This is a genomic window from Methylobacterium sp. WL7, assembly GCF_008040085.1.
GTDB lineage: Bacteria > Pseudomonadota > Alphaproteobacteria > Rhizobiales > Beijerinckiaceae > Methylobacterium > Methylobacterium mesophilicum.
On record NZ_VRVG01000022.1, the window covers coordinates 1 to 55,451 of the forward strand.

The 55,451-nt window shown below is 69.2% G+C and carries 52 protein-coding genes; 25 read left to right on the top strand and 27 right to left on the bottom strand.

Annotation, left to right across the window (positions count from 1 at the left end):
* Window positions 1-5: 5 nt before the first annotated feature.
* Window positions 6-689, bottom strand: coding sequence for an ABC transporter ATP-binding protein (locus tag FV233_RS08495; protein WP_147854355.1), 684 nt, complete (start codon window positions 687-689; stop codon window positions 6-8).
* Window positions 690-896: 207 nt separating this feature from the next.
* On the opposite strand from FV233_RS08495, the gene FV233_RS08500 reads away from it, so the two are divergent.
* Both FV233_RS08500 and thpR read left to right on the top strand, forming a co-directional pair.
* Window positions 897-1,496 (top strand): arylesterase, encoded by a 600-nt coding sequence (locus tag FV233_RS08500; protein WP_147854353.1) that lies wholly within the window; start codon window positions 897-899, stop codon window positions 1,494-1,496.
* Window positions 1,496-2,035, top strand: coding sequence for an RNA 2',3'-cyclic phosphodiesterase (gene thpR / locus FV233_RS08505; RefSeq protein WP_147854352.1), 540 nt, complete (start codon window positions 1,496-1,498; stop codon window positions 2,033-2,035). The genes FV233_RS08500 and thpR overlap by 1 nt, the downstream gene beginning before the upstream one ends.
* A 45-nt stretch (window positions 2,036-2,080) precedes the next feature.
* On the opposite strand, the gene coaA is transcribed toward thpR, so the two are convergent.
* The 3 genes from coaA to FV233_RS08520 all read right to left on the bottom strand — a co-directional run bounded on the left by coaA (window position 2,081) and on the right by FV233_RS08520 (window position 4,594).
* A complete protein-coding gene (gene coaA, locus FV233_RS08510; RefSeq protein ID WP_147854351.1) occupies window positions 2,081-3,070 on the bottom strand; it encodes a type I pantothenate kinase in 990 nt (329 codons plus the stop codon).
* Window positions 3,067-3,390, bottom strand: coding sequence for a phosphoribosyl-ATP diphosphatase (locus FV233_RS08515; RefSeq protein WP_147897227.1), 324 nt, complete (start codon window positions 3,388-3,390; stop codon window positions 3,067-3,069). The genes coaA and FV233_RS08515 overlap by 4 nt, the downstream gene beginning before the upstream one ends.
* 256 nt (window positions 3,391-3,646) lie before the next feature.
* Window positions 3,647-4,594 carry an aspartate carbamoyltransferase catalytic subunit gene (locus tag FV233_RS08520; RefSeq protein WP_147897228.1) on the bottom strand — a complete coding sequence of 316 codons (948 nt, stop codon included), beginning with the start codon at window positions 4,592-4,594 and terminating at the stop codon, window positions 3,647-3,649.
* Between the two features lie 193 nt (window positions 4,595-4,787).
* Between FV233_RS08520 and FV233_RS08525 the strand changes: the two genes are divergently transcribed.
* From FV233_RS08525 to topA, 3 genes are all read left to right on the top strand, one after another.
* The gene (locus FV233_RS08525) at window positions 4,788-5,651 is read left to right on the top strand and encodes a cytochrome b/b6 domain-containing protein (protein ID WP_147897251.1); all 864 of its coding nucleotides are present in this window, start codon (window positions 4,788-4,790) and stop codon (window positions 5,649-5,651) included.
* Window positions 5,648-6,598 (top strand): molybdopterin-dependent oxidoreductase, encoded by a 951-nt coding sequence (locus tag FV233_RS08530; protein WP_147897229.1) that lies wholly within the window; start codon window positions 5,648-5,650, stop codon window positions 6,596-6,598. Before FV233_RS08525 ends, FV233_RS08530 begins: the two co-directional genes overlap by 4 nt.
* A 372-nt stretch (window positions 6,599-6,970) precedes the next feature.
* Complete coding sequence (gene topA / locus FV233_RS08535; RefSeq protein ID WP_147897230.1) at window positions 6,971-9,658, top strand: type I DNA topoisomerase; 2,688 nt, start codon at window positions 6,971-6,973, stop codon at window positions 9,656-9,658.
* A 46-nt stretch (window positions 9,659-9,704) separates the two neighbouring features.
* On the opposite strand, the gene FV233_RS08540 is transcribed toward topA, so the two are convergent.
* A complete protein-coding gene (locus FV233_RS08540; protein ID WP_147897231.1) occupies window positions 9,705-9,896 on the bottom strand; it encodes a hypothetical protein in 192 nt (63 codons plus the stop codon).
* Between the two features lie 342 nt (window positions 9,897-10,238).
* Between FV233_RS08540 and parE the strand changes: the two genes are divergently transcribed.
* Window positions 10,239-12,299: a DNA topoisomerase IV subunit B gene (parE, locus tag FV233_RS08545; protein ID WP_147897232.1), complete on the top strand. Its 2,061-nt coding sequence runs from the start codon at window positions 10,239-10,241 to the stop codon at window positions 12,297-12,299.
* A 222-nt stretch (window positions 12,300-12,521) separates the two neighbouring features.
* Here the strand turns inward: parE and FV233_RS08550 are convergent, their stop codons facing one another.
* Both FV233_RS08550 and FV233_RS08555 read right to left on the bottom strand, forming a co-directional pair.
* Window positions 12,522-13,013 (bottom strand): PRC-barrel domain-containing protein, encoded by a 492-nt coding sequence (locus FV233_RS08550; RefSeq protein WP_147897233.1) that lies wholly within the window; start codon window positions 13,011-13,013, stop codon window positions 12,522-12,524.
* A 175-nt stretch (window positions 13,014-13,188) separates the two neighbouring features.
* Complete coding sequence (locus tag FV233_RS08555; protein WP_147897234.1) at window positions 13,189-14,055, bottom strand: porin family protein; 867 nt, start codon at window positions 14,053-14,055, stop codon at window positions 13,189-13,191.
* A gap of 417 nt (window positions 14,056-14,472) precedes the next feature.
* Between FV233_RS08555 and FV233_RS08560 the strand changes: the two genes are divergently transcribed.
* The 3 genes from FV233_RS08560 (at window position 14,473) to FV233_RS08570 (ending at window position 17,813) form a co-directional block, all read left to right on the top strand.
* On the top strand, window positions 14,473-14,826 hold the full coding sequence (locus FV233_RS08560) for a hypothetical protein (protein WP_147897235.1): 354 nt from the start codon (window positions 14,473-14,475) through the stop codon (window positions 14,824-14,826).
* 185 nt (window positions 14,827-15,011) lie between these two features.
* The gene (locus FV233_RS08565) at window positions 15,012-16,658 is read left to right on the top strand and encodes a DEAD/DEAH box helicase (RefSeq protein ID WP_147897236.1); all 1,647 of its coding nucleotides are present in this window, start codon (window positions 15,012-15,014) and stop codon (window positions 16,656-16,658) included.
* Window positions 16,659-16,751: 93 nt separating this feature from the next.
* On the top strand, window positions 16,752-17,813 hold the full coding sequence (locus FV233_RS08570) for a GGDEF domain-containing protein (protein WP_147897237.1): 1,062 nt from the start codon (window positions 16,752-16,754) through the stop codon (window positions 17,811-17,813).
* A gap of 71 nt (window positions 17,814-17,884) precedes the next feature.
* Here the strand turns inward: FV233_RS08570 and FV233_RS08575 are convergent, their stop codons facing one another.
* Window positions 17,885-18,262, bottom strand: a complete 378-nt coding sequence (locus FV233_RS08575; RefSeq protein ID WP_147855707.1) for an iron-sulfur cluster assembly accessory protein — start codon at window positions 18,260-18,262, stop codon at window positions 17,885-17,887.
* Between the two features lie 122 nt (window positions 18,263-18,384).
* Window positions 18,385-19,383: a threo-3-hydroxy-L-aspartate ammonia-lyase gene (locus tag FV233_RS08580; RefSeq protein WP_147855708.1), complete on the bottom strand. Its 999-nt coding sequence runs from the start codon at window positions 19,381-19,383 to the stop codon at window positions 18,385-18,387.
* Between the two features lie 312 nt (window positions 19,384-19,695).
* Between FV233_RS08580 and FV233_RS08585 the strand changes: the two genes are divergently transcribed.
* Together FV233_RS08585 and FV233_RS08590 are read left to right on the top strand one after the other, a co-directional pair.
* On the top strand, window positions 19,696-19,920 hold the full coding sequence (locus FV233_RS08585; protein WP_147855709.1) for a hypothetical protein: 225 nt from the start codon (window positions 19,696-19,698) through the stop codon (window positions 19,918-19,920).
* Between the two features lie 254 nt (window positions 19,921-20,174).
* The gene (locus tag FV233_RS08590) at window positions 20,175-20,390 is read left to right on the top strand and encodes a hypothetical protein (RefSeq protein WP_147855710.1); all 216 of its coding nucleotides are present in this window, start codon (window positions 20,175-20,177) and stop codon (window positions 20,388-20,390) included.
* A gap of 448 nt (window positions 20,391-20,838) precedes the next feature.
* Here FV233_RS08590 and lpdA read toward each other — a convergent pair whose 3' ends face one another.
* The 7 genes from lpdA to FV233_RS08630 all read right to left on the bottom strand — a co-directional run bounded on the left by lpdA (window position 20,839) and on the right by FV233_RS08630 (window position 27,784).
* On the bottom strand, window positions 20,839-22,278 hold the full coding sequence (gene lpdA / locus FV233_RS08600; protein WP_147897238.1) for a dihydrolipoyl dehydrogenase: 1,440 nt from the start codon (window positions 22,276-22,278) through the stop codon (window positions 20,839-20,841).
* A gap of 13 nt (window positions 22,279-22,291) precedes the next feature.
* Window positions 22,292-23,713 (bottom strand): pyruvate dehydrogenase complex dihydrolipoamide acetyltransferase, encoded by a 1,422-nt coding sequence (locus tag FV233_RS08605; protein WP_147897239.1) that lies wholly within the window; start codon window positions 23,711-23,713, stop codon window positions 22,292-22,294.
* 4 nt (window positions 23,714-23,717) lie between these two features.
* The gene (locus tag FV233_RS08610) at window positions 23,718-24,311 is read right to left on the bottom strand and encodes a Uma2 family endonuclease (protein ID WP_147897240.1); all 594 of its coding nucleotides are present in this window, start codon (window positions 24,309-24,311) and stop codon (window positions 23,718-23,720) included.
* An 18-nt stretch (window positions 24,312-24,329) separates the two neighbouring features.
* Window positions 24,330-24,617: a DUF5076 domain-containing protein gene (locus tag FV233_RS08615; RefSeq protein ID WP_147855429.1), complete on the bottom strand. Its 288-nt coding sequence runs from the start codon at window positions 24,615-24,617 to the stop codon at window positions 24,330-24,332.
* Window positions 24,618-24,687: 70 nt separating this feature from the next.
* Window positions 24,688-26,133, bottom strand: a complete 1,446-nt coding sequence (locus FV233_RS08620; RefSeq protein ID WP_147897241.1) for a pyruvate dehydrogenase complex E1 component subunit beta — start codon at window positions 26,131-26,133, stop codon at window positions 24,688-24,690.
* Window positions 26,134-26,187: 54 nt separating this feature from the next.
* Window positions 26,188-27,165 carry a pyruvate dehydrogenase (acetyl-transferring) E1 component subunit alpha gene (gene pdhA / locus FV233_RS08625; protein ID WP_246689942.1) on the bottom strand — a complete coding sequence of 326 codons (978 nt, stop codon included), beginning with the start codon at window positions 27,163-27,165 and terminating at the stop codon, window positions 26,188-26,190.
* Window positions 27,166-27,472: 307 nt separating this feature from the next.
* Window positions 27,473-27,784 carry a septum formation initiator family protein gene (locus FV233_RS08630; protein ID WP_147855427.1) on the bottom strand — a complete coding sequence of 104 codons (312 nt, stop codon included), beginning with the start codon at window positions 27,782-27,784 and terminating at the stop codon, window positions 27,473-27,475.
* 108 nt (window positions 27,785-27,892) lie between these two features.
* On the opposite strand from FV233_RS08630, the gene FV233_RS08635 reads away from it, so the two are divergent.
* Window positions 27,893-29,068, top strand: coding sequence for an adenylate/guanylate cyclase domain-containing protein (locus FV233_RS08635; protein ID WP_246689940.1), 1,176 nt, complete (start codon window positions 27,893-27,895; stop codon window positions 29,066-29,068).
* Between the two features lie 130 nt (window positions 29,069-29,198).
* On the opposite strand, the gene eno is transcribed toward FV233_RS08635, so the two are convergent.
* Both eno and FV233_RS08645 read right to left on the bottom strand, forming a co-directional pair.
* Window positions 29,199-30,488 carry a phosphopyruvate hydratase gene (gene eno / locus FV233_RS08640; RefSeq protein WP_147855425.1) on the bottom strand — a complete coding sequence of 430 codons (1,290 nt, stop codon included), beginning with the start codon at window positions 30,486-30,488 and terminating at the stop codon, window positions 29,199-29,201.
* A 166-nt stretch (window positions 30,489-30,654) separates the two neighbouring features.
* Complete coding sequence (locus FV233_RS08645) at window positions 30,655-30,861, bottom strand: hypothetical protein (RefSeq protein ID WP_147855424.1); 207 nt, start codon at window positions 30,859-30,861, stop codon at window positions 30,655-30,657.
* 125 nt (window positions 30,862-30,986) lie between these two features.
* On the opposite strand from FV233_RS08645, the gene queF reads away from it, so the two are divergent.
* Complete coding sequence (gene queF, locus FV233_RS08650; RefSeq protein WP_147897243.1) at window positions 30,987-31,439, top strand: preQ(1) synthase; 453 nt, start codon at window positions 30,987-30,989, stop codon at window positions 31,437-31,439.
* 64 nt (window positions 31,440-31,503) lie between these two features.
* Here the strand turns inward: queF and FV233_RS08655 are convergent, their stop codons facing one another.
* Window positions 31,504-31,830, bottom strand: coding sequence for a hypothetical protein (locus FV233_RS08655; RefSeq protein ID WP_147897244.1), 327 nt, complete (start codon window positions 31,828-31,830; stop codon window positions 31,504-31,506).
* A gap of 536 nt (window positions 31,831-32,366) precedes the next feature.
* Here FV233_RS08655 and FV233_RS08660 point away from each other — a divergent pair.
* Window positions 32,367-33,035 (top strand): class I SAM-dependent methyltransferase, encoded by a 669-nt coding sequence (locus tag FV233_RS08660; RefSeq protein WP_147897245.1) that lies wholly within the window; start codon window positions 32,367-32,369, stop codon window positions 33,033-33,035.
* A 6-nt stretch (window positions 33,036-33,041) separates the two neighbouring features.
* On the opposite strand, the gene kdsA is transcribed toward FV233_RS08660, so the two are convergent.
* Together kdsA and FV233_RS08670 are read right to left on the bottom strand one after the other, a co-directional pair.
* Window positions 33,042-33,896: a 3-deoxy-8-phosphooctulonate synthase gene (kdsA, locus tag FV233_RS08665; protein ID WP_147855765.1), complete on the bottom strand. Its 855-nt coding sequence runs from the start codon at window positions 33,894-33,896 to the stop codon at window positions 33,042-33,044.
* Window positions 33,897-33,906: 10 nt separating this feature from the next.
* Complete coding sequence (locus FV233_RS08670; protein WP_147855764.1) at window positions 33,907-34,392, bottom strand: hypothetical protein; 486 nt, start codon at window positions 34,390-34,392, stop codon at window positions 33,907-33,909.
* Window positions 34,393-34,581: 189 nt separating this feature from the next.
* On the opposite strand from FV233_RS08670, the gene FV233_RS08675 reads away from it, so the two are divergent.
* A complete protein-coding gene (locus FV233_RS08675) occupies window positions 34,582-35,595 on the top strand; it encodes an alpha/beta hydrolase (protein WP_147855763.1) in 1,014 nt (337 codons plus the stop codon).
* Window positions 35,596-35,857: 262 nt separating this feature from the next.
* On the opposite strand, the gene FV233_RS08680 is transcribed toward FV233_RS08675, so the two are convergent.
* Entirely contained in the window at window positions 35,858-37,033 is a 1,176-nt protein-coding gene (locus FV233_RS08680; RefSeq protein WP_147855762.1) for an amidinotransferase, read from the bottom strand.
* A 210-nt stretch (window positions 37,034-37,243) separates the two neighbouring features.
* Here FV233_RS08680 and FV233_RS08685 point away from each other — a divergent pair, with 210 nt between their 5' ends.
* The 6 genes from FV233_RS08685 (at window position 37,244) to FV233_RS08710 (ending at window position 43,699) form a co-directional block, all read left to right on the top strand.
* Window positions 37,244-38,380, top strand: a complete 1,137-nt coding sequence (locus tag FV233_RS08685) for a flippase-like domain-containing protein (RefSeq protein WP_147897246.1) — start codon at window positions 37,244-37,246, stop codon at window positions 38,378-38,380.
* On the top strand, window positions 38,371-38,997 hold the full coding sequence (locus FV233_RS08690; protein WP_147854317.1) for an ABC transporter substrate-binding protein: 627 nt from the start codon (window positions 38,371-38,373) through the stop codon (window positions 38,995-38,997). Before FV233_RS08685 ends, FV233_RS08690 begins: the two co-directional genes overlap by 10 nt.
* Before the next feature lie 102 nt (window positions 38,998-39,099).
* The gene (gene hpnI, locus FV233_RS08695; protein ID WP_147897247.1) at window positions 39,100-40,308 is read left to right on the top strand and encodes a bacteriohopanetetrol glucosamine biosynthesis glycosyltransferase HpnI; all 1,209 of its coding nucleotides are present in this window, start codon (window positions 39,100-39,102) and stop codon (window positions 40,306-40,308) included.
* 56 nt (window positions 40,309-40,364) lie between these two features.
* Window positions 40,365-41,798 (top strand): hopanoid biosynthesis associated radical SAM protein HpnJ, encoded by a 1,434-nt coding sequence (hpnJ, locus tag FV233_RS08700; RefSeq protein ID WP_147854315.1) that lies wholly within the window; start codon window positions 40,365-40,367, stop codon window positions 41,796-41,798.
* Window positions 41,799-41,918: 120 nt separating this feature from the next.
* Window positions 41,919-42,761, top strand: coding sequence for a hopanoid biosynthesis-associated protein HpnK (gene hpnK / locus FV233_RS08705; protein WP_147854314.1), 843 nt, complete (start codon window positions 41,919-41,921; stop codon window positions 42,759-42,761).
* Between the two features lie 62 nt (window positions 42,762-42,823).
* The gene (locus FV233_RS08710; protein WP_147854313.1) at window positions 42,824-43,699 is read left to right on the top strand and encodes a helix-turn-helix domain-containing GNAT family N-acetyltransferase; all 876 of its coding nucleotides are present in this window, start codon (window positions 42,824-42,826) and stop codon (window positions 43,697-43,699) included.
* 15 nt (window positions 43,700-43,714) lie between these two features.
* On the opposite strand, the gene FV233_RS08715 is transcribed toward FV233_RS08710, so the two are convergent.
* Window positions 43,715-46,381, bottom strand: a complete 2,667-nt coding sequence (locus FV233_RS08715) for an MMPL family transporter (protein ID WP_147854318.1) — start codon at window positions 46,379-46,381, stop codon at window positions 43,715-43,717.
* Window positions 46,382-47,010: 629 nt separating this feature from the next.
* Here FV233_RS08715 and hpnH point away from each other — a divergent pair.
* Complete coding sequence (gene hpnH / locus FV233_RS08720) at window positions 47,011-48,174, top strand: adenosyl-hopene transferase HpnH (protein WP_147854312.1); 1,164 nt, start codon at window positions 47,011-47,013, stop codon at window positions 48,172-48,174.
* 311 nt (window positions 48,175-48,485) lie between these two features.
* Window positions 48,486-50,108 carry a cyclic nucleotide-binding domain-containing thioredoxin-disulfide reductase gene (locus tag FV233_RS08725; protein WP_147854311.1) on the top strand — a complete coding sequence of 541 codons (1,623 nt, stop codon included), beginning with the start codon at window positions 48,486-48,488 and terminating at the stop codon, window positions 50,106-50,108.
* A gap of 16 nt (window positions 50,109-50,124) precedes the next feature.
* On the opposite strand, the gene FV233_RS08730 is transcribed toward FV233_RS08725, so the two are convergent.
* Genes FV233_RS08730 through FV233_RS08740 form a run of 3 tightly spaced genes read right to left on the bottom strand, consistent with a single transcriptional unit; the run spans window position 50,125 to window position 52,194 of the window.
* Window positions 50,125-50,931, bottom strand: coding sequence for a hypothetical protein (locus FV233_RS08730; protein ID WP_147854310.1), 807 nt, complete (start codon window positions 50,929-50,931; stop codon window positions 50,125-50,127).
* A 22-nt stretch (window positions 50,932-50,953) separates the two neighbouring features.
* The gene (locus FV233_RS08735; RefSeq protein ID WP_147854309.1) at window positions 50,954-51,154 is read right to left on the bottom strand and encodes a hypothetical protein; all 201 of its coding nucleotides are present in this window, start codon (window positions 51,152-51,154) and stop codon (window positions 50,954-50,956) included.
* Complete coding sequence (locus tag FV233_RS08740; protein WP_147897248.1) at window positions 51,151-52,194, bottom strand: hydantoinase/oxoprolinase family protein; 1,044 nt, start codon at window positions 52,192-52,194, stop codon at window positions 51,151-51,153. The genes FV233_RS08735 and FV233_RS08740 overlap by 4 nt, the downstream gene beginning before the upstream one ends.
* Window positions 52,195-52,200: 6 nt before the next feature.
* Between FV233_RS08740 and FV233_RS08745 the strand changes: the two genes are divergently transcribed.
* Window positions 52,201-52,935: a HisA/HisF-related TIM barrel protein gene (locus FV233_RS08745; protein ID WP_147897249.1), complete on the top strand. Its 735-nt coding sequence runs from the start codon at window positions 52,201-52,203 to the stop codon at window positions 52,933-52,935.
* A gap of 69 nt (window positions 52,936-53,004) precedes the next feature.
* Entirely contained in the window at window positions 53,005-53,607 is a 603-nt protein-coding gene (gene leuD, locus FV233_RS08750) for a 3-isopropylmalate dehydratase small subunit (RefSeq protein WP_147857829.1), read from the top strand.
* A gap of 24 nt (window positions 53,608-53,631) precedes the next feature.
* Here the strand turns inward: leuD and FV233_RS08755 are convergent, their stop codons facing one another.
* Window positions 53,632-55,314 carry a CHASE3 domain-containing protein gene (locus FV233_RS08755; RefSeq protein WP_147897250.1) on the bottom strand — a complete coding sequence of 561 codons (1,683 nt, stop codon included), beginning with the start codon at window positions 55,312-55,314 and terminating at the stop codon, window positions 53,632-53,634.
* Window positions 55,315-55,451: the final 137 nt, after the last annotated feature.

The window sequence follows — 55,451 nt, forward strand, 5'->3', positions numbered from 1 at the left end:
GTGCATCAGGCGCTCACCGCCTCCTCGATCCGGCCGGAGCGCAGGCGCACGGTGCGGTCGCACAGGCGGGCGAGGCCGTTGTCGTGGGTGACCAGCACCAGGGTGGCGCCGCGGTCGCGCTTGAGCCGGAACAACAGGTCGACGATCTGCCGGCCGGTGGCCTCGTCGAGGTTACCGGTGGGCTCGTCGGCCACCAGGATCGCCGGATCGGGGGCGACCGCCCGGGCGATGGCGACGCGCTGCTGCTCGCCCCCAGAGAGCTGGGCCGGGTAATGGTGCAGCCGGTGCCCGAGGCCGACCGCCTCCAGCTCGGCGCGGGCGCGCTCTAGGGCGCCGGGCCGGTCGGCCAGCTCCAGCGGCAGCGCGACGTTCTCCAGCGCCGTCATGGTCGGCACGAGGTGGAAGGCCTGGAACACGATTCCGATCCGCCGGCCCCGGAACCGGGCCAGCGCGTCCTCGTCGAGGCGGGCGAGGTCGGTGTCCTCGATCACCACGCCGCCGGAATCCGGCCGCTCCAGCCCGGCCATCACCATCAGCAGGGTCGACTTGCCCGAGCCCGAGGGGCCGACCAGCCCGACCGCCTCGCCGCGATCGACGCTGAGCGAGATGCCGCGCAGGACGTGCACCCGCGCTGCCCCGCGGCCGAGGCTCAGATCGATGGCGGACAACGCGATCGCCGGCTCGCGCAGCACCTTGTCGTGGCTCACGGGGCGGACGATCTGTGGGCGATGACGAGCATGGCGCGCGAGGTCCTGTCTTGGTTTCAAACTTGGCTGCACGGGCCGTTGATGCAGCGCGATATGGGGCGCGCATTGGGGCCGCGCCATGACGGCGTTCGCCCAGCCCGACGGGCCGCCCTGTTTGTCGCAGCGCTAGCGGGTCTGGTGTTCCCTTTCATGACAGCGACCCACGCGGCGACCACCGGCCCGGTCAAGCTCGTCGCCCTCGGGGACAGCCTCACCGCCGGCTACCGCCTGCCGTCCGACGCGGCCTTCCCGACCGTGTTGGAGCGCCTGCTCAAGGCCAAGGGCGCGGACGTGACGGTCGCCAACGCCGGCGTCTCCGGCGACACCGCCACGGGCGGGCTCGACCGGGTCGACTGGTCGGTGCCGGATGGGACCGCCGGGGTGATCCTGGAACTCGGCGCCAACGACATGCTGCGCGGCACCGACCCCAAGGTCACCGAGGGGGCGCTCGCGGCGATCATCGAGCGGTTGCAGACCCGGGGGATCCCGGTGCTGCTCGCCGGCATGCAGGCCGCCCCCAATCTCGGCCCGGACTACAAGGCGCGGTTCGACGCGATCTTCCCGACGTTGGCCAAGCGCTACGACCTGATCCTCTACCCGTTCTTCCTCGACGGGATCGTCGGCGACCGGGCCCAGCACCTCGATGACGGGCTGCACCCGAACCGGCAGGGCGTGGAGACCATCGCGACCCGGATCCTCCCCACGGTCGAGACTTTTTTGGGGGGCCTCCGGCAGGGGGCGTCGCGCTGATGCCGCGCCTGTTCACCGGGCTCGCGATCCCGACGGAGATTGCCGAGGCGCTGCGGATCTATCGGGGCGGCCTGCCCGGCGCGCGCTGGATCGAGCCAGCCGACTACCACATCACCCTACGGTTCCTCGGCGATGTCGAGGTGCCGATGGCGGAGGACGTGCTGGAGGCGATGGCCGAGATGCGGGTGCGCCCTGCCCTCACGGTGACCCTCGATGGGCTCGGCATCTTCGGGGGCGACAGGCCGCGGGCGCTCTACGCGTCGGTGGTGCCGAGCCCGGAGCTGATCGACATCCAGGCCGAGCAGGAGCGGCTGGTCCGTCGGGCGGGCATCGAGCCCGAACGCAGGAAGTTCACCCCGCACGTCACCCTGGCCCGCCTCAAACGCGACGCCAGCCCGGAGGCGGTGGCGATGTATCTCTCGCAAGGGCCGGCCTTCGCGCCGCTTTCTTTTGCCGCCGACCGGGTGACGGTGTTCTCGGCCAAGGAATCGACCGGCGGTGGTCCGTACCTCGCGGAGGCTGAGCTTTCGTTCGTGTGAGGTGTCAGATCCGAACCGCACGCGCCACCGGATCCTGACCGGCCGCTACAACCTCCGCAAAGCCACGCTCTCGATCCGGTGGCTCGCGCCCTTGGTGAGGATCAGGCTCGCCCGCTGGCGGGTCGGTAAGATATTCTCGCGCAGGTTCGGCAGGTTGATCGTGGTCCAGAGCCGGTCGGCGATGTCCAGCGCTTCGGTCTCCGGCACCTCGGCGTATTTTCGGAAGTACGAGCGCGGGTCCCGGAACGCGGTCTGGCGCAGCTTCATGAACCGGGTGACGTACCAGCGGTGCAGGTCGTCCTCGTGGCCGTCGAGATAGATCGAGAAGTCGAAGAAGTCGGAGACGAACGGGATCGCGGTGCCGTCCCGCGGCAGGCGGGCGGGCTGGAGCACGTTCAGGCCCTCGACGATCAGGATGTCGGGGCTCTCGACCACCCGCTCCTCCCCGGGTACCCGGTCGTAGACCAGGTGGGAATAGAGCGGCGCGGTCACGCGCTTGTGCCCGGCCTTCACGTCGTGGAGGAAGCGCAGCAGCGAGGCGGTGTCGTAGCTCTCCGGGAAGCCCTTGCGCTCCATCAGGCCGTGCTCAGCGAGTTCGGCATTCGGGAGCAGGAAGCCATCGGTGGTGACGAGGTCGACCTTCGGGGTGTTGGGCCAGCGGGCCAGCAGGGCGGCCAGGATACGCGCGGTGGTCGACTTGCCCACCGCCACCGATCCGGCCAGCCCGATGATGTAGGGGGCCTTGGTCTCGCGCTCGGCCAGCAGGAAGCGCTGCGTCGCCTTGAACAGCCCCTGCGTCGCCGCGACGTAGAGCGAGAGCAGCCGCGACAGCGGCAGGTAGATCGCCACCACTTCCTCGACCGAGATCGGGTCGTTGATCGACTGCAGCCGCTCGATGTCCTCGGCCTTCAGCGTCAGCGGCGTGTCGGCGCGCAGCTGCGCCCATTCCTCGCGGCTAAACCGGCGATACGGCGAGAGCCGATCCGATTCGTCGAGGATCGCCTCGACCGAGCCCGGCAGTGCGGCCGCGTTCACGCGGGGCGCCTCGCGGCCTTCTCGGCGATTCCGCTCTGGGCGGTGCGGCGTTCCAGCTCCTCCATCACGGCGTCGAGCTCGACGCCGCCGGCGCGGAGCAGAACCACCAGGTGGTAGAGCACGTCCGCGGCCTCGTTCCGCAGGCCGGTCTTGTCCCCCTGTACGGCCGCGATGGCCGCCTCCACGGCCTCCTCGCCGAGCTTCTTCGCCGCCTTGGCCGGCCCCTCGGACAGGAGCTTGGCCGTGTAGGAGGTCTCCGGGTCGGTCCCGGCGCGGCTCGCGACGAGCTTGGCGAGGTCGGCGAGCGTGTAGGCGGTCATGACGTGATCTGCATGTGAGGTCGTCTTTTGTGCAACGTCCCGGATATCCGATCCGGCACGATGCGCCAGCGTTTGATGGTGCATCATCGTTCCCCGAAAGCCGGCAACCACCGTTCGGGATGATGCTCGAAGGTCCAGCCGAGGCCGTATTCGGCAGGAAACTGCGCTTCAGTCGCCCCGCGGGCAAGCAGCGCGGGTGAAGGCGGCCCGTCTTTGTCGGGCTTATGCGGTGTCGAAATCGATTCGGCGAAGGTGCTCAGCCGTTCGGCAGGTGCCGGGCCAGCGATTCCAGCACGGCCATGCGCACCGCCACCCCCATCTCGACCTGCTCGCGGATCAGCGACTGCGCGCCGTCGGCGATCTCCGAGGAGATCTCGACCCCGCGGTTCATCGGTCCCGGATGCATCACCAGGGCGTCCGGTTTGGCGAGCGCCAGCTTCTCGGCGTCCAGGCCGAAATACCGGAAATACTCTTTCACGGAGGGCACGAACGAGCCGTTCATGCGCTCGCGCTGGAGGCGCAGCATCATCACGATGTCGCAGCCGTCCAGGCCCTTGCGCATGTCCGTGAAGGTCTCGACGCCGAACCGCGCGATCCCGGCGGGCAGCAGCGTCGAGGGCGCGATCAGGCGGACCCGGGCGCCCATCGCCTGCAGCAGGATGATGTTCGAGCGCGCCACCCGCGAGTGCAGGACGTCGCCGCAGATCGCGACCTGAAGCCCCGCGATCCGGCCCTTGTTGCGGCGGATCGTCAGCGCGTCGAGCAGCGCCTGGGTCGGGTGCTCGTGGGCGCCGTCGCCGGCATTCACCACGGCGCAATCGACCTTGCGGGCGAGCAGGTGCACCGCGCCGGCCGATTCGTGGCGCACCACGATGATGTCCGGCCGCATGGCGTTCAGCGTCGCCGCGGTGTCGATCAGGGTCTCGCCCTTCTTCACCGAGGAGGAGGCGACCGACATGTTCATCACGTCGGCGCCGAGTCGCTTGCCGGCAAGTTCGAACGAGGATTGCGTCCGGGTCGAGGGCTCGAAGAACAGGTTGATCTGCGTCCGGCCCCGCAGGGTCGTGCGCTTCTTCTCCACCTGCCGCGAGATGTCGACGGCGGCGTCGGCCGCGTCGAGCAGCACCTCGATGTCGGGCCGGTTCAGGCCCTCGATGCCGAGGAGGTGCCGGTGCGGGAAGGCCGGAGGCGCGGGACTCGTCATGATGAGACCGGGGTGTAGGTCCGGCTGGTCGTTCCGGCAAGGTGGGCAGGCGCCTGCGGCCCTTTTCATGGCCTGTGCCTGCGGCCTTTATCTCTATGGTTGGTAACTTCGGCGCCCGCGCCACGTATCAGCCGGATCCCGCGGCATCCGCGCCGCCATCGCCTCGCGAGATGTACGCTTGAGAACCGATACTCTGGCCGCCGCCCCGGCGCTCGAAGCCCCGGAGACCGTCGACGCCTCCGGGCGGCGCTGGTTCTACCGGCACCCCGCAGTGATCCGGGTGGCGCACTGGGTCAACGCCGCGGTGCTGCTGGTGCTGCTGATGAGCGGCCTGCAGATCTTCAACGCCCACCCGGCGCTGTACTGGGGGGCGGTCTCGACCTTCGACGATCCGGCCCTGGCGATCACCAGCGAGCAGGGACGCGACGGCACGAATCGCGGCGTCGTGACGATCGGGTCGCACAGCGTCGACACGACCGGGGTGTTCGGCCTGTCCCGGGAGGGCGACACCGCGGTGGACCGGGCCTTCCCGGCCTGGGCGACCCTTCCGGCCGACCAGGATCTCGCCACCGGGCGGCGCTGGCATTTCCTGTTCGCGTGGCTCCTGGTGATCAACGGCGCGGTCTATCTGCTCTACGGGCTGTTCAGCGGCCAGCTCCGCCGCCGCCTGATCCCGGACGGCGACCAGATCCGCGACTTCGCCGGCTCCGTGAAGGAGCACCTGCTGTTACGCTTCCCCGAAGGCGAGGAGGCCAAGCGCTACAACGTCATCCAGAAGCTCACCTACCTCGTTGTGGTGCTGGGGCTCCTGCCCGCCATGGTGCTGGCGGGGCTCGCCATGTCCCCGGGCGTCGACGCCGCCTGGCCCTGGCTGCCGGAGCTGTTCGGCGGCCGGCAGTCGGCGCGCAGCATCCACTTCATCGCCGCCGGGCTGCTGGTGCTGTTCGTCGTGGTCCACGTGCTGCTCGTTCTGGTCTCCGGCCTCGTCAACAACATGCGCGGCATGCTCACCGGCTGGTTCAGCCTCGGCCGTCCCGAGAAGGAGACCGCGCGATGATCCTGCACCGCCGCAAGCTGCTCACCGCCGGCGCCGGATTGGCGGGGACCGCCCTGCTCGGCGGCTGCGACCGCTTCGCCGGGACCGAGACCGGGCGCCGCACCCTCAAGGTCGGCGAGGACGCCAACCTGTTCGTCCAGCGGCTGCTGATGTCCCCCGCCACCCTGGCCCGGGAATACCCGGCCGCGATGATCTCGCCCTGGTTCAAGCCGAACGGCACCATCGACCCGCCGGATCGGGATTTTCGCGCGCTGGCGGCCAAGAAGTTTTCCGACTTCAAGCTGACCGTCGACGGGCTGGTGCAGACGCCGCTGTCGCTCAGCCTGGCGGACCTGCGCGGGCTGCCGGCGCGCACCCAGATCACCCGCCACGATTGCGTCGAGGGCTGGAGCTGCATCGGGCAGTGGTCCGGCGTCCCGCTGGCCGAGCTGCTCACCCGGGCCGGTCTGAAGCCGCAGGCGCGCTACGCGGTGTTCCACTGCGCCGACACGCTGGAATATGCCGGCGGCGGTCTCGAGGGCGGCGACGGCGCCTCCCTGTGGCGCCACGAGCATCCCGGCTCGGTTCGCGACGGCTTCATCCACCTCGCGGCCGCCGAGGATTGGGACGGCACACCGACCGCGACCGACGCGCCCAAGGACGATTGGGGCCAGGGCGCGCCGGAGCCGGAGGCGCCGGAGGATCAGCGGACCCCGATCCGCTACTACGAGAGCATCGACCTGTTCGACGCCGTGAACCCGCAGACGATCCTGGCCTACGACCTCAACGGCAAGCCGCTGCCGGTCTCGAACGGCGCGCCCCTGCGGCTCAGGGTGGAACGCCAGCTCGGCTACAAGCAGGCCAAGTACGTGATGCGGGTCGAATTGGTGGAATCGGTGGCGGGTTTCGGCCAGGGTAAGGGCGGCTACTGGGAGGATCGCGGCTACGAGTGGTACGCGGGGATCTGAACAGGTCGAGCCCGCCCCGCCGTCAGTGCGCGCGCGGCGGGGCAACCCGGTCTGGCGCGCGATCCCCGCGTGTAGCGCTGGGCGGGTCGCTTGGCTGGGCGGGTCGCTTGGCTGCGCGTCCCACGACGGCATGAGGCAAGCCGGCCAGGTCGACGGTGATCGCCCGCGATCCGCAATCCTGTCGGATTCGCGCCCCGCGCATGACAGCCCCCGGCGAGCCGCTCGGCGACCGTCGCCATTTGACAACCCGTGCCCCGTAACCCACTTGTCCCCGGCGCGAGGCCCCGGCCCGACGGCGGGCATTTGTCCCACGCGAATTTCGAACAGAATTCGTCCGTCGCGCCCAGGCTCCGTCGAGGGGCAGAGGTCTGAATGAAAGTCGTCGTCGTCGAGTCGCCGGCCAAAGCCAAGACGATCAATAAGTATCTTGGCCGCGACTATGAGGTGATCGCCTCCTTCGGGCACATCCGCGACCTGCCGGCCAAGGACGGCTCGGTCGATCCCGAGCAGGATTTCCACATGGTCTGGGAACTCGCGGACCGCGGCGCCAGCCGGGTCAGCGAGATCGCCAAGGCGTGCAAGGGCGCGGACAAGCTGATCCTGGCGACCGACCCGGATCGCGAGGGCGAGGCGATCTCCTGGCACGTCCTGGAGGCGCTGAACGCCCGCAAGGCGCTCAAGGGCATCCCGGTCGAGCGCGTCACCTTCAACGCCATCACCAAGGCCTCGGTCGAGGCCGCGATGCGCAAGCCGCGGGAGATCGACCAGGCGTTGGTGGACGCCTACCTGGCGCGCCGGGCGCTCGATTACCTCGTCGGCTTCAACCTCTCGCCCGTCCTGTGGCGCAAGCTCCCCGGCGCCCGCTCGGCCGGCCGCGTGCAATCGGTGGCTTTGCGGCTCGTGGTCGAGCGCGAGATGGAGATCGAGAGCTTCAAGCCGCGCGAGTATTGGTCGATCGTCGCGACCCTCACCACCAAGGACGGCGCGACCTTCGAGGCCCGCCTGGTCGGGGCCGACGGCAAGCGGATCCAGCGGCTCGATGTCGGCACCGGCGCGGACGCCGCCGCGTTCAAGCGTGACCTCGAACTCGCGAGCTTCCAGGTAGCGAGCGTCGAGGCGAAGCCCGCCAAGCGCCACCCGCAGCCGCCCTTCACCACCTCGACGTTGCAGCAGGAAGCATCGCGAAAGCTCGGGATGGCGCCGGCGCAGACCATGCGGGTCGCGCAGCGCCTCTACGAGGGCGTGGACGTCGGCGGCGAGACGGTCGGCATCATCACCTACATGCGGACCGACGGCGTCGACATGGCGCCCGAGGCGATCCAGGACACCCGCAAGGTCATCGGCACCGAGTTCGGCGACCGCTACGTGCCGGACGTCCCGCGCAAGTACAGCGTCAAGGCCAAGAACGCGCAGGAGGCCCACGAGGCCGTGCGCCCGACCGACATGAGCCGCCTGCCCAAGATGGTGGCGCGCCACCTCGAGCCGGAGCAGGCCAAGCTCTACGACCTGATCTGGACCCGCACGATGGCGAGCCAGATGGAATCGGCCGAGCTGGAGCGCACCACCGTGGAGGTGGCGGCGAGCGTCGGCCCGCGCCGGATCGACCTGCGCGCCACCGGCCAGGTCGTGAAGTTCGACGGCTTCCTGGCCCTCTACCAGGAGGGCAAGGACGACGAGGAGGACGAGGAGAGCAAGCGCCTGCCGCCGATGAAGGCCGGCGAACCGCTCACCCGCGAGCGCATCACCTCGACCCAGCACTTCACCGAGCCGCCGCCGCGCTATTCCGAGGCGAGCCTGGTCAAGCGCATGGAGGAGCTCGGCATCGGCCGGCCCTCGACCTACGCCGCCGTTCTCCAGACCCTTCGGGATCGTGAGTACGTCAAAATCGAAAAAAAGCGGCTGCAGCCGGAGGACAAGGGGCGCCTCGTCACCGGCTTCCTGGAGAGCTTCTTCCGGCGCTACGTCGAGTACGATTTCACGGCCGACCTCGAAGGCCAGCTCGATCGGGTCTCCAACGCCGAGATCGACTGGCGGGCGGTGCTGCGCGACTTCTGGAAGGACTTCTCCGCGGCGATCGGGGAGACCAAGGAACTGCGCGTCACCGACGTGCTGGAGGCGCTCAACGGCCTGCTCGGTCCGCACATCTTCCCCGACCGGGGCGATGGCGCGAACCCGCGCACCTGCACGGTCTGCGGCACCGGCCAGCTCTCGCTGAAGCTCGGCAAGTTCGGCGCCTTCATCGGCTGTTCGAACTACCCGGAGTGCAAGTACACCCGCCAGCTCTCGGCCTCGGGCGTCGACGGCGACGGGGACGGCTCCTCGGGCGAGGGCGGCCAGCCTGGCGTCCGGGTGCTGGGCGACGATCCCGTGACCGGCATGCCGGTGACGATCCGCGACGGGCGTTTCGGGCCGTTCGTCCAGCTCGGCGAAGCCTCCACCGAGAAGGATGCCGCGAAGCCGAAGCGCTCGTCGCTGCCCAAGGGCCTCTCGCCGTCCGAGGTCGGCCTCGACAAGGCGCTGGCGCTGCTGGCGTTGCCCCGTGAGGTGGCGCGCCACCCCGAGACGGGTGAGCCGATCCTGGCCAATCTCGGCCGGTTCGGTCCGTACGTGCAGCACGGGAAGATGTACGCCAATCTCGGCAAGGACGACGACGTGCTGGAGATCGGCGCCAACCGCGCCATCGACCTGATCGTCGCCAAGGAACAGGGCGGCGGCCGCGGCCGGCCTGCCGCCGATCCGGGCCGCCCGCTCGGCAAGGACGAGACGAGCGGACGGGACCTCGTGGTCAAGGCCGGCAAGTACGGCCCCTACGTCACCGACGGCGAAGTCAACGCGACGCTGCCGAAGACCATGAATGCCGAGGCGCTGACCCTCGACGAAGGGATCGCGCTGGTGAACGCCAAGCGGGCGTCGGGCGGCGGCAAGCCGGCCAAGCGCAGCTCGGCCCGGAAGGCGCCGGCGCGGGCGGCTGCCGGCGAGAAGAAGCCTGCGGTGAAGAAGCCGGCCGCGAAGAAGCCGGCGGCCAAGAAGCCGGCCGCGAAGAAATCCGGAGCCGGCTGAACGCCGGACCCGCTACGCGCGAAGGGACGCTCGGATTTCGTCGCGCCTAGGCCAGGTAGCCGATCGTCGCCGCCAACGCCGTGGCGACGGTCGCCAGCGTGATGGTCAGGCCGTTCACCAGCACCCAGGCTTGCGGTACGACCGAGGGCGCATCGTCCTCGCACCCGAACGCGGTGCCGGCGGCCTGCTCGAAACGGATCAGGGTGAGGCGGCGGGCCTCGATCGCGGCGTTGCTCATCGACGGCGGCTCCCGGACCACGGTCAAATTCTTTTCCGACAGAACGCGGTCGGATCCACCCGGTTCCGATCCGGGTGGCGGCTGAGAAACCGTTAACCCACGATTGTGCAACGTGGCGATGACGGCGCCGTCGCGCCGCGCCGGCCGCGCCCCTCGCTCGTGGCGGCGCAGCATGCGATGGTGGAGTGGTTCGGCGACGCACCGGACCCTCTGGATGTTTCTGTTTTGTTCCGCTATGAAGCGGGGATGAAGGCGCATGCTGCACGATCCCAGGTCCGATCGCCAAAGGCCCGTCTGCCCGACGCCGAGCCGGCCGATGCGCCGCGTGCGCGGAGGCCGCGCGTGAGCGATCCGGCGCGCGACCTGTTCGGGCCGGGAGCTAAGCCCCCTGGCCCGCGTCCTGCGGAGCCGCGGCGGCGGCTGGCGGAATCGGCCTCGGTCCCGGCCATCGCGGCGGCCGAGCCCGAGGCTGGCTACACGGCCTCCGACATCGAGGTGCTGGAGGGCCTGGAGCCGGTCCGGCGCCGGCCCGGCATGTATATCGGCGGCACCGACGAACGGGCGCTGCACCACCTCTTCGCCGAGGTGATCGACAATTCCATGGACGAGGCGGTGGCTGGCCATGCCAGCTTCATCGAGGTCGAGCTGGAGGAATCCGGTTCCCTAGTGATCAGCGACAACGGTCGCGGCATCCCGGTGGACCCGCACCCGAAATTCCCCGGCAAGTCGGCGCTCGAAGTCATCATGACGACGCTGCACGCGGGGGGTAAGTTCGACTCGAAGGTCTACGAGACCTCCGGCGGCCTGCACGGCGTCGGCATCTCGGTGGTGAACGCCCTGTCCGACCTCCTCGAGGTCGAGGTCGCCCGGAACCAGACCCTCTACCGCCAGACCTTTTCGCGCGGCCATGCGCAGGGGGCCCTCGAACTCGTCGGACGGGTCCAGAACCGGCGCGGCACCCGGGTGCGGTTCCACCCCGATGCCGAGATCTTCGGCTCCCTGAAGTTCGACCCGCGCCGCCTGTTCAAGATGGCGCGCTCCAAGGCCTACCTGTTCGGCGGCGTCGAGATCCGCTGGCGCTGCGCCCCCGCCCTGCTCGAAGGGCTGGAGGGCGTACCGGCCGAGGCGGTGCACCGGTTCCCGGACGGGCTGCGCGACTACCTGGCCCGGGACATCGAGGGCAAGGACCTGGTCACCGAGGCGATGTTCACCGGCAAGGTGACCAAGCCCGGCTCGCACGGCTCGCTCGAATGGGCGGTGGCCTGGATGGTGGCCGAGGACGGCTTCTCGCATTCCTACTGCAACACCATCCCGACGCCGGAGGGCGGCACCCACGAGGCCGGCCTGCGGGTGGCGCTGCTGCGGGGCCTGCGCGAGCATGCCGAGCGCGTGAACCAGGCCAAGCGCATGATGGCCGTGACCACCGACGACGTCATGGCGACCTGCGCGTCGATGATGTCGGTGTTCATCCGCGAGCCGGAATTCCAGGGCCAGACCAAGGACAAGCTCGCCACCGTGGAGGCGCAGCGCATCGTCGAGACGGCGGTGCGGGACGCCTTCGACCATTGGCTGGCCGCCTCCCCGGCCCAGGCCAACAAGCTGCTGGACTGGGTGATCGACCGGGCCGAGGAGCGGCTGCGCCGGCGCCAGGAGAAGGAGGTCGCCCGCAAGAGCGCGACCCGCAAGCTGCGCCTGCCCGGCAAGCTGGCCGATTGCTCGGCCGCCGGAACGGCCGGCTCGGAGATCTTCATCGTCGAGGGCGATTCCGCCGGCGGCTCGGCCAAGCAGGCCCGGGACCGGACCACCCAGGCGATCCTGCCCTTGCGCGGCAAGATCCTCAACGTCGCGTCGGCGTCCCGGGACAAGCTCGGCGCCAACCAGCTGATCTCGGACCTCACACTGGCGCTCGGCTGCGGCACCGGTGCGGCCTTCCGCGAGGCGGATCTGCGCTACGAAAAGGTGATCATCATGACGGACGCCGACGTCGACGGCGCCCACATCGCCTCGCTGCTGATCACGTTCTTCTACCGGCAGATGCCGAAGCTGATCGATCGCGGCCATCTCTACTTAGCGATTCCCCCGCTCTACCGGCTGCAGCAGGGCTCGAAGGTGGTGTATGCGCGGGACGACGCCGACCGGGAGCGGATCACCAAGACGGTGTTCAAGGGCGGCAAGGTTGAGATCGGGCGCTTTAAGGGCCTGGGCGAAATGATGCCGGCCCAGCTCAAGGAGACCACCATGGACCCGAAGAAGCGCACGCTCCTGCGGGTCGCGATCCTCGAAGAGGCCCGGGAATCCACCGGCGATACGGTGGAGCGCCTGATGGGCAATAAGCCCGAGGCCCGCTTCGCCTTCATCAGCGAGCGCGCCGCCTTCGCCGAGGGGGCGGATCTAGATATCTGAGACGGGTGGTCGCTGCCCTCAGGGCTGAGAGCCTGGTTTCCAAAGGGCGTGCCCTTTGGCGGGACATCAAGGCAGAGCCCTGATGTCTCGGGCGAAGACCTGGCAGCATGGTTTCACCCTGCACCCACAAAAGGTCCGCGACCTTTTGAAACCACGATTTTTCATCACTCGAGATTTGGCAGTGTCTTGGATCTGGATGCCCTGACGCCGACCCGGGCCAGTCTAATCCGTCGCCATCGCCTTGGCCGGGTCGAAGGGCTGGGCGGCCGCGACAGTGTCCTTGCTCATGTTGAGCACGGCGGAAAAGCGATCCCCGCCCGGCCGCAGCACGAGGGCATCCGGCTCCACGGCGATGCGCTTGCTGCCGAGGCCCAGGAGGCCGCCGACATCCAGCACCACCGCCTTGAGGGTCCCGCCATCGGCGATCAGCAGGTCGTCGATCTTGCCGACGTTGTCGCCGGCCGCGTTGCGGACCGTGACGCCGATCATCTGCGTGGCCAGGAACGCGGCGGGCTTGAGACCCTGCCGCTTGGTCGCGGCGTCGGCGCTGGCCGCCGTCATCAGCCGCCCGCCACCCGCGCCGCCTGTTGACGTACCCGGCCCGGTGCCGGGCAGCACCGTCTTGTTGCCGATGACGCTGGCGTCTTGGGCGTGGGCCGGAGGCCCGGCCAGGGCGATGACGGCCAGCGGCAGAAAAACGAGTGACGTTCGCATAGGGATGGCTCCGGAGCATCCGAGCAATCCGGGCGCTACGGCCATAATTCCACGCCGGAGGGGCCGTTCCTGTCGTCCCTGTCGCACCGGGCCTCCGAAAACGACGAAGGGCCCGGCCTTGCGGCCGGACCCTCCCTCGCTGCGGCGCCGGCTGGGCCGGCGCCGAGGTTCGATCTTAGTACGAGCCGAACTTGTAGTTCACGCCGGCGCGGACGACGGCGAACTCGGTGTTGGCGGCGGCGCCGTTGAGGTAGGCGGTGCCGTTCGGGGCCAGCAGGTTGCCGTAGAACACGCCACCGGCGGTGTTCTTCTGACGGTCCAGGTTCACGTACAGGCCTTCGACCTTGAGGGTCACGGCCGAGGACTTGAAGAAGTTCAGGAACGAGTCGGTGGGCAGGGCGTACTCGATGCCGCCGCCGACGGCGTAGCCGGTGCGGAAGCTGCTGCGGAAGTTCCGGCCAGCGAAGTTCTGGTCGTCCTGACCCGAGCCGTAGGCGTAACCGCCGGTGGCGTACACGAGGGTCCGGTCGAAGGCGTAGCCGAGGCGGCCGCGGGCGGTGCCGAAGTAGTCGAGGCCGTTGCCGCTGGTGGCGACGAAGGCGCGCGGGTTCGAGAACGCGGCGCCCGGAGCGCCGGTCACGCCGTAGTTCAGGGTGCCGTTAGCGCGGCGGGCGAAGTCGACGTACTGGGCGTCAGCCTCGAAGCCGACCACGATGCCGGAGCCCGGGGTGAACTGATAGTTGTAGCCGATCTGGGCGCCGCCGGTGAAACCATCGTTGGCGCCGCGGTTGCCGACGCTGACGACGGCATTGGTGTTCGGCGAGTTGATCAGCGAGCCGGCCGGCAGGGCGTAGTTGGCGGTATTGCGGCTGCTGGCATCGAAGCCGTAGCCGGCGTTCACGCCGAAGTAGGCGCCGGTCCAGGTGAACACCGGCACCGGCGTGAACACCGGCGGCGGCGCAGCGCGACGCGGCAGGTCGGCCGCGGAGGCGGCGGCGGTCATGCCGGCGAGAACGGTCGATGCAAGAAGAACTTTTTTCATGGTGCCATGGGTCCTGGGGTTGGCTTGAGCCGGCTGCCTTCTAGGCGCTCTCGGTCGGCGGGTCTGTCGCTTTCCTGCAACAAGCTCGGCCAGACTAGCCCGATCTCGTCAACGAAAGGTGAAGGTTACGCGCGCACAACCCTGTCGTCGGCGCATGAGTGTGTATCAGAAGCTGCATCGGCGTTTGAACAAAGTCTGAAGATTAGTCGGGCTCCTTTATCCGGGGATGCCGGGATCTGTCCGATTCGGGTCCGTCGCCAGTCGGGCTCTTCCGCGTCGGCGCCGGGGACGGCGTTTTATTCTGGTACGGTGAGCGCTTGCTCGTCCCGTCCTGCGTAAGTCGGCGGTTAACCATGGTGTGGTAACCGTCCCGGATCGACCGTTGCCCGCCGCACGCCCGACCGAGAAGGACAGACCATGCTCCCGCCCGCCGAGCGGAGTCAGAAGCCCTTCGGGACTCGCCGACCCGCCGTCGAGCCGGACAGGTCCACGCGCACGCATCCAGCTACGAGCATTGCCCAGACCCGGCCCGCGGGATCCCTGGCCTGGGCGCTGCGCATTTCGGCCGTCGTGGGTCTGCTCGCCCTGGTCGCGACCCACCAGCTCGCCCGGTTGAGCCAAGCCGGCCCGGCATCGGTCCAGCTCGCCCTGGTCGGACAGGGGCTCACCGCCGATCCGGAGACGACCGGCTCGCTCGCGCCGGCCGGCGCCGCCCGGGTGACCCGCCTCGACCCCTGCCTGCTGCCCGCCCTGGACCGTCACCAGCCCTGATCGGCTGTGCGTGGGACCCGGATGCGCGCATTGCGAGATTGACAAGCTGCGCCAAGCCCCTAACTGACTGCCCCATGCGCCCCGCGGCCACGGGTGCGTTCGTGCGCCTTACGTGAGCCCTCCCGAGCCGTTGCCGCGACGGTGTCCACCGCGCCGGCCGGGCGCGCAACGGTTCCTGAACGCAGATGCCTTTTTCCGACCTGGGACTGAGCGAGAAAGTCCTCAACGCCGTCGAGACGGCGGGTTACACCGAGCCGACTCCGATCCAGGCTCAGGCGATTCCTCACGTGCTCGCGCGCCGGGACGTCCTCGGCATCGCCCAGACCGGCACCGGCAAGACCGCGGCGTTCACGCTGCCGATGCTGACGCTGCTGGAGAACGGCCGCGCCCGCGCCCGGATGCCCCGCACGCTGATCCTGGAGCCGACCCGGGAACTCGCGGCGCAGGTGGTCGAGAATTTCGACCGCTACGGCACCAACCACAAGCTCAATGTCGCGCTCATCATCGGCGGCGTGTCCTTCGCGGACCAAGACGCCAAGCTGACGCGCGGCACCGACGTGCTGATCGCCACGCCGGGCCGGCTGCTGGACCATTTCGAGCGCGGCAAGCTGCTTCTCACCGGGGTCGAGCTGCTGGTCATCGACGAGGCCGACCGTATGCTCGACATGGGGTTCATCCCCGACATCGAGCGGATCGTGAAGATGGTCCCGTTCACCCGGCAGACGCTGTTCTTCTCGGCGACCATGCCGCCGGAGATCGAGCGGCTGGCGGACATGTTCCTGCACAACCCGCAGCGGATCGAGGTGGCGCGGCCGGCTTCCACGGCCTCGACCATCACGCAACGGCTGGTGGCGGTCGGCTCCGAGGGGCACGCCAAGCGCGAGCGCCTGCGTACCCTGATCCGCGGCGAGTCCGAGCTGAACAACGCCATCATCTTCTGCAACCGCAAGCGCGACGTCGCGCTGCTGCAGAAGTCGCTGGTCAGCCACGGGTTCGACGCCGCCGCCCTCCACGGCGACATGGACCAGCGGGCGCGCACCACCGCGCTGGACGCGTTCCGCGCTGGCGAGACCGCCCTGCTGGTCGCCAGCGACGTGGCGGCCCGTGGTCTCGACATCCCGGCGGTCAGCCACGTGTTCAATTTCGACATCCCGCACCACCCCGAGGATTACGTTCACCGGATCGGCCGAACCGGCCGGGCTGGCCGGAGTGGCGCCGCCTACACCCTGGTCGCCCCCGGGGACGACCGCTCGCTGGGCGCCATCGAGGCGCTGATCGGGCAGCCGATTCCCTGGTTCGACGGTGACCTGTCCACGGTGGCCGATCCGTCCGCCGACACCGGCACGCGGCACCGCGGCCGATCGGGCGAGGGCCGCCGCGGCGGGCGCTCGGGCAAGTCCGAGGGGCGGTCGTCCGAGGCCCGGTCGTCGGTCGACCGCTCGCCCGAGGGGCGGTCGTCGGCTGGGCGCTCCGAGCGGCGCACCTCGGAGGGCAGATCTTCCGAGAGCAGGACTTCGGAGAGCAGGTCGTCGGAGACCAGTCCGGTGGAGGCCAGGGCACCGGAGCCGCGTACGTCCGAGGCCAGGTCGGAGCCCCGTGCCGAGGCCAAGCCGAACGGTCGCGAGGGCAGCGGACGCCAGCGCTCCCGCGGCGGGTCGGCCGCCGCGCGTGGCGAGACCCGTCCGGCCCCGCGTCCCGAGCCCGTCCGCGAGGAGCGGATGCGCGAGGAGCGCGGCCGCCGCAACGAGCCCGACGGGGATACCCCGATCGGACTCGGCTCACACGTCCCGGCCTTCTTGCTTCGACCAGTTTTGGCAAAGAAAGAGAAGTAACGCCCGGCTTAACGTTCCAGCTACGAACCGGCACTAGACTGGTTTTGGGCCGTGTTTAGTGATCCACCGGCGGCCTCGGACCGCGGGTTACGGATGAGCCAGGAGACCTATTCGGATCGCGACCGCAGCTTCGCGCTTGCGAAGCGGGCGCACGATCTGATCCACGATTACGGTCCCTCGGCCACCCCCCGCGCCTACGCGGTCTGGTACGCCTACGTGTCGGGCGAACTGCCGCTGCTGGGCGACGCGGTCAAGCGTCGGACCACCCAGAACGGCTGCCTGACCGAGTCCGACATCGACGACCTGCACGAGACCTATCTCGACGGGCGCCAGCTCACGAGTGCCGCCGGCGACGTCAGCCGCAGCGTGCTCGACGAGATCGAAGCGGTGACCGAGATCCTCGATTTGTCGCTCGGTTCGACCACGCAATACGGCGAAGCCCTGCGCGGCCTGGCCCAGGATCTCGCCCAGGAGGGCATGCCGACCCGGGCGCGCCTCGGCGAGATCGTCTCGACCCTGGTCTCCACCACCCGCGAGGTCGCGGTGAACAACCGTGTCCTCGAGGCACGGATGCGCGAGACCCGCACCGAGATCGAGACCCTGCGCGAGAAGCTGGAGGCGAGCCGGCTCGAGAGCCTGACCGATGCGCTGACCGGGCTGGCGAACCGCAAGCATTTCGAGGAGATGCTGAAGGCGACCCTGGAGGCGTCCCGCCTCGGGGACGTGCCGATGAGCCTGGTCGTGCTCGACATCGACTTCTTCAAGCGCTTCAACGACCTGTACGGCCATCTCACGGGCGATCAGGTGTTGCGGCTCGTGGCGATCGTGATGCGGGAGAATGCCGGCACGCAGGCGCTGCTCGCCCGGTTCGGCGGCGAGGAGTTCGGCATCGTGCTGCCCGGCGCCGACCGGGTCCTCGCCCGACAGGTGGCCGAGAAGGTCCGGACCAGCGTGATGGGACGGGAACTCGTGAAGCGCTCGACCGGCGAGTCGCTTGGCAAGGTCACGATCTCGCTCGGCATCGCAGTTCTGCACGCCAGCGACAGCCCGGCCTCACTCCTGGAGCGCGCCGACCTGTGCATGTTCGCGGCCAAGCGCGCCGGCCGGAACCGCGTCGTGGACGACGCGGCCGAGACGCTCCCGCAGGTGGCCTGACGCGAGGCCGAGACGTTTGATCTCGCATCATCCGTTTCCGAAAGCCGGAAACCACCTTTCGGGATGATGCTTTAGACCCGGGCCGGGATCCGGTCTTCCGAGACCGGCGTGATCGCTACCGATTCGCCGCAGCCGCAGGCCGAGGTCTGGTTCGGGTTGTTGAACACGAATTGCGAGGCGAGCTTTGTGGTGGTGAAGTCCATCTCGGTACCGAGCAGGAACAGCACCGCCTTGGGATCGACGAACACCCGGACGCCGCGATCCTCGACCACGTCCTCGCCGGGATTGGCCGCCTCGGCATATTCCATCGTGTAGGACATGCCGGCGCAGCCGCCGTTGCGGACGCCGACCCGCAGGCCCGCGATCGGCCGGTCGGCATCCGCCATGATCGCCTTGATCCGCTCGGCCGCGCGATCGGTCAGCGAAAGAACCTTGAAGCCTGCAAACATCGTCACCCTCCCGCCCATCCGGGTTCAAGGCCCGGGAGCGCGCATTCTGACAGACACAAGATAAGCATCCGTCCCCGCCCGGTCCACTACGGTCGGGCCACAGGGCCGCGGCATTCGGCGCGTCAGGCCGTTTCGCCCGTGAGCCGCGCGAAGGTGGCGAGATCGACGTTGCCGCCGCTGATCACCACGCCGACGCGCTTGTTCGTGATGTCGACCAGCCCGTGCAGGACCGCCGCCGCCGCCAGGCAGCCGGTCGGCTCGACCAGGATCTTCATCCGTTCGGCGAAGAACCGCATGGTCTCGACGAGCTGGGCGTCCGAGACGGTCAGGATGTCGGCGACATCCCTGCGGATGATCGCGAAGGTGAGGTCGCCGAGCGCCGTCGATTGCGCCCCGTCCGCGATGGTCCGGGGTACCGGGATGGTGACGATCGCGCCCCCGCGGAACGATTGCTGCCCGTCATTGCCGGCCTCCGGTTCCACGCCGATCACCCGGCAGCCCGGCGACAATTCCGTGGCGGCGAGCGCGCAGCCGGCGAGCTGGCCGCCGCCTCCGAGGCAGGCCACCAGCACGTCGAGGGGCCCGGCCTCCGCGATCAGCTCCTGCGCCAGCGTCCCCTGCCCGGCAATCACATCGCGGTTGTTGAACGGCGGGATCACCGTCATGCCCCGGGGCTCGGCGAGTTCCCGGCCGAGCGCCTCCCTATCCTGGGTGTAGCGGTCGTACAGCACGACCTCGGCGCCGTAGCCCCGGGTCGCCGCGATCTTGGCCGCGGGGGCGTCGCCCGGCATCACGATCGTCGCCGGGATGCCGAGCAGCTGGCTCGCCAGGGCGATCGCCTGGGCGTGGTTGCCGGAGGAGAACGACAGCACCCCGCGGGCACGGACCGCCTCCGGGAGGGCGCTGATCGCGTTGTAGGCGCCCCGGAATTTGAAGGCGCCGCCCCGCTGCAGGTTCTCGGCCTTGAAGAATAGTTTTGCGCCGGTCCGCGCATCGGCGGTGCGCGAGGTCAGCACGGGGGTCCGGTGGGCGATCCCGGCGATCCGCTCCGCGGCCCGGGCGACGTCCGCGAAGGTCGGCACGCCGCTCTCGGCCGTCGTCGTCTGTGCTTGCTCCGGCATCGTATCCCACAAAGCTCCTGCCTGAGAACCGTGCTCGATCGCGCTGCGATCGGGCACGGCTGCGTGACCTCGACCGCCTGCGCGCGCCCGCTCCGGACCGGAATCACCCCGGCGGACCGCTCCCGGCCGCGGAAACTCTTAGGCAGGATTTGCGCCCGGCGCATCCGTGGGATTTGCAGGCCAAGCGGAGCCATTCGTTGGCCCGGAGCTTGTATCCCTGGATTCGTTCGAGGGTCGCGTCGCCATGCCGTTGGAATCGAAGGTTCGGATCCCCTCTCCCGCCGACCCGCAGCGCGGTGCCGCGGAGGCCCGATGAGCGACAGGATGCGCGATCGGCGGGCGGGCGACGAGGCGACGGAGGTCACGTTCCGCGGGCGGGGCCTTGCGCTCCGGTCGGGCGGACGGCTGATCCTGCTCGTCTGCCCGCTCTGTTCGCAGCGCAACGCCAGCCGCGGTGCCGAGCGGGGCATCTGCGAATGGTGCGCCTACGTGCCCTCGCAGGATCAGGCGGAGCCGGTGGAGCGCGGGAACGGGTGACCGCTTCCGCCCTCATGCCGCCGCCGAACCGGGCCGCTTGGAGTTTTCGGTAAACCCAGCTCCACTGCAGACGGTCCCGCAGTCTCGTCGCGCGATCGCCGAACGGGTCGAGGCCGCAGACCGCGAATCCGCCTCGGCGGCGGAAAGGGGAACGTCGATCACGCGACGTGGCTGTGCGCTGCGTACTATTTTCGATTGCAAGTTTTGGTTAAAATTACAATTATAGGTTGGGGGGCTGCCGACCGGGAGGGATCATGCAACCGTCGGAATGCTGTATTTTTCGCATGATCCTCGCGTCCGTGATCGGAAGCGCTGTCACATTGCTGTTGGTCCGTGGTTTCGACCCGTGGGCCCTGGCGCTGATTCCTCTTGGGGGAAGTCTGGCGACCGTGTTCGTAATCGCCCTGTTCCAGGCCATCAGCCTCGCCCTGATGGCTTCGTCGCGCCAGAACACCGAGTCTGCAACCTAGCGGCGGATTGAGCGGACCTTCCCACCCTAACCCTCATCCTGAGGTGCCGCAGCGAAGCGGAGGCCTCGAAGGAGCCCTCCAGAAGTCTCCGCGATCCCTGAAGCCCTCCTTCGAGGCCCAGCGATCTTCGATCGCCGGGCACCTCAGGATGAGGCTACGATGTTTACACATCTGCATCGGACACCGCCGCTCGCGATAGAGCGCGACCGGCCCCCTCTCCCGTGCGGGAGAGGGGACCCGCGCTCCATCCTGCACCCGTACTGCCGACACCGATGCGTGAATCCGGTAGCAGGATGAGGGGAGAGATTGGAATCTCCGAAGCCTTCGCCACAGCCATCGTCTTTGCGAGTGGAACTGAGCGATCCCGGAGCACGATGTGTCTCCGGGCTGCTGTGCGCGTAACCAGGGCGCGGGGCGAGCGAGCCGCCTCCGCGCCCGGTATCGACCGTCAGCTATGGATCACCTTGCCATACGCGTCGAGTACGCTTTCGTGCATCATCTCGCTGAGCGTCGGGTGCGGGAACACCGTGTGCATCAGCTCTTCCTCGGTGCTCTCCAAGTTCATCGCCACGACGTAACCCTGGATCAGCTCGGTCACCTCGGCGCCGACCATGTGGGCGCCAAGCAGCTGGCCGGTCTTGGCGTCGAACACCGTCTTGACCAGGCCGTCCGGCTCGCCCAGCGCGATCGCCTTGCCGTTGCCCGCGAACGGGAAGCGGCCGACCTTGACGGTGAAGCCCAGCTCCTTGGCCTTGGCCTCAGTGAGGCCGACGCTGGCGATCTGCGGCTGGCAATAGGTGCAGCCCGGGATCTTGGCCTTGTCCATCAGGTGGGTGTGCAGGCCCTTGATGGTCTCGACGCAGATGACGCCCTCGTGCTCGGCCTTGTGTGCGAGCATCGGCGGGCCGGCGACGTCGCCGATGGCGTAGAGACCGGGGACGTTGGTCCGGCCCAGCCCGTCGGTCACGACGATGCCGCGGTCGATCTTCACCCCGAGCTTTTCGAGACCGATATTCTCGATGTTGCCGACCACTCCCACCGCCGAGATCAGCTTTTCGGCCGTGATTTGCTGGGTCTTGCCGTCGCCGCCCTCGATGGTCGCCGTGACGGAATCGGCGCCCTTCTCGACTTTGGTCACCTTGGCGCCGGTGAGGATCTTGATGCCCTGCTTCTCGAAGCGCTTGCGCGCCAGGCCCGCAATCTCGGCATCCTCCACCGGCAGGATCTGCGGCAGCAGCTCCACCACGGTCACCTCGGCGCCCATGGTCCGGTAGAATGAGGCGAACTCGATGCCGATCGCGCCCGAGCCCATGACGAGCAGGCTCTTGGGCATCGTCTCCGGGACCATGGCCTCGTAATAGGTCCAGATCTGCTTCTTGTCGGGCTCGATCCCGGGGATCGCCCGCGGCCGGGCTCCGGTGGCCACGATGATGTGCTTGGCCTGGTAGCTGCCCGCTCCCTTGGCGCCCTTCGGAGCCTCGGCGCGCTTCGATTCCTTGACGGTGACCTGGCCGGGCTGGTTGCCCGTGGCGACGCTGTCGACCGAGGCCTCGCCCCAGATGACGTCGACCTTGTTCTTCTTGAGCAGCATGCCGACGCCGCCGTTGAGCCGGCCTGAGACGCCCCGCGAGCGCTTCACGATGGCCGCGGTGTCGAACGACACCTCCTTGGCCGACAGGCCATAATCGGAGGCGTGCTGCATGTAGTGGTAGATCTCGGCCGAGCGCAGCAGCGCCTTGGTGGGGATGCAGCCCCAGTTCAGGCAGATGCCGCCCAGGTGCTCCCGGTCGATCACCGCGGTCTTGTAGCCGAGCTGCGCCGCGCGGATCGCGGTGACGTAGCCGCCGGGGCCGGCGCCGATGATGAGGATGTCGTAGGTGTCGGACATTGCGTGCTCCGGCTCAGACCAACATGCCCATCGGGTTTTCGATCAGCCCCTTGAAGGCCGCGACCAGTTCCGCGCCGAGCGCGCCGTCGAGGACGCGGTGGTCGCAGGACAGGGTGGCGGTCATCACCTGGACCACCGCCGGAGCGCCGTCCTTGACGACGACGCGCTTCTCGCCGGCGCCCACCGCCAGGATGCTCGATTGCGGCGGGTTGATCACCGCGGTGAAGTGCTTGATCCCGAACATGCCGAGGTTCGACACCGAGGTGACGCCGCCTTGGTATTCTTCGGGCTTGAGCTTCTTCGAGCGCGCCCGGGCGGCGAAGTCCTTCATCTCCTTCGAGATGGTGGACAGGGTCTTCTCGTCGGCCCGCCGGATCACCGGGGTGAACAGCCCGCCGTCGATCGCCACCGCCACGCCGACTTCGGCCTGCTTGAAGCGCAGCACCCGGTCCTCGGCCCAGACCGCGTTGGCGGCGGGCACGCGGGTGAGCGCCAGGCCCATCGCCTTGATGACGAAGTCGTTCACCGAGAGCTTGAAGGCCGGCTTGCCGTCCTTGTCCTTGCCCGCGGAGGCGTTGAGCGTCTCGCGCAGCTTCATCAGCGCGTCGAGTTCGCAATCCACCGTGAGGTAGAAGTGCGGGGCCACCTGCATCGCCTCGGTGAGGCGCTTGGCGATGGTCTTGCGCATGCCATCCAGCGGCACCTCCTCGTAGGAGCCCTTGGCGTAAAAGCCCCGGACCTGATCGAGGGTGAGGCCGGCCGGCGCTCCGGCAGCGGGGGCGGCCTTCGGCGCGGGTGCTGCCGCCTTGGGCGCCTCGGCGGCGGCCTGAGGCGCCGGCGCCTTGGTCCCGCCCGAGGCCTTGGCGGCCTGGACGTCGCGGGCGATGATCCGCCCGTGCGGGCCGGTGCCCGCCACGGCGGCGAGCTCGACGCCCTCCTGCTTGGCGATCCGGCGTGCGAGCGGCGAGGCGAAGACCCGGCCTCCCGAACCGCCCTGCTGCTTCGGCGCGGTCCCGCCGGGCTGGGCGCCCTCCGGCGCCTCGTTCACCCGCTCGTAGGACATGTGGCCGCCGCCGGGCGTGGTGTTCTGGTCGGCCGGTGCCGGCGCCGCGGATTGCGGCTCGGACTTCGGCTCGGCTTTGGCCTTCGGCTCGGCCTTGCCGCCCGCGGCCTGCACGCTCGCCGGATCCTCGCCCTCGACGGCGATCACCGCGATCAGGTCGTTGACCGGCACGTCGGCGGTGCCCTCTGGGACGACGATCTTGGCGAGGACGCCCTCGTCGATGGCCTCGACCTCCATGGTCGCCTTGTCGGTCTCGATCTCGGCGAGGATGTCGCCGGATTTCACGGCGTCGCCCTCTTTCTTCAACCACTTGGCGAGGTTGCCCTTCTCCATGGTCGGCGACAGGGCGGGCATGAGCACGTTGATCGGCATGGCATCAGGTCTCGGGCAAGGCCGGGGCGGCCGGATCGTCGAAGGGAAACAGGTCGTCGAGGGGGAACGGGACGGCGTCGAACGGCGCGAGCGCTACAGTCTCGCCGCGCTGGATCGTGGCCAAGACCACCCAGCGCCCATCCGCGAGGGCAAAGCCTTCCAGAAACCCTTCGCCCGGATCGAGCAGCCAGAGGTGGCCGATCCCTGCCTCGGCGTAGATGCGGCGCTTGGGACCGCGGTCGAGGCGCATGGTGGGCGGCGACAGGATCTCGCAGACCCAATCCGGCGCGGTCGTGATGAAGGCATCCGCGGGTTCGGTCGGCATCCGCTCGCGGCGCCAGCCAGCGAGATCGGGCACGACCACGTGAGGGTCGAGATGAAGCTCCGGCTCGATCATGAAGATCCAACCCCCGGGACTTCCACGCCCACGGCTGAAGGTAAAATCGAGCTCGCTGGAGAGCCGTACTGCCGCGCTGGCGTGCCCAGGCCGCGGACGCGGGTGTGTCTCCAGGGTGCCATCGATGATCTCGGCGACGAGATGCTCCGGCACGGCCACGAGATCCGCGTAGGTCGCCAGTCGGATCGCTGCCTCAGCCATGGTCGGATGCCGCCATCGCTAGTTGAAGCCGCCGGGGTCGAGCCCCTCGGCCTCCCAGCCGGCGCGGATGCGCTCGAACGCCTCCTCCTCCGACATGTCGGTCTCCAGCGCGTAGGCGCGGGCCGCCTGCCGACCGAGGTCGAGCAGCAGCCGGCCCCAGGTCGCAGGATCGTCGAACGAGCGGCGCAGGGCGACGCTGACGGCCCCGTCCACCACGGCCGCGCGCAGCACCTCGATGCCGCCCTGGGCGCGGGCGTCCGGCGGAATGGCCAGTTCGACGAAGTCCTGTGTGGGATCCTGGCTCATGGCGCGCCGGCTGATTTCCGAACCCGTTCGGGGCAGACGGACGGGGCTGCGGCGCCGCCCGCGAATCCCGTCACTTGTAGCAGACGCTCTTGGCCGCCTCGACGACTTCGGCCACGGTCGGCAGGGCGAGCTTTTCCAGGTTCGCCGCGTAGGGCATCGGCACGTCCTTGCCGGTGATGCGCAGGACCGGGGCGTCGAGGTAGTCGAAGGCGTCGACCATGAGGCGGGCCACGATCTCGGCGCCGATGCCGGATTGCGGGAACCCCTCCTCCACCGTGATGCAGCGGCCGGTCTTCTTGACCGAGCGCACCACGGTCTCGGAATCCATGGGCCGGATCGTGCGCAGGTCGATCACCTCGGCCTCGATGCCCTCCTCGGCCAGCGCCTGGGCGGCCTTGAGCGCGTAGGTCATGCCGATCGCGAAGGACACGATGGTCACGTCCTTGCCGGTGCGGTGGACCCGCGCCTTGCCGATCGGCAGGACGAAGTCGTCGAGCTGCGGCACCGGGAAGGACTGGCCGTACAGGATCTCGTTCTCGAGGAAGATGATCGGGTTCGGGTCGCGGATCGCGGCCTTGAGCAGGCCCTTGGCGTCAGAGGCCGTGTAGGGGGCGATCACCTTGAGGCCCGGCACGTTGGAGTACCACGCGGAATAATCGTGGCTGTGCTGGGCGCCGACCCGGGCGGCCGCGCCGTTGGGGCCGCGGAACACGATCGGACAGCCGAGCTGGCCACCGGACATGTACAGGGTCTTGGCCGCCGAGTTGATGATGTGGTCGATCGCCTGCATGGCGAAGTTGAAGGTCATGAACTCCACGATCGGCTTCAGGCCGGACAACGCCGCGCCGACGCCGATGCCGGCGAAGCCGTGCTCGGTGATCGGGGTGTCGACCACGCGCCGGGCGCCGAATTCCTGCAGCAGCCCCTGGGTGATCTTGTAGGCGCCCTGATACTCGGCGACCTCCTCGCCCATGACGAACACGTCGCCGTCGCGGCGCATCTCCTCGGCCATGGCGTCGCGCAGGGCCTCGCGGACCGTGGTGGTGACCATCGGGGTGTTAGCCGGGAACTCCTCCATCACCGGCTCGTCGGCCTTGTTGGTGATGACGGCCGGCGCCGCCGGGGCCTTCTGCGCATCCTCGCCGGATTTCGAGGCCGGGGCCGGCTTGTCGGCCATCCCCTCGGCCTGCATGTCCGGGGTCGGGGCCGGGTGGCCGCCGGCGCCGTTGGGCTTCGGCTTACCACCGCTGGCGGCCGCCTCGGCCACGTCCTCGCCCTCACCCGCGATGATGGCGATCGGCGTGTTGACCGCGACGCCCTCGGTGCCCTCCGCGATCAAGATCTTGGCGAGCACGCCCTCGTCGATCGCCTCGACCTCCATGGTCGCCTTGTCGGTCTCGATCTCGGCCAGCACGTCGCCGGATTTGACCGGGTCACCCTCTTTCTTCAGCCACTTGGCGAGCTTGCCCTCCTCCATGGTGGGGGAGAGGGCGGGCATCAGGATGTCGGTCGCCATGCTCAGCTCTGCGGTCGTCTTTTCGGTCGGGGCGGCCAGGGTTTCGCGGACGCGCTAGGCGTGCGCATCCAGCAGGATGTCGGTCCACAGCTCGGAGGGATCCGGCTCGGGATCGTTGGTGGCGAACTCGGCCGCCGCGTTCACGGTCTCGCGGACCTTGGCGTCGGTCGCCTTGATCTCCGCCTCCGGCACCCCGTGCAGCTCGAGCAGGCGCTTGCGCACCATCTCGATCGGGTCGTGCTCGTCGCGCATCTTCGAGACCTCGTCCTTGGTCCGGTACTTGGCCGGATCGGACATGGAATGGCCGCGATAGCGGTAGGTCTGCATCTCCAGGATGTAGGGGCCCTTGCCCGTGCGGGCGTGCTCGACCGCCCGCGCCGCCGCCTCGCGCACCGTGCGCACGTCCATGCCGTCGACCTGCTCGCCCGGGATGCCGAAGGAGAGGCCGCGCTTGGAGAAGTCGGTCTGCGCCGAGGCCCGGGCCACCGAGGTGCCCATGGCGTAGCGGTTGTTCTCGATCACGTAGACCACGGGCAGCTTCCACAGCGCCGCCATGTTGAAGCTCTCGTAGACCTGGCCCTGGTTGGCCGCGCCGTCGCCCATGTAGGTGAGGCTGACCTTGCCGTTCTCCCGGTAATGATCCGCGAAGGCGAGGCCAGTGCCCAGCGAGACCTGGGCGCCCACGATGCCGTGGCCGCCGAAGAACTGCTTCTCGCGGCTGAACATGTGCATGGAGCCGCCCTTGCCGCGGCTGTAGCCGCCCCGGCGGCCGGTCAGCTCGGCCATGACGCCCTTGGGGTCCATGCCGCAGGCCAGCATGTGGCCGTGGTCGCGGTAGCCGGTGATGACCTGGTCGCCGTCGACCGAGGCCATCTGCATGCCGATCACCACGGCTTCCTGGCCGATATAGAGGTGGCAGAACCCGCCGATCAGGCCCATGCCGTAGAGCTGGCCGGCCTTCTCCTCGAAACGCCGGATCAGCAGCATCTCGTGATAGGCGTGAAGGTCTTCCTCGCGGGTGAATTGCGGCATGTTGGGCGCGGGCTTGTGCGCCTCGATAACCTGAGCGCTTCCGGCCTCTGAGCTTCCGACCTGCGGTTGCGAGGACGAAGCGTCCTTCGCAGGCTCCTTGGCGGCGTCCATCGGCGCTCTCCCCGTGATTCCACGCGACTGGAACGGGGTGTAGGACAGCACCGTTTGGAAAGCGAGGGTGGACGCTCTGACAGGTCGCCCCTCTTGTCAGAGGCGATCTAAAGCATCGTCCCGAACGGCAGCCGCCGGCTTTCGTGCATGGGAGAGGCCGACCTTAAGTGGCGGCGCGTCGGGCCGGAGCGTGATGTCAGGGTGTGATGACGACCACGTCGTTGGCGTGGACGCGGCCCAGCACGATCCGGGCCCGCTCTTCCAGGAGGTCGCGGTCGATCTGGTCGCTCTTGAGCAGGGTCACCCGGTGCTCCCAGGTCGCCCGCTCCGCCCGCACGGCGGCGAGCTCCCGGGTGAGGCCGTAGGCGCGGATCTTCAGCACCTTCTTGGCCTCGAGGCCGCGGTTGCCGCTCTCGGCCTGCCACACGAAGAAACCGACGACGAGCGCCGACAGGGTCCAGAGACCCAGGGGCAACACGACCATTCTGACGCGGCGACGGACGACCATGGCGCCAGCCTCGCGCGGAAAGGTTAACGGAGTTTTTCGGTGCTGCCGGTTCGTGCCCGTCGGGTATGATCCGGGCCCAGGGATGGGAACTCCGGCGCACCGATGGACATGACGGAGCTGACGCGCTGGATCGCGGAGCACGCGACCGCGACCGACGACCACGACACGATGCTAGCCCGGGTCTGCGAGGCCCTGTGCGCGGCCGGCGTCCCGCTCTGGCGGGTCAGCGTCATGTCGCCGGCCATCGACCCGACCGTGCGGGGCGTCAGCCTGAACTGGCTCCTCGGCCAGGGCCTGACCTTCGTGCCGAACCCGCACGGCGCCGAACAGGAGGCCGACTGGCTCCGCAGCCCGATCTTCGCGATGCTGGAGCGGAGCCAGACCTTCGGACGCTGGCGCCTCGACAGCCCCGGTCCGGAAACGGATTACCCGATCCTGCACGGCCTGCGCGCCGAGGGCGGCACCGAGTACGCGGTCCAGATCGTCGGCTTCGCGCCCGGCACGGCGTTGCGCGGCGTCGCGATCTCGTTCTGCACCCAGGCCCGCGACGGCTTCACGCAGGCCGACCTCGCGGCGGTCGCGGCGGTGATGCCGACCTTCGCGCTGGCGGTGGCCAAGCTCGGCCTCGGACATACCCTACGCGAGGTCACGGCGACCTATCTCGGGCGCTCCACCGCGGAGCGGGTCCTCGACGGGCAGATCCAGCGCGGCCAGGGCCGGGCCGTCCCGGCCGCGATCCTACTGACGGACCTGCGCGGCTTCACGGCCCTGTCCGACCGGGCCGACCCCTACGACATGGTCACCTGGCTCAACGAGCATTTCGACGCGCTGGGCGATCCCGTGGCCCGGCACGGCGGCGAGATCCTCAAATTCCTCGGCGACGGCTTCCTGGCGATCTTCCCGGTGGCCGATGCCGGCATCCTGCCCTGCCCCGTCTGCAACAGCGCCCTCGACGCCGCCGCGGACGGGCTCGCGGCCAACGCCGCGCTCAACGATCGCCGCCGGGCCGCGGGGCTACCGGAGCTGACTGCCGACTGCGTCGTGCATTTCGGGACGGTGGTCTACGGCAATGTCGGCACCGAGCGCCGCCTCGACTTCACGGTGATCGGGCGGGCGGTGAACGAGGCGAGCCGTATCGAGAGCCAGTGCGAGGCCCTCGGCCACGCGCTGCTGGTTTCGGATTCCTTCGCGGAACGGTGCGCCCGGCCTCTGGAACCGGTGGGAACCATCGAGCTGCGAGGGCTGGCGCGGCCGCAGAAGGTCTGGACGCTGCCGGGTGACTGAAGTTCGTCGGCCGAAGGACGTGGAGCGCCGTTCCCGGTCATTGCTTCGCTGCGCTCGCAATGACGGTGCAATTTGAAAGACGGCCCCCGTCTTCCCTCCCCGCAAGCCGGGAGGGAAGACGTATGCGAATTCAGCCCCGCGCCAGATGCTTGATCGCCGAAGCGCCGGCGTAGAGCGCCTGCGGACCGAGGCCCTCCTCGATACGGATCAGCTGGTTGTACTTCGCCAGTCTGTCGGAGCGGGCCAGCGAGCCGGTCTTGATCTGCCCGCAATTGGTGGCGACCGCGAGGTCCGCGATGGTCGAATCCTCGGTCTCGCCGGAGCGGTGGGACATCACCGCGGTGTAGCCGGCGCGCTGGGCCATATCGACGGCCGCCAGGGTCTCGGTCAGCGTACCGATCTGGTTGACCTTGATCAGGATCGAGTTGGCCGTGCCCTCGGCGATGCCGCGGGACAGGCGCTCGACATTGGTCACGAACAGGTCGTCGCCCACGAGCTGGCAGCGATCGCCGATCTTCTCGGTCAGGAGCTTCCAGCCGGCCCAGTCGTCCTCGGACATGCCGTCCTCGATCGAGAGGATCGGGTAGTTGGCAACCAGCTGGGCCAAGTAATCGACCTGAGCCTCGATCGAGCGGTTCGTGCCCTCGCCCTCGTAGGCGTAGGCGCCGTCCTTGAAGAACTCGGTGGCGGCGCAGTCGAGGCCCAGGGCGATCTCGGTGCCGGGCTTGAAGCCGGCGGCCGTGATCGCGTCCATCACGAAGTCGAGGGCGGCCTCAGCCGACGGCAGGTTCGGGGCGAAGCCGCCCTCGTCGCCGACATTGGTGTTGTGGCCGGCCTTCTTCAGCTTGCCCTTGAGGGTGTGGAACACCTCGGAGCCCATGCGCACGGCGTCGGCGAGCGACTCCGCGCCCACCGGCAGGATCATGAATTCCTGGAAGTCGATCGGGTTGTCGGCGTGCGCCCCGCCGTTGATGATGTTCATCATCGGCACCGGCAGGACCCGCCCCTGCACGCCGCCGACGTAACGGTAGAGTGGCAGGCCCGAGGCCTCGGCCGCCGCCTTGGCGACCGCGAGCGACACGCCCAGAATCGCGTTCGCCCCGAGGCGCGCCTTGTTGGGGGTGCCGTCGAGCTCGATCATCGCCTCGTCGACGGCGACCTGATCCTCGGCCTCCATGCCGCCGATCGCGTCGAGGATCTCGGTCTGCGCGGCCTCGACCGCCTTCAGCACGCCCTTGCCCAGGAAGCGGCTCTGATCGCCGTCGCGCAGCTCGACCGCCTCGTGGGCGCCCGTGGACGCCCCCGACGGGACGGCGGCGCGGCCGAACGAGCCGTCCTCCAGAAGGACGTCGACCTCGACCGTGGGGTTGCCGCGGCTGTCGAGGATCTCGCGGGCGCTGATATTGGTGATCGCGGTCATTACAGGTCCTCTCGCGGGGCCGCTTGTCGGCAGCGGCGGCCCCGATCCGGGGTGCGGCGCATCGCGGCGGCTTATCCGTCAAGCCGCGTCCGGCGGCAAGCATCCGGTTAGGTGGCGCCTGTGCACGTGTCGTGACAGCGATGAATCGCAACGCTGACGTGCGGGCCTACCGCACGCGCAGCGGGGCCGGGTGCCGGACCGGGGTCGCGGCCAGGGATCGGTTCAGCCTACGTAACTGGACATCGTTGCGGGCACAGAGGTCGTAGCTGGTCATGGCATCGAGCATGCGCTGGACCGCGTCGTCTTCCCTAGCGCGGGCGGGAGCGGCTGCAGCCGCGACCATCGCAATCAACCCGAAGGCAATGAGACGCATCGTATCGTACCGGCTTCGGACAGCGTCGACGGCCACCCGCTCCGCGGATCGTGACGGAAACCGGTAAAGAATTGGTCGCGGCGCGCATGGGTGCGCCGGACCGCACGCGGGCTTATAAAGACGCCATGACCACGCCTGAGACCCTGCAGCTCGGCCAGCCCACCCCGCTGCCGTCCTCCCCCGCGGATGCCCGCCTCGACCGGGTGCCGAACCCGCATGCCGACACCGATTACGTAGCCCGGTTCACCGCGCCCGAGTTCACCTCGATCTGCCCGGTCACCGGCCAGCCGGATTTCGCCATCCTGGTGATCGACTACGTGCCTGGCGACTGGCTCGTGGAATCGAAGTCGCTCAAGCTTTATCTCGGCGCGTTCCGCAATCATGGGGCGTTCCACGAGGATTGCACCGTGGCGATCGGCAAGCGCCTGCGCGATCTGCTGGAGCCGCGCTACCTGCGGATCGGCGGGTACTGGTATCCGCGCGGCGGCATCCCGATCGACGTGTTCTGGCAGACCGGCGAGCCGCCGAAGACGATCTGGCTGCCCGAGACCGGGGTCGCCCCCTATCGCGGCCGCTGATCCGGCATGAAAAAGGCGACCGGCTCGCGCCGGTCGCCCTTCAGATCCGTTGGGATCGTCGCCCTTAATAGGGGGCGCCGTAATAGCCGCCGTAGGCCGGGGCGCCGTAGCCGTAAGCCGGAGCGCCGTAGGCCGGCCCGTAGCCGCCGCGGTTGTAGTAGTTGTTGGCTGCGCCGGCAGCGACGGCGCCGGCGGCCAGGCCGGCAATGCCGAGGCCGATGGCGGCGCCGGTTCCGATGCCGCGACGTCCGCCGCGGTAACCGTAGCCGTGACCATAGCCATGCCCGTATCCGCCGTGGAAACCGTACGGACGGGCCTCGGCGCCGGTCGTGGCGGCGACGCTGCCGAGGGCCAGGGCGGCGGCGGTGGCGATGATACCGATCTTGCGCATGACGTTCCTTCTCGATCCGTGATCGAACATGCCCACTAACGTGGCTGCACAACGAACGGTTCCGAGTTTTCGTATGCGGATTTTGATAACCATGATCGCCTGAACGACGGTTCATCTCCGACCCATACGATAGAATCACTGCCGGTCGCCCGGGCATTCGCAAACGCCCGCCGCTGGTCTTGTGAATACTTTCCGCATCGCAGTGGGTCTAAACCTGCGGCTGTTGCGCCGAGGGTGGGGGCGGCGCTGTCCGACCGCCCGGTTCCCGTCTTACGCCGGCTCAGGCGGACGGAGATCCCGATCTCACCCTCGTCCTGAGGCGTGACCGAGCGAGCCCTCAGCGATCGCATGGCTGGCCGGAGGGCTCCCTAGAGGTCTCCGCTGCGCGCCCTCGTCTCAAAATGACGGCGCGGACGGGAAAGACCAGTCCAACGCAATCTCAGCCGGTATGACGCCGGCTCGTGCATCCCGTTCCAGGTGGAAACTGCTTACCTACGCTTGCGCCGCGACCGGCGCGGTTCCGGAGAGCCGACCCCATGGATGCCCTCACGCTGATCCGCGATACCTTCGCGCCGCTCGCCGGCAAGCGCATCCTCGACATCGGGTGTGGGCCCGGGACCCTGGCGAAACGGCTCACGGAGGACGGCGCCTCGGTGACGGGCGTCGACCCGGGCCAGGCGGCCCTGGGCAAGGCCCGGGAGGCCGTGCCGGCCGCGCGGTTCGAGGCCGCCTCGGCCGAGGCCCTGCCGTTCCCTGACGCGCATTTCGACGGCGCCGTGATGTTCAACGCCCTGCACCACGTGCCCGACCCCGCCGCCGCCCTGCGCGAGGCGGCCCGGATCGTGGTGCCGGGCGGGACCCTGGTGGTGGTGGAGCCCCTGGCCGAGGGCAGCTTCTTCGACGCCCTGCGGCCGATCGAGGACGAGACGGCGGTCCGCGCCGCCGCGCAGGAGGCCATCGCGGTGGCCCTGTCGGGTGGTGCCTTCCTGTGCCGTCAGGACGTGACCCTGGCACGGCGCGAGAGCTTCGCCGACCTGGACGGTTTCCTGGCGCGGGTCAGCGCGGTCGATCCCGCCCGGGAGGCAACGATCCGAGCCCGGCGGCCGATCGTGGAGGCGGCGTTCCGGGGCGCGGCCGAGCGCGAGGCCGACGGGCGCTACTCCCTGGTCCAGCCCCTGCGCATCCACGTGCTCCAGCCGGCCTGACCGGGATCAGGCGTAGCGGCGCTTGGCCAGCCGATCGAAGGCGATCAGCTCTTCGAGCAAAGCCGGCAGGTCGCGCAGGGCGACCATGTTGGGGCCGTCCGAGGGGGCCCGGTCCGGATCCGGGTGGGTCTCGATGAACACCCCCGCGACGCCGACCGCCACGGCGGCCCGGGCCAGCACGGCGACGAATTCGCGCTGGCCACCGGAGCTGGCGCCCTGCCCGCCCGGCTGCTGCACCGAATGGGTGGCGTCGAACACCACTGGCGCGCCGTGGGTCACCTGCGCCATGATCGGCAGGCTGCGCATATCCGAGACGAGGGTGTTGTAGCCGAACGAGGCGCCGCGCTCGGTGACGATGACGTTGGGGTTGCCGGCCTCCGTCACCTTGGCGGCGACGTGCTTCATGTCCCAGGGGGCCAGGAACTGCCCCTTCTTGATGTTGACCGCCCGGCCGGTGGCGGCGGCCGCCAAGAGGAGGTCGGTCTGGCGACACAGGAAGGCCGGGATCTGGAGCACGTCCACCGCCTCGGCGGCCGGCGCGCAATGCTCGGCGGCGTGCACGTCGGTCAGAACCGGCAGGCTCAAGGATTCGCGGATCTCGGCGAAGACCGGCAGGGCGCCTTCGAGGCCGATGCCCCGCGCGGCGCTCCCGGAGGTCCGGTTGGCCTTGTCGAACGAGGTCTTGAACACGAGGCCGATCCCTAGGTCCGCGGCCATCTCCTTGAGCGCTGCGGCGATTTCCAGGGCGTGATTGCGCCCTTCGAGCTGGCAGGGGCCGGCGATCAGGGTCAGCGGCAGGTGGTTTCCGAAGCGCGCCGCGCCGACCTGGACGACGGGACCGGGTGTTGCGTGTGTCGACATGGGCTGCGCTCTACCCCGCGCGGCGGATTCGCGAAACCCCGGCCCGGGGTGCGACCCGGCAGACCGTGAGGTCGTCCCGGAGCCCATCCGTCCGGGGGCCGGTCTCGCACAGCATCAGCGCCTGGCCGGTGCCCCCCCGTCGCGGCGCGTCGGCCAGCAGGCTGTCCTGGTGCAGGTTGAGCGCCAGCACCTCGACCGCCTGCGGCTCCGCGCCGGTGAGCGCCCGGGCGGCCAGCCCGACCAGGACGAAGTACGCGATTGCGGGCTCCCGCTCGCGGGAGGCGATCGTGATCCGGGCCGGCGCCCGGCAATCGAGGCTCATCCGCTCGGCATCCTGGGCCCGGAACACCGCGTAGGGTCCCTCCCGGCCGGCGAGCGAGGCGCCCGTGATCCGGATCACCTTGGCGGCGAGCGCGTCGCAGGCATCCGCGGCCCGGGCCGGCACCGCGGCGAGGACCAGGGCGCCGATGAGGACGGCCACGGCGGGGAAGCGCATCGTCGGAAATTCCTTGTGGGGCTCCGGGCCACGGACCGGCGGGACGCGAGACAGATAGCGCGGGTCGGCGCGGCGGCGAAGATGCGCGTCCCCGCCAGTCGGACAGGGTATCCTGTAGACAGGGCGTCCTGCCCGCCCGATCTGAGCGGACGGCGCAACGCCCCTCGCCGCTCAAGCTTCCGGCAGCCCATGCTCAGATCCGTCCTCGCCCTCACCCTCCTGGTCGTGGCTATCCCGGCCCTCCCGCTTCCGAGCGCTGCTGCGGCCGAGCCGGCCTACGGGCCCGAACTCGAAGGGTTCGAGTACCCCTTCCCGGTCGAGCGCTTCACCCTCACGTCGCAGCGCCAGCCCGTGCAGATGGCCTATCTCGACGTGCGGCCCGCGACGCCGAACGGGCGCACCGCGGTGCTGCTCCACGGCAAGAACTTCTGCGCGGCGACTTGGGAGAGCCAGATCCGGGCTCTGACCGAGGCCGGCTACCGGGTGATCGCCCCGGACCAGATCGGGTTCTGCAAGTCGAGCAAGCCGGCCGCCTACCAGTTCACCTTCCGACAGCTCGCCGAGAACACCCACGCCCTCCTCGACAAGCTCGGGGTCGCGCGACCGATCCTGGTCGGCCATTCCACCGGCGGCATGCTGGCCGCGCATTACGCCCTGCTCTACCCGAAGGACGTGGCGCAGCTGGTGCTGGTCAACCCGATCGGGCTGGAGGATTGGAGCGCCAAGGGCGTCCCCCCGGTCTCGGTGGAGCAATGGTACCAGCGCGAACTGAAGGTCTCGGCGGCGTCGATCCGCGCGTACGAGACCGCGACCTACTACGCCGGCCAGTGGGAGCCGCGCTACGAGCCCTGGGTGACGATGCTGGCTGGGCTGAACGCCGGCCCGGGCAAGGAGGCGGTCGCCTGGGACTCGGCGCTCCTCTACGACATGATCCTGACCCAGCCGGTGGTCTACCGCCTGCCGCAGATCGCGGTGCCGACCTTGTTGATGATCGGCCAGAAGGACAACACGGCGATCGGCAAGGACCTCGCCCCGCCGGAGCTGCGGGCTTCGCTCGGGAACTACCCGGAGCTGGGCAAGGCGGCCGCCAAGGCGATCCCGGGGGCCAAGCTCGTGGAATTTCCGGTGCTGGGCCACGCGCCGCAGATGTCGGATCCCGAGGGGTTCAACACGGCATTGATCGCGGGGATCTCGGCGCCGTGACTGCGCGGGCGACACCGTAAAGCCGCGCGAACAATTCGGGTCGTGTTGTTCTTGCGAGACTTTCAGTGTTGCACCGGCGCTTGAGCACCCACCTTGTCATCCCGGGGCTGCGAAGCGGAGCCCGGGATCCATAAACGCCGACGGATCAAGATCTTGTGCCATCGGCGGATCTGGATTCCGGGCTCGCCTGCGGCGCCCCGGAATGACGAGGTGGTATAACTCTGCGGGCGGACTTGGGCGCCGTCACGCAGGTCCTAGAAGCCTAAAAGTACGACTTCAGCACGCCGCGGCGGCGGACGTCGAGGGTGGCGCAGTGGAACGAGCCGCCGAACGGGCCATAGCTGAGGAACGGCGCCGGGATCGGGTCGAAGCCCCAATCCTTGAGCGCCTTGATCAGGGTCGGCTGGCTCTGGTCCACGACGATCTTCTTCTCGGTGATCGCCAGGACGTTGATCGAGGTCCAGGGCGAGCACATCGAGATCTTGCTCATGAAGCCCTCGACCGGGTCGGGGCGCGGGGCGATCAGCACGTCCCACTTCTTGAGCACGGCCGGCAGCTTCTCGACGTCGATGTAGTCCGGGTTCACCAGCACCTTGCCGGGTGCGAGCGGCATGAACGACGAGTCGATGTGCATCGGCTGCGGGCAGCGGCTCTCGATCTCGTGGATGCGGAAGCCCGGGCCGAGATGGCGGCGCAGCCACTCGATGCCCATCAGGTTGGTGACGTTCGAGCGGGTCACGAACAGGTCGCGGCCGCAGCGGACGAAGTCGGCGGCGTCGAAGACCGGCTCGAACTCGTTGACCGTGAATTGCATGGGCTCGCCGGCCTTCAGGTTCGGCACCCGGTAATCGTAGTTGTAGAGGTCGTCGGTCAGCTGCGGGCGCGGGGCCGAGGTCCAACGGGCGCCGGCGCGGAAATACTCCTTGAACAGCGACCGGTAGGCGTCGCCCTCGAAGTAGCGCGAGCGCCAGCACATCGGGCTCTCGATGATCTCGTCGCCGATGACCAGGTACGGGTCGCGCGGGCAGGCGACGCAGAAGCCCCGGGAGGTCCAGCGCGGCGCCTTGAATTTGCGGGAGAAGTCCACAGCGTCCGGGCGGCGGATCTTGACGCCCTCTCCGGCGAGGATCTTGATGAAGTTGTCGAGCTCCTGCTGCGCCAGCTTCTTCATGAACTTGGGGTATTTCCAGCCGCTGGCGAAGCGGTAGAACGGCTGGGCCGCCCGCGGCAGGTTGAAGATCACCGTGAGGTGATGGGTCGGGATGGTGGCGCCGTCGAGGGATCCGACGATCACCTCCTCCAGCGGGTCCCACTCGTTCCAGGCCATGACCGGGGAGTGAGGCGCCGGGACGCCGGGCTCCATTCCGCCCCGGAGGCCGCCGGCATGCGTGTCGTCGCTCACGGCCTCTACGGCCGTGATCGGTGATTCGCGCTCCATGACGTGTGCCCCTTCTGCGACGTGCCGCGGTCTTTTGCGCGGGCTCCTCGGCCCGGCCACCGCTTTGGCCCCCGGTGTGTCAAACGGGTGATAGACACCGGTAATCCGTGCTGCAACGTGGCAGAAACGTTCTTGGCCGCCCGGACCTATTTCTGCCGCGACCGTGACCGATTTCCCGCATCAAGCCATTTGCGAGCTTGAAAGACCATTATGAAGCGCCTGACGACCTTGGCCTCGATCGCCGGTCTCTGCACGGTCGTCGGCCTGTTCATGTCCTCCGGCCTGGAGGACGTGTCGGCCGCCGTCATGAGTGCCGGCTGGGGTGCCGCCCTGGTGGTGGTGGCCCGCCTGGCGGCCGTCGCCTGGGCGGGGCTCGGCTGGCACGTCGTGTTCCCCGCGAGCGTGGCCCGGCTCGGCGACTGCGTGGCGCTGCGGTTCGTGCGTGAGGGAATTAACACGCTGCTGCCGGTGGCGACGGTGGGCGGCGACTTCGTCGGCGCGCGGCTGATGTCCAAGCGCGGCGTCCCCGGCGCCATGGCCGGTGCCAGCATGTTCGTGGACCTGATGACGCAGGCGCTGACCCAGCTCCTGTTCACGGTGATCGGCCTCGGCCTGCTGGTCCTGATCGCGGGCGACGGGCCGATCGCCCGGACAGTGGCGGGTGGCCTGGCCGTCGCTGTGCCGGCGCTGGGCGCCTTCTACCTCATCCAGCGGCGTGCCGGGCACCGGATCATCCAGGGCCTGATGACCCGCTTCGCCTCCGGCCGTGAATGGCGCGCGTTCGGTGCCATCGACCAGCTCTACGACAGCCTGCGCCGGATGTACGGCAACCATGGCCGCTTCGTCGCGGCGCTGGCGATCCACCTCGTGGGCTGGGTCATCGGGACCCTCGAAGTCTACATCTGCCTGCATTTCATGGGCTACCCGGTCGACTTCGCCCAGGCGCTGGTGATCGAGAGCCTGGCCCAGGCGGTCCGCGGTGCGGCCTTCGCGGTGCCGGGCGCGCTCGGCGCCCAGGAGGGCGGCCTGATCGCGCTCTGCGGCCTGTTCAACATTCCGGCCGAGGCGGCCCTGGCCCTGTCGCTGGTCAAGCGCTTCGCCGATCTCGGCGTCGGCGTGCCGGGCCTGCTGCTGTGGCACCGGATCGAGGCCAAGCTCGCGGCCGAGACCGCCGCCGAGGTCGCTGCCGAATCCGCCGCCGAGTCCGCCGCCGAGCCGGGCGTCGGCGTCGGCCGCACCGCCAAGCTGGTGCCGCAACCGGCCACGCTCGGCCCGTTCTACAGCTACGCCCCGCCCCGCATGGGTTCGCGGATCGGCGACGGCGAGGAGTTGAAGAAGTGCGCCTGACCCGTCGGCTCGCGGCCGCTGCCCTGCTGGCTGCCCCCCTCTTCGCGCCCCTGCTGGCCCCGGTCTCGGCCCGGGCCGCGGACGATCCCGCGGTGCAGACCGTGCGCGACCTCTACGCCGCGTTCACCGACGCCCTGAAGGACGGCCCGAGTCCCCTGCCCGCCCGGGTCGCGGCCGTGGGGCCGGCCTTGGAGAAGGCGTTCGACTTCCCGGCCATGACCCGCATCGCGGTCGGCTCGAAATGGTCGGGCTTCACCCCGGAGCAGCAGGCGGCGGTCACCGACGCGTTCAAGCGGAGCCTGACCGTGACCTACGCCAACCGCCTGGCCCGGGCGGCCGGCGGCAAGTTCGACGTGACCCCGAAGGTCGAGGAACGCGGCAGCCAGCGCGTGGTGCCCACCCGGGTCACCGCGGCCGACGGCGACGATTCCGCGGTCGACTTTGTGGTCAACGCCGACAACCGGATCCAGGACGTGCTGCTCAACGGCGACGTCAGCGAGATCGCCGCCCAGCGCAACGCACTGTCCGCCCCGCTGAAGTCCGGCGGTGCCGACGGGGCGGTGAAGTTCCTCCGGCAGCGCGCCGACGGCATGCTCGCCGCAAAACCGACACCGTGACTGCCGACGTCGTACATACAGCCGCTATGCGTGCCGTCCCGAACGGGTCGCACGCGGCGAACGCCGCCTGAGGCGGCCGGACGACCGCACGGACCCGACCGGATGGATCTCACCTCGCTGGCGCTCAACGCATTGTCGTGGCTCTCGCTGTTCTGCCTACTGCTGGCGGCTGCGGGCTGCCTCTATGCGCTGGCGGCCGCCTACTACGCCGGCCGGTTCGCCGCGCGTCCCGTGCCGGGACTGGGGCCGGATGCGCCCCGCCCGTCCGTGACGGTGCTGAAGCCGCTCTGCGGCCTCGAGCCCAACCTGTACGAGAATCTCGAGACCGTGCTGCGCCAGGATTACGCCGGCCCGGTCCAGGTGGTGTTCGGCGTCCAGAAGGCGGCCGACCCGGCCATCGGCGTGGTCGAGCAGCTGAAGCAGGCCTACCCGGCCGCCCGCATCGACCTTGTGATAGACGGCCGCCAGCACGGCTCGAACCGTAAGGTCTCGAACCTGATCAACATGGCCGAGCGGATCGCCCACGACGTGATCGTGCTGGCCGACAGCGACATGGTGGTCCGGCCGGATTACCTGGAGCGTCTCGTCGCCGAGCTGTCGCAGGACGGCGTCTCGGGCGTCACCTGCCTGTACCACGGCGTCCCCGCCTTCCGGGGCCTCTACGACCAGCTCTCGGCGCTGGCGATCGACGTGCAGTTCCTGCCCAACGTGGTGATGGGCCTCAGTCTCGGGCTCGCCAAGCCGTGCTTCGGCTCCACCATCGCGTTCACCCGGGCGAACCTCGACGCGGTCGGTGGCTTCCGCCGATTCCGCAACGACCTGGCCGACGACTACGCCATCGGCGCGGCCCTGCGCGGCCTCGGCGGCCGGGTGGTGATCCCGAGCTTCACCATCGGCCATACCAGCGTCGACACGGACCTCTCGGGCCTGTGGCGGCACGAACTGCGCTGGAATCGCACCATCCGCAACGTCGACCCGGCCGGCTATGCCGGCTCGATCGTCACCCATGCCTTCCCGCTGGCCCTGGTGGGCGCGCTGCTGCCCAGCGCCGGAACCGGCGCGCTGGTGGTGGCGGGCCTGGCGCTCGCCGGCCGGATCGTCCTGTGCCGGCAGCTCGAGCGGGCCTTCGGCCTCGCCCCGCACCCCTACGGACTGTTGCCGATCCGCGACATCCTCTCGTTCCTGAACTTCTCCTGGGCCTTCGTGTCGGGGGCGGTGACATGGAAAGGTCATGATTATCACGTGGTTGCGGACGGTACCCTGATCCCGGACGCCGACCTCGGCCGTGACGCCGGCGCTCCTACACGTTGAACCCGGCTCCCGCTTCCTCACCCCTCCCCCGGCAACGCCCTGAGGCCTTGAACCCCATGCGCACGCTCTTCCTCCAGGCCCCCACCTTCGACGGTTTCGACGGCGGTGCCGGCTCCCGTTATCAAGCCAAGCGCGAGATCAAGTCGTTCTGGTACCCGACCTGGCTGGCCCAGCCGGCCGCCCTGGTGCCGAACTCGAAGCTGATCGACGCGCCCCCGCACAACATCAAGCTCGCCGAGATCGTGGCCCAGGCCAACGATTTCGACCTCGTGGTGCTTCACACCTCGGTGCCGTCGTTCAAGTCGGACGTGAAGACCGTCGAGGCGCTCAAGGCTGCCAACCCGAAGCTCAAGGCCGGCCTGATCGGCGCCAAGGTGGCGGTGGACGCCGCCGGCGCCATGGCCCAGGCGCCCTGCATCGATTTCTGCGCCCGCAACGAGTTCGACTTCACCGTCAAGGAAGTCGCCGACGGCACGCCGATGTCCGAGATCAAGGGCCTGTCCTATCGCGACGAGAGCGGCGTCGTGGTCCATAACGAGGACCGCGAGATCATGACGGACATGGACCAACTGCCGTTCGTCACCAGCGTCTACAAGCGCGACCTGCAGATGGAGAAGTACTTCATCGGCTACCTGAAGCACCCCTACATCTCGTTCTATTCCGGCCGGGGCTGCAAGAGCCGCTGCACCTTCTGCCTGTGGCCGCAGACGGTCGGCGGGCACACCTACCGCACCCGCTCGGTCGCCCACGTGATCGAGGAGATCAAGTACTGCCTGAAGGAGTTCCCGCAGACCAAGGAGTTCTTCTTCGACGACGACACCTTCACCGATAACCTCCCGCGTGCGGAAGAGATCGCCCGCGAGCTGGGCAAGCTCGGCGTGACCTGGTCGTGCAACGCCAAGGCGAACGTGCCGCGCGAGACCCTGAAGGTGCTCAAGGAGAACGGCCTGCGCCTGCTGTTGGTCGGCTACGAGTCCGGCAACCAGCAGATCCTGAACAACATCAAGAAGGGCATGCGCGTCGAGGTGGCCGAGCGGTTCACCAAGGATTGCCACGACCTCGGCATCGCCATCCACGGCACCTTCATCGTCGGCCTGCCGGGCGAGACCAAGGAGACGATCCAGGAGACGATCGCCTTCGCCAAGCGGATCAACCCGCACACGATCCAGGCGTCGCTGGCCGCGCCGTATCCGGGCACGTTCCTGTACAAGCAGGCGGTGGAGAACGGCTGGCTCGATATCGAGAACGCCGAACTGGTCGACGAGAACGGCGTGCAGATCGCTCCGCTGCACTACCCGCACCTGTCGCATTCCGAAATCTTCGCGGCGGTGGAAGAGTTCTACCGGAAGTTCTACTTCCGCGCCCCGAAGATCGCCTCCATCGTCAGCGAGATGGTGCGCTCCCCCGACATGATGAAGCGCCGCCTGCGCGAAGGCGTGGAGTTCTACCGCTTCCTCAAGGAGCGTCAGGGCACCGCCAAGGCGGCTTAAGAACCGGGGTCCGGGGCCTGCGGCCCCGGCGGGGGCGGGGCAGCGCCCCGCACCCTCCCCAGGGCTCCGCCCTGGACCCGCGAGAGGGCTCGCCCTCTCGACACCCCTTACGAGGTCGTCGTGAAGCGTCTTGTCGTTACGGCCGACGATTTCGGGCTGAGCCTCGAAGTCAACGAGGCCGTCGAGCAGGCTCACCGCGGGGGGATCCTCACCGCGGCGAGCCTGATGGTCTCGGCGCCGGCCGCCGCCGATGCCGTGGCCCGGGCCAAGCGGATGCCGTCCTTGCGGGTCGGCCTCCACCTTGTCCTGGTGGAAGCTTGGCCGACCCTGCCGGCGGCGCAACTCCCCGACCTCACCGATTCGACCGGCCTGATGCGCGCCGACATGGCCCGCGTCGGCCTCGACCTTGCCCGGAAGCCCGCCGCCCGGCGCCAGCTCGCTGCCGAGATCGAGGCGCAGTTCGAAGCCTATCGGGCGACCGGCCTGCCCCTCGACCACGTCAACGCCCACAAGCACTTCCACGTCCACCCGCTGATTGCAGGCGCGGTGCTGCGCATCGGCCGCGGCTACGGCATGCGGGCGATCCGTGTTCCCCGGGAGCCCCGCGCGTTGCTCCGCTGGGCCGAGGCCAGCGCCCGGCCCCGGCCGGCCCTCGACATCGCCCCTTGGGCGGCCCTGCTCGCGGTGCGCGCGCGCCAAGCCGGCCTGCTGATCCCCGACCGGACCCTCGGCCTGGCATGGTCCGGTGCGATGATTCCGGCCCGGGTCGCCGCACTCCTGGCCCACCTCCCGGACGGCCTCACCGAACTCTACACGCATCCGGCCACGGAAGGCGGCTTTGCCGGCGAGGCGCCGGGCTACTTCTACGCCGCCGAGCGCGACGCGCTGATCGCCCCCGCCTCCCGGGCGGCCGCCGATGCGTCAGGGGCACTCAGGGGCGGGTTTTCGGATTTCGCCGCATAGCTGCTGGACCTGACCAATCGCCCTGATTGACCCATCATGATGCCTGACTAAAGTCAGGTATCATGATGTCCGACTCCATCGCCCGCTTCCGCCGCTTTGCCCGTGCCGTCACCGCGGAGGTCGGCGCCCTCGACAGCTCGTTCCTCGGGCGGGGCCGGCCCCTCGGGGCGGCCCGCGTGGTCAACGCGATCGGCGCAGGCCGGACCGATGTCGCCGAGATCCGCGCCTATCTCGACCTCGATTCAGGTCTGATGAGCCGCCTGCTGCGGAGCCTGGAAGAGGAGGGTCTTGTCGCCACCGAGCCCCATCCGGATGACGCCCGCCGACGGGTCGCACGCCTGACCGAGGCCGGGCGGCGGGAATTCGCGGCCTACGAGGGCCTGTCCGACGCCCGTGCCTCGGCGTTGCTGGCGGGTGCGCCCCGGGCGGAAGAGCTTCTGCGCGCGATGGATCTCGTCGCCTTGATGCTCGCACGCGACCGGATCGCGATCGCGGAGGTCGATCCCCGGGGCGAGGCCGCCCGTACGTGCCTGGAGGCGTACTACGCCGAACTCGCGTCCCGATTGCGGACCGGGTTCGACGTCACCCTGTCGCGCGACCCGGAGGCGGCCGCGATGGTTCGGCCGCGCGGCGCGTTCCTGCTCGCGATGGCCGACGGCCTGCCGGTCGGCTGCGTCGCCCTGAAGGGGAGCGGCGGCCCTGTCGCCGAGGTCAAGCGACTTTGGATCGACCCCGTCGCCCGGGGCCTCGGCTTGGCCGGACGGATGATGCAGGCTGTCGAGGACAGGGCCCGCGCGCTGTCGGTCGCGGTGCTGCGCCTCGACACCAACAGCGCCCTGCCGGAGGCCCTGGCGCTCTACCGCAAGACGGGCTGGGTCGAGATCGAACGCTTCAACGACGACCCCTACCCCGACCGCTTCTTCGAGAAGGTTCTTTGAGGGACCCGGGCCGGCTTACTTCGCCGGCACCGGATCCTTCGCGGCGATGCTCTTGCGCAGCGCGGCCGCGGCGGCCTTCTCGCCCTCCGGGCGGTCGTCGTCGCCCTGCGTGGGCGGCTCGCCCAGGGTCGCCGGCACCACGAAGAACGCCGCGATCAGCGTGAAGAACAGCGACAACGCCAGCAGCTTGCCCATGCTGGCCGTGCCCGGATGGCTCGACAGCACCAGGGACCCGAAGGCGCTGCCGGTGGTCAGCGCCGAGAAGAAGATCGCCCGCGTCAGGCTTGAGGCCAGCATGTCGGTCACCCCCGCCCGCCACGCGATCACGTAGTAGATGTGGAACGCGACGCCGACCGCAAGCATCAGCGGCAGGGCGATGATGTTGGCGAAGTTCAGCGGCATGCCGATGATGCGCAGGGCCATCAGGGTCCACAGGGTCGCGATCACCAGCGGGCCCAGGGTCATCGCCACGTCCCATGGCTTGCGCAGGGCCACCGACAGGATGACGAAGATCAGCACGAACGCCGTGATGGCCGCCTGAACGAAGGCGCCCAGGATCGTGTAGGTCGACCGCGTCGTCGCCACGGGCGCGCCGGTGGCGTGGGGGGCGACCTTCAGCACCTCGTCCGAGAAGGTGCGCAGCACCTCGTCGTCGTTCGAATCGCCCTTGGGATGCACCTCGATGCGGGCGCGCCCGTCCGCGGCGACCCAGTCGGCCTTGAGCTGGGGCGGCAGGTTGTCGAGCGTGATCTTCTCCGGATGGAGCAGGTCGCGCAGGCGCTGGAGCAGCGGGACGAGGTCCTTCGTGAGGGCGACCGAGGCCGCCTCGCGCATCTGCACCGGCCCGGCCGCGAGCTTGTCGAGGGTGCCGGCGAGCTGCTTGGCGGTCTGCACACCCGCGGCCCCGCCCTTTCCGTCGCCCGCCACGCCGTTCAGCGCGGTGGCGGCATCCTTGAGCGCCTTGACGTTCTCGGCATCGGTCGGCGGCGGCGGCTTTCGACCAGGATTGAGCACCGGATCCAGCAGCTGCGCCGTGTCGGCGATGGATGCGAGCTTCTTGTCCTGGTCCCGCGGAACGAAGGTGTCGATGCTGTTGATCGAGGCGGTCACCGGCAGCGCCGCCAGCGTCTTCGTCAGGGCCGGAACCGCCTCCACGCTGGGGGCGAGCACGTCGATGAGGTTCGGGCTGGTCTCGGGGTTCTTGATCAGGTCGAGATAGGTGGCGATCGACTCGGTCTTTGTGCTGCGCAAGTGCATCGGGTTCGAATCGAACGGCAGGTGCCAGAGCAGCGGCGCCCCGGCCAGGGTCACGAGGCCCACCGCGATCAGGATCGGCTTGCGCTTGCGGATGATCCACGGATCGACGCCGACCAGCCATTCGGTCTGCACCGCGGCCTTCTCGCCCTTGGGCTTGAACACCGCGATCAGCGCCGGCAGCAGGGTCAGGGAGAACAGGAAGGCCACGACCATGCCGACGCCGGCGATCAGGCCCAGCTCCGAGACGCCCCGGAAGGCGGTGGGCAGGAACGCGAAGAAGCCCGCCACCAGCGATACGGCGGCCAGCGTCAGCGACCAGCCGACCCCGCGGGCGGCGGCCCGGATCGCGCTCTGGAGCGTCGGCTGCTCGTAGCGGTCGGCCCGGTAGCGCACCGAAAACTGGATGCCGAAATCGATGCCGAGCCCGACGAACAGGGCCGCGAACGCCACCGAGATCGGGTTCAGTTCCTGGACCATGACCAGGCCCAGGGCGGCGGTGACGATGAGGCCCGCGAAGGTCGTGATCAGCACGGCGCCGACGAGCTTGCCGGAGCGGAGGGCCAGCCACAGGAACAGCACGATCGCGCCGACGATGATGCTGTTGTTGAGGGCCGCGTCCTCCGAGAGCGTCGCGAACTCCTCGTCCGCCACCGCCACCGTACCGGTGAGCCGCATACGCAGGCCATGCTGGGCGTTGATCTTGAGGTCCTGCGCGACGTTGCGGATCAGCTTGGTCGCCTGGTAGCCGGGCTCCAGGGCGTTGAAGTCCAGCACCGGCTGGATCATCACGAACTTCATCTTGTCCGTGACGCTGCTCTCGCCGTTGGCTAGCAGCTCCTGCCAGGACATCCGGGCGGGCTTGCCGTCCAGCACCTGCTTCAGGGTGGAATCGATCTGCCCCATGGGCTTGTCGAGGTCTTCGAGCTTGGCGTCGCCGGTCTTCACGCCCCGCGCGCCTAGGGACAGCACCCGCATCACGCCGCGCAGGGACGGGTCGGCCGCGAGCGGGCCGAGCAGGCCCTGCTGCTGGGTCAGCTCCTCCAGCGTCTTGTCGAGCTGGGCCTGGGGCATCAGCAGCAGGCCGTTCTTGTCGAAGAACGGGCCGCCATCGGGCCGGTAGACGGTCTCGATCAGGTTCTTGTGGGCGGTCAGCGCCTTGGCCAGGTTGGCGGCCGCCTCCTCGGTCTCCTCGGGCGTCTCGCCGTTGATCACCGCCACCAGGGTGTTGCCGCGCTGAGGGAACGCCTTCTCGAAGTTGATCTCGTCCTGGCGCCAGGGCTCCTTGGGATCGATCAGCCGCTCGACATCAGTGTTGATGCGGAACAGATGCGCCGCGACCCCGGCGCTCGCGACCGTGACGAACGCCATCAGGGCGATCACGATCCACCGATACCGCACCGAGAACGCGACGAGACCTTCGATCACGAGCACCCTGCCTGTTCGCCCCGGACGCGCCCCATGCGCGACCGGCTCATCCCAAACGTCCCGGCCGGATCGGCCCGACCTTCTTCGAAGACCCAACGGGCTCGCCGGACCGCGGGAAGGCCGGCCCACAGGTCCGAGCGAGCGGCCTTCGGCTCCGGGGAACGCCGCACCGCCCAATCTGGTCGCGCGGCGAGCGCGCGCAAGTCGAACCGGTCCGATGCGGGCCCGTGCGCAGGCGCTCGATACGGGCCACCCCTTGCATCGCGGCCACAGGGCTCAGTAAAGAGGGCGATCCCAGATTGCAACGCGAAGGCCGGGGCTCGGTCATCGCCTAGGCGGATGTGCGATACCGCACTGCAATCGTGGGATCGGGACCAAAATCTTGGGATTTCGGTCGCATTGCGGACGCAATGCACGTGCTGTCCTCAACCGTCAGGCGATCCGAACCGCCACCCCTGCCGCGCGCCGCCCATGTGGCGCGGTTGCGTCAGGAACAGAATAAGTCGTCATGGCCCCGCCGAAACGGGATCATTTCAGATTAGTTCCAAGCTAGAGCGCTGGAATTCGTGTTTTTTTCGCGGTAAGCACCCCGATCGCCCCGGGGCCGACGCAGTCAAGGAGCCGCAATCTTGGGTATCCCCCTCCGGTACGTCGCGAAGATCGGCGGCTACATCCTCAAGCAGCACCTCACGGGCCGCAAGCGCTACCCGCTTGTGATGATGATGGAACCTCTGTTCCGCTGCAATCTCGCATGCGCCGGCTGCGGCAAGATCGATTACCCGGACGAGATCCTCAACAAGCGTCTCCCGGTCGCCGATGCGCTCGAGTCGGTCCGCGAGTGCGGTGCACCCGTGGTTGTGATCGCCGGCGGCGAGCCGCTGCTGCACAAGGATCTGCCGCAGATCGTCCAGGGCATCATCGATCAGAAGAAGTTCGCGATCGTCTGCACGAACGCGCTTCTGCTCGAGAAGAAGATCAAGGACTACAAGCCCAGCCCGTACTTCACCTGGTCGATCCACCTGGACGGCGACCAGTCGATGCACGACCAGTCGGTGTGCCAGCGCGGCGTCTACGACAAGGCGGTCGCGGCCATCGCCAAGGCCAAGGAGATGGGCTTCCGGGTCACCATCAACTGCACCTTCTTCAACAATTCCTCGCCCGAGAAGATCGCCGACTTCTTCGACAGCGTGACCCGGATGGGCATCGACGGCATCACCGTCTCCCCCGGCTACGCCTATGAGCGCGCCCCCGACCAGAAGCACTTCCTGAACCGGAAGGCGACCAAGGAGCTGTTCCGCGGCGTTTTCCGTCACGGCAAGGAGAAGGGCCGCGAGAAGTGGACCTTCCAGCAGTCGGGCCTGTTCCTCGACTTCCTGGCCGGCAACCAGACCTACCATTGCACGCCTTGGGGCAACCCGACCCGCACCGTGTTCGGCTGGCAGAAGCCCTGCTACCTGCTCGGTGAGGGCTACGCGGCGACCTTCAAGGAGTTGATGGAAGAGACCGACTGGGATTCCTACGGCACCGGCAACTACGAGAAGTGCGCCGACTGCATGGTCCACTCGGGCTACGAGGCCTCCTCGGTGGTCGATTCGGTCCGCAAGCCCTGGAAGCCGCTCGTTCACGCGATCCGCGGCATCAAGACCGACGGTGCGATGGCCCCCGAGGTCAGCCTGGAGAACCAGCGCCCGGCCGAGTTCGTGTTCTCGCGCAACGTCGCCCAGAAGCTGTCCGAGATCAAAGCGGCCGGCGTCGATACCAAGCAGGAAGCCCGCAAGCGCACGGCCGCCTGATCCACCGGTATCCGAGTGTCGTAGAAGACCCGCGGCCCCACGGCCGCGGGTTTTCCCGTTTTCGAGGCTGCGGTCACCGGTACGCCGTGACTGGGCATGACGAGGCGGGCCGAGCCCGTCGCGCGCCTAGGCGAAGACCCTCGGATCGGATGGATCAGGCCGGCCAAGCTTGACCTTGGACAATCCTTCGTTGCACCTCGGGTAGATAATCGCCCGCAGAGGTCGCGCAGACGAGCCCATCCCTGGAACGGGTCCTCGTCCACCGTGGCCGACCGGGCGTCGCGGCGGCAGAGGTGCGAAGGGGGCAGGCCATGGAAACGATCGGCCCGGATCTGCGCGTGATGCAGCGCGTCCCCCTCGCGGCCTCGCATGTCGCCGCGATCAGAGCCGTGGGAGTCCCGCAGCACTACCCGGCCGGGACTGTCCTGGTTCGTGCCGGCGAGCCGGCGGACCGCTTCATCTATGTCGAGGACGGCGAGATCGAGGTGGTGAATCCGTTCACGGACGAGCGCCACCTGCCCTCGACCCTGGGGCCGACGCAGTTCATGGGCGAGATCTCCTTCCTCAACGGCGGCAGTTGGTCGATGCCGATGCGGACGGTCATGGACACGGATGTGATCGAGGTGCCGCGGGCGGCGATGCTCCGTTTGATGGCCGAAATCCCCGAGATGTCTGACATCGTCATCACGGTCCTGGCGGCACGGCGGCGGCGGCAGCTCGATTCGCGTGACGGCACGCTCGTCCTGATCGGCGAGGACGACGACCGGGCCGTCCGGCGGATCGCGGAGTTCGCCAGTCGCAACCGCCTGCCTTACCGGTCCTACGCGCTCGGCAGTCCGGAGGCCTCGGCGGTCGCCACGACCTGTTCGGTTCCCGCCGACCGGCCGGCCGTGATCTTCGGCCGGAACAACGTCGTCGCGGACCCGACGCCCGACAAGGTCGCGCAGCTGTTCGGCCTCAACTACAACCTGATCGACGACGAGGCTTTCGACGTGCTGATCGTCGGCGGCGGTCCGGCCGGCGTGGCGGCGGGCGTCTATGCGGGCGCCGAGGGGCTGCGCGCCCTGGTGGTCGAAGACGTCGCGATCGGCGGGCAGGCCGGCACGTCGAGCCGGATCGAGAACTACATGGGGTTTCCGACCGGGATCTCCGGGGCCGACCTGGTCTGGCGCGGCGAGGTCCAGGCGATGAAGTTCGGCACGCGGTTCGCGATGCCCCGGCGGGTGGCGAAGCTGGAGCGCCTCGAAGACGGCGCGTACTGCGCGACCTTCGACAACGGCCAGCGGGTGCGGGGCCAGGCCGTGGTCGTGGCGACCGGCGTCCAGTATCGGCGCCTGCCGATCGATCGCCTGGAGGCGTTTGAGGGGGCGGGCGTCTATTATGCGGCCACCGAAATCGAGGCCCGCTATTGCAAGAACACCGAGACCGTCATCGTCGGCGGCGGCAATTCCGCCGGGCAGGCGGCGATGTTCCTCAGCCGATCCGCCCGGCACGTCCGGCTTCTGGTCCGCGGCCCGTCGCTGGCGACCTCGATGTCGCGCTACCTGTCGAGCCGGCTGGAGGCGGATCCGGCGATCACCATCGAGTACGGCGCCGAGCTCAATGCGCTGCATGGGGAGGACGCCCTCGACGCGGTGTCGATCCGCACCATCGCCGACGGGACGGTCCGGACGATCCCGACCTGCGCGGTGTTCGTCATGGTGGGGGCGGCCCCCAATACCGGCTGGTTGTCCGGCCTCGTCGAACTCGATCGCAACGGCTTCGTCCTGACCGGGGAAGCCGTCGGCGCCGGCTCACCCTATGCCACGTCGCAACCGGGCATCTTCGCGGTCGGCGACGTGCGCGCCGCGTCCGTGAAGCGCGTCGCATCGTCGGTCGGCGAGGGATCGGTCGTCATCTCGAAGGTCTGGGACTACGTCCAGGAACGCGGGTGAGGCCGACCCGTCACGATCATGCCGGCCGGGCCGCGGCGGAACGCTTGGCGCGTCCGCGGCGCTCCACGAACAGCCACGGCAGCACGCAGGCCGCCGAGACCGCGATCGAGACCGCGTAGGCCGTGACCAGCCCGGTCTGCCCGAGTAACAGGTGCACGCACCCATAGAAGGCCAGCACGCCGAACGCGCCCTGGGCGCTGCCGCGCACCACGTCGAGGGCGGCGCGGACGCCGTCCTGGAACCGGGCGAAGGCGATCAGCGGCCAGGAGATGATCGGGATCGGCGCCAGCAGGCCGCTTAGGCCGGAGCCGAGATACGGCGCGAGGTTGGAGACCAGCAGGACCAGCGCGGTCGCGGCCGCGAGGCGCGCCGGCATATCCCACCGCGGCGGGATCGGGCGCTCCTCGGCAGACGCGGGTCCGGCCGGCGGCGGGCAGAGTGCCACGACCAGGGCCATGGCCGGCAGGTCGATCGCCGCCGCGAGCCATAGCCCGGGCCGGATCAGCCCGTGCAGCACGAGGCCGCCGAGGACGAAGGCCGACAGGGCGGCGCAGAGGGCCGCGACCGGGCCCATCCTCGGGGCGCAGACCACGTAGGCGAGATAGCAGAGCGTGACCGCCCCCAGCCCTTCCGCCGAGCCGACGGCGGCATCGGCCGCGAAGGTCTCCCCCTGCTCGAGCGCGAGATAGATCGAGATCGGCGCCGAGGTGAGCGGCATGCCCGACAGCAGGCCGCCGACCAGGCTGCCCCACTGGCGGGCCGCCGCCGACACGGCCCACATCAGGGCCGGGGTGATGGCTATCTTGGCGGCGATCAGGCTCATGCCGGTCTCGGCCCGCCGACCCTTAGGCCGCCTCCGGCGGCTCGCCATCCTCCGGCTCAGCGGGCGAGTTCAGCATGTCCTCCAACTCGTCCACCAGACGGTCGATCTGGTCCTCGGTGGCGAGCACCTTCAGGACCTCACCGGTCTCGGTCTCCACGGCCAGCTCGATATGCGGCCCGACCCGGCTGGTCAGAACCCGGGCCAGGATCTTGATGGCGCTCATGCGAATGCGTCCTCCGAGGCGATGAGGCCGACGGCGACCGCCGGCCCGCAGGTCGAGATCCAGTCGGGCTCTCCGGCGATCCGGCCGCGCAGCAGGCTCACCAGCGGGATGGCCGGCCGCCCGAGCCGCGCGGCGAGGCGCGGGCCGAGGAAGGCGCCGGCGCCGCACGCGATGAGGGGCGCTCCCGGGGCGAGGTCGGCCCGGCTCAGCAGGGCGGCGGCGGCGTCGTGCAGCAGCCGCAGTTGCACCTCGGCGAAGTGACCTGCCAGCAGCGCCCAGGCCTCGGGGGTGCCCTCTTCGCGATCCCGGCCGACGATCCGGGCGAGCCGGGTCTCGCTCTCGGCGACGGACTTGCCCTTGCGGTCGCCGCTGGCCTGCTGGTCGACCCCCTCGGGCAGCAGCCCCAGGATCCGGTACACGTCGGCCATGTGGGCGAACGTCTCGGTCATCAGCCGGGTGCGGCGACCGCCGAAGGGAGCGTGGTCGGTGAGCGCGATCACCGGAGTGCGGACGATCCCGGTATAGACGAGTTCCCCGGTCTCCAGGCGCTCGGCGTCGCTGTAGCCGGTGGCGGCCGGGCGGCCGGCGGCGATCGGGATCAGGTCGGCTGTGGTCGAGCCGACATCGATCAGGAGCGCGTCCGGCGCATGCTGCCCGGCGAGCGCCGCCGTGGCGTGCCAATTGGCCGAGGCGACGTCCGCGAAAACCTCTTCCGCCGCCTCCGGGGCGACGAGGCCTGAGCGGCCGGCATAGATTCGCACCGGGCCGGCGAGGTGCCGCTCGGCCCAGCCCGAGAGCGCCGCCACGCCTTCCCGGCGGCCCGCGAAGCAGTCGGTCAGCTCGCCCGTCATGGTGACGGCGTGCCGGGCCTCGTCGCGCGCCCAGTCGGGCAAGGCCGCCAGGGACCCGTCCAGGGCCGCGACGCCCTGCCAGAGCGGGCACGGGACCTGGGCCGCCGCCACGACCCGGCCGTGCTCGACCAGCGCGGCCTTGACGTGGACCCCACCGAGGTCCCACCCGATCTGCTTTGAGACTGGCATGGGCATATGACCGCGACGCGCGCCTCGACGGATGACGGACTCGGGCGCCCCGGCTTCGCGGTGATCCCGGTGCTCGACCTGCGCGGCGGCCGCGTGGTGCGGGCGCGCCGCGGCGAGCGCTCCTCCTATGCCCCGATCGAGACGCCCTTGGCAAAGGGCTCCGCGCCCGATGCGATCGCGCGTGGGCTTCTCGATGCGTGGCCCGCGCGCAGTCTCTACGTCGCCGATCTCGATGCGATCATCGACGGGACCGGGCCGGACCTCCGGGCTCTGGAGGCGATCGCCCGGGCCTGCCCGGGACTCGGCCTGTGGGTCGATGCGGGCTTCTCCGAATCGGCGGGTGTCGCGGCGTTCCTCGCCGCAGGCCTCGGGCGGCCCGTGATCGGCAGCGAGAGCCAGCGGGATGCCGGGCTCGTCACTGATCTCGGCGAACGCGCCGTGCTGTCCCTCGACACGCGCGGATCCGAGCGCCTCGGCCCGGCCGCGCTCCACGACGATCCCGCGCTCTGGCCGCCGGACGTGATCGCCATGACCCTGGCCCGGGTCGGCGCCGGGGCCGGGCCGGACCTCGACGCGCTCCGGGCCGTGCGGGCCCCGGGCCGCCGGGTCTACGCCGCCGGCGGGGTGCGCGGGCCGGACGACCTGCGGGCGCTGCGTGAAGCCGGGATCGCCGGGGCGCTGGTGGCCTCGGCGCTCCACGACGGCGCCCTGCGGGGCGCCGAGGCCGGGGATCTGGCCTGACGCTTCCGGCCCGCCGCCGAGGCTGCTAAACCGGCGCCAGACCGTGCCTTCACCAAGAGCCTGCAGACGATGGAAAAATTCACCACGCTGGAGGGCGTCGCGGCGCCCATGCGGATCATCAACGTCGACACCGACCGGATCATCCCGAAGCAATACCTGAAGACCATCAAGCGCACCGGCCTGGGCAAGGGCCTGTTCGCCGAGATGCGCTACAAGGACGACGGCTCGGAGAACCCGGATTTCGTACTCAACAAGCCTGCCTACCGGAACGCCAAGATCCTGGTGTGCGGCGACAATTTCGGCTGCGGCTCGTCCCGGGAGCACGCGCCCTGGGCGCTCAGTGATTTCGGCATCCGCTGCGTGATCTCCACGAGCTTTGCCGACATCTTCTTCAACAACTGCGCGAAGAACGGCATCCTGGCGATCACGGTCTCTCCGGACGACCTGGAGAAGCTGTTCGAGGACGCCGAGCGCGGCTCGAACGCGACCCTGTCGGTCGATCTCGACGCCCAGACCATCAAGGGGCCGGACGGCGGCACCCTGCATTTCGACATCGACGGCGGCCTCAAGCACAGCCTGCTCAACGGCCTCGACGAGATCGGCCTGACCCTGCAGCGCGCCGGCGCGATCGACGCCTACGAGCAGAAGCTCGCTGCTCGGGAATGGGCCTGAGCGGGCTTTCGCTTAAACCTCTTTTTAGGCCGCCTTCACATCCGCCAGGAACGTCGCGACCGCGCGGTTGAGGGCGTTCGAGTTCTGGGAGAGGCCGCGTGCGGCGCCCAGCACCTGGGTCGCCGCGGAGCCGGTCTCGCCGGCGGCGCGCTTGACGTCGACGATGTTGCCGGTGACCTGCTCGGTGCCGGAGGCGGCCTGCTGCACGTTGCGGGCGATTTCTTGGGTGGCCGCCCCCTGCTCCTCGATCGCGGCCGCGATCGCGGTGGAGCTGGTGTAGATCTCGCCGACGAAGCGGGCGATCGACCGGATCGCCGAGACGGCGTGGCCGGTCGCCGTCTGGATCGCGCCGATCTGCGCGCCGATCTCCTCGGTGGCCCGGGTGGTCTGGCCGGCCAACTCCTTGACCTCGCTAGCGACCACCGCGAAGCCACGGCCGGCATCGCCGGCCCGGGCCGCCTCGATGGTGGCGTTGAGCGCCAGCAGGTTGGTCTGCCCGGCGATCTGCGAGATCAGCGCGATGACGCTGCCGATCTTCTCCGCGCTCTCGGCGAGCACCTGCACGGCCCCGTCGGTCTGGATCGCCTCGTCGGAGGCCGCGCTCGCGGCCTGGGCCGCTCGGGTGACCTGGCTGTTGATCTCCCGAATCGAGATCGACAGCTCCTCGGTGGCGGCGGCCACCGTCTGCACGTTCGAGGAGGCCTGCTCGGCGGCGCCCGCCACCGTCTGCGCCTGCGCGTCGGTCTCCTCGGCGATGCCGGTCATCGACTGCGCCGTCGCCTCGAGTTCGGTGGCGGCCCCGGCCATGGCCTGGGTGAGGCCGGACACCTCGGTCTCGAACCGTGTCACCACGGCGTCGAGATGGGCGGCGCGGCGAGCCTTGGCGTCGGCTTCCCGGGCGGTCGCGGCCTCGCCGGCCCGCTTGGCGATCAGCGCGCCCTTGAACACCTCGACCGCCGCCGCCATGCGGCCGATTTCGTCGCGCCGGTCGCCGCTGGGGACGGTGACGTCGAGATTGTCCCGGGCCAACTCTCCCATCACCAGCGTCATCGCGCGAGTCGGGATAGCGATGAGCCGGGTCAGCAGGAGGGCGCCCGCGATGGCGGTCGCCAGGAGGGCGACGAGGGACAGCAGCGTCGCCGCGTAGGATGTCGAGAAGGCGTCGGCCTCGTCGGCCTGCCGGGCCGTCAGCAGGGTGCGCTCGGTCGCCTCGATCTCCCCACCCTTGGCGCGAATGGCGTCCATGAGCGCCCGGCCGGCGCCGGCCCCTACGCGTGCGCGGGCCTCCGCCTGGGTACTCGGCTGACCCATCAGACCGATCTCCGGCTCGGCGATGTCGGCCTGCCAGCGCTTCGCCAGGGTCTCGACCTCGGCGATGCGGGCCTGCTGCGCCGGATTGTCCGATGTCAGCGTCCGAAGCCGCTGTAGATTCGCGTCGAAGGCCTGCGTGCCGCTGCGATACGGCGCGAGGAACGCCGGGTCGGCGGTCACCAGATAGCCCCGCAGGCCGGTCTCCCGATCGACCATCGTGGTGATCAGGGACGCGTTCACGTTCAGGACGTCGTAAGTATGCTCCGACCATCCGATCGAGGATTGGATGAAGGATAGTTTTCGGTGGTTGATAATCCCACCTCCAAGAGCGATGACGATCAATATCGCGAATGCGCCAACGACTTTCTTCGCAATCGATAGATCTGCAAGGCGCATGGTCCAGATTTCCTCCCGGTGTCCGAAATTGATTCTCTTTCATATAGACAGTCGTGGATTAATAAGTTGCCGTCAAGAATCGACGCAATCCGAGCGGATCGCTGATTGCACAATGGGCGATATTTTACTTTATTGAA

Bases quoted from the DNA above. Each gene is read 5' to 3' on its own strand.
- FV233_RS08500 (WP_147854353.1), top strand. From the start codon at position 897: ATGACAGCGACCCACGCGGCGACCACCGGCCCGGTCAAGCTCGTCGCC.
- thpR (WP_147854352.1), top strand. From the start codon at position 1,496: ATGCCGCGCCTGTTCACCGGGCTCGCGATCCCGACGGAGATTGCCGAG.
- FV233_RS08515 (WP_147897227.1), bottom strand. From the start codon at position 3,390: ATGACCGCCTACACGCTCGCCGACCTCGCCAAGCTCGTCGCGAGCCGC.
- FV233_RS08520 (WP_147897228.1), bottom strand. From the start codon at position 4,594: ATGACGAGTCCCGCGCCTCCGGCCTTCCCGCACCGGCACCTCCTCGGC.
- FV233_RS08530 (WP_147897229.1), top strand. From the start codon at position 5,648: ATGATCCTGCACCGCCGCAAGCTGCTCACCGCCGGCGCCGGATTGGCG.
- topA (WP_147897230.1), top strand. From the start codon at position 6,971: ATGAAAGTCGTCGTCGTCGAGTCGCCGGCCAAAGCCAAGACGATCAAT.
- FV233_RS08540 (WP_147897231.1), bottom strand. From the start codon at position 9,896: ATGAGCAACGCCGCGATCGAGGCCCGCCGCCTCACCCTGATCCGTTTC.
- FV233_RS08550 (WP_147897233.1), bottom strand. From the start codon at position 13,013: ATGCGAACGTCACTCGTTTTTCTGCCGCTGGCCGTCATCGCCCTGGCC.
- FV233_RS08555 (WP_147897234.1), bottom strand. From the start codon at position 14,055: ATGAAAAAAGTTCTTCTTGCATCGACCGTTCTCGCCGGCATGACCGCC.
- FV233_RS08560 (WP_147897235.1), top strand. From the start codon at position 14,473: ATGCTCCCGCCCGCCGAGCGGAGTCAGAAGCCCTTCGGGACTCGCCGA.
- FV233_RS08565 (WP_147897236.1), top strand. From the start codon at position 15,012: ATGCCTTTTTCCGACCTGGGACTGAGCGAGAAAGTCCTCAACGCCGTC.
- FV233_RS08570 (WP_147897237.1), top strand. From the start codon at position 16,752: ATGAGCCAGGAGACCTATTCGGATCGCGACCGCAGCTTCGCGCTTGCG.
- FV233_RS08575 (WP_147855707.1), bottom strand. From the start codon at position 18,262: ATGTTTGCAGGCTTCAAGGTTCTTTCGCTGACCGATCGCGCGGCCGAG.
- FV233_RS08580 (WP_147855708.1), bottom strand. From the start codon at position 19,383: ATGCCGGAGCAAGCACAGACGACGACGGCCGAGAGCGGCGTGCCGACC.
- FV233_RS08585 (WP_147855709.1), top strand. From the start codon at position 19,696: ATGAGCGACAGGATGCGCGATCGGCGGGCGGGCGACGAGGCGACGGAG.
- FV233_RS08590 (WP_147855710.1), top strand. From the start codon at position 20,175: ATGCAACCGTCGGAATGCTGTATTTTTCGCATGATCCTCGCGTCCGTG.
- lpdA (WP_147897238.1), bottom strand. From the start codon at position 22,278: ATGTCCGACACCTACGACATCCTCATCATCGGCGCCGGCCCCGGCGGC.
- FV233_RS08605 (WP_147897239.1), bottom strand. From the start codon at position 23,713: ATGCCGATCAACGTGCTCATGCCCGCCCTGTCGCCGACCATGGAGAAG.
- FV233_RS08610 (WP_147897240.1), bottom strand. From the start codon at position 24,311: ATGGCTGAGGCAGCGATCCGACTGGCGACCTACGCGGATCTCGTGGCC.
- FV233_RS08615 (WP_147855429.1), bottom strand. From the start codon at position 24,617: ATGAGCCAGGATCCCACACAGGACTTCGTCGAACTGGCCATTCCGCCG.
- FV233_RS08620 (WP_147897241.1), bottom strand. From the start codon at position 26,133: ATGGCGACCGACATCCTGATGCCCGCCCTCTCCCCCACCATGGAGGAG.
- pdhA (WP_246689942.1), bottom strand. From the start codon at position 27,165: ATGCCGCAATTCACCCGCGAGGAAGACCTTCACGCCTATCACGAGATG.
- FV233_RS08630 (WP_147855427.1), bottom strand. From the start codon at position 27,784: ATGGTCGTCCGTCGCCGCGTCAGAATGGTCGTGTTGCCCCTGGGTCTC.
- FV233_RS08635 (WP_246689940.1), top strand. From the start codon at position 27,893: ATGACGGAGCTGACGCGCTGGATCGCGGAGCACGCGACCGCGACCGAC.
- eno (WP_147855425.1), bottom strand. From the start codon at position 30,488: ATGACCGCGATCACCAATATCAGCGCCCGCGAGATCCTCGACAGCCGC.
- FV233_RS08645 (WP_147855424.1), bottom strand. From the start codon at position 30,861: ATGCGTCTCATTGCCTTCGGGTTGATTGCGATGGTCGCGGCTGCAGCC.
- queF (WP_147897243.1), top strand. From the start codon at position 30,987: ATGACCACGCCTGAGACCCTGCAGCTCGGCCAGCCCACCCCGCTGCCG.
- FV233_RS08655 (WP_147897244.1), bottom strand. From the start codon at position 31,830: ATGCGCAAGATCGGTATCATCGCCACCGCCGCCGCCCTGGCCCTCGGC.
- FV233_RS08660 (WP_147897245.1), top strand. From the start codon at position 32,367: ATGGATGCCCTCACGCTGATCCGCGATACCTTCGCGCCGCTCGCCGGC.
- kdsA (WP_147855765.1), bottom strand. From the start codon at position 33,896: ATGTCGACACACGCAACACCCGGTCCCGTCGTCCAGGTCGGCGCGGCG.
- FV233_RS08670 (WP_147855764.1), bottom strand. From the start codon at position 34,392: ATGCGCTTCCCCGCCGTGGCCGTCCTCATCGGCGCCCTGGTCCTCGCC.
- FV233_RS08675 (WP_147855763.1), top strand. From the start codon at position 34,582: ATGCTCAGATCCGTCCTCGCCCTCACCCTCCTGGTCGTGGCTATCCCG.
- FV233_RS08680 (WP_147855762.1), bottom strand. From the start codon at position 37,033: ATGGAGCGCGAATCACCGATCACGGCCGTAGAGGCCGTGAGCGACGAC.
- FV233_RS08685 (WP_147897246.1), top strand. From the start codon at position 37,244: ATGAAGCGCCTGACGACCTTGGCCTCGATCGCCGGTCTCTGCACGGTC.
- hpnI (WP_147897247.1), top strand. From the start codon at position 39,100: ATGGATCTCACCTCGCTGGCGCTCAACGCATTGTCGTGGCTCTCGCTG.
- hpnJ (WP_147854315.1), top strand. From the start codon at position 40,365: ATGCGCACGCTCTTCCTCCAGGCCCCCACCTTCGACGGTTTCGACGGC.
- FV233_RS08710 (WP_147854313.1), top strand. From the start codon at position 42,824: ATGATGTCCGACTCCATCGCCCGCTTCCGCCGCTTTGCCCGTGCCGTC.
- FV233_RS08725 (WP_147854311.1), top strand. From the start codon at position 48,486: ATGGAAACGATCGGCCCGGATCTGCGCGTGATGCAGCGCGTCCCCCTC.
- FV233_RS08730 (WP_147854310.1), bottom strand. From the start codon at position 50,931: ATGAGCCTGATCGCCGCCAAGATAGCCATCACCCCGGCCCTGATGTGG.
- FV233_RS08735 (WP_147854309.1), bottom strand. From the start codon at position 51,154: ATGAGCGCCATCAAGATCCTGGCCCGGGTTCTGACCAGCCGGGTCGGG.
- FV233_RS08740 (WP_147897248.1), bottom strand. From the start codon at position 52,194: ATGCCAGTCTCAAAGCAGATCGGGTGGGACCTCGGTGGGGTCCACGTC.
- FV233_RS08745 (WP_147897249.1), top strand. From the start codon at position 52,201: ATGACCGCGACGCGCGCCTCGACGGATGACGGACTCGGGCGCCCCGGC.
- leuD (WP_147857829.1), top strand. From the start codon at position 53,005: ATGGAAAAATTCACCACGCTGGAGGGCGTCGCGGCGCCCATGCGGATC.
- FV233_RS08755 (WP_147897250.1), bottom strand. From the start codon at position 55,314: ATGCGCCTTGCAGATCTATCGATTGCGAAGAAAGTCGTTGGCGCATTC.